Source organism: Streptomyces monticola, assembly GCF_042665355.1.
GTDB classification, from domain to species: domain Bacteria; phylum Actinomycetota; class Actinomycetes; order Streptomycetales; family Streptomycetaceae; genus Streptomyces; species Streptomyces monticola.
On sequence record NZ_JBHTCF010000034.1, the window covers coordinates 1 to 57,671 of the forward strand.

A 57,671-nucleotide genomic window follows, 5' to 3' on the forward strand; every position below is an offset into this window, starting at 1 on the left:
TGGCGAGCGCCTGCCGGATCACCCGCATCTGCGAGGGCCCGTTCGGCGCGGTCAGGCCGTTGCTCGCACCGTCCTGGTTCACCGCCATGCCCCGCACCACGGCCAGCACGGGGTGACCGTTGGCGCGGGCATCGCTGAGCCGCTCCACGAGCAGCATGCCCACACCCTCACCCCACGCCGTACCGTCCGTGGAGTTCGCGAAGGACTTGCAGCGGCCGTCAGGAGCCAGTCCGCGCTGGCGGCTGAACTCGATGAACGCCTCGGGGCTCGCCATCACGGCGACGCCGCCGGCGAGCGCGAGGGAGCACTCGCCCGAGCGCAGCGCCTGGATCGCCCAGTGCAGGGCGACCAGGGACGACGAGCAGGCCGTGTCCACGGTGACCGAGGGGCCTTCGAGCCCGAAGGTGTAGGAGACGCGGCCGGAGGCGACGGCTCCGGTGTTCGTGTTGTCCTGGTAGTCGTGGTACATCATCCCGGCGAAGACCCCGGTGTCCGAGCCCTTCAGGGTGGCCGGGTCGATACCGGCCCGCTCGATCGCCTCCCACGAGGTCTCCAGGAGCAGCCGCTGCTGCGGGTCGATGGCCAGGGACTCGTTGGGTGAGATGCCGAAGAAGTCGGGGTCGAAGTCGCCGGCGTCGTGCAGGAAGCCGCCGTGTTTGACGTAACTGGTGCCGGGGCGCTCCGAGTTGGGGTCGTAGAGCTCATCGAGGCGCCAGCCGCGGTTGACCGGGAACTCGGACACCGCGTCCACGCCGTCCGCGACGAGCCGCCACAGGTCTTCCGGCGTCTCGACGCCGCCCGGGTAGCGGCAGCTCATGCCGACGATCACGATCGGGTCGTCGTCGGGGGCGACGGCGGCCGCCCTGACGACGGCGGTGCCGGCGCCGGTGCCGCTGCCTGCCACCTCGTCGGCGAGGTGACGGGCGAGGGCGGCGGGCGACGGGTAGTCGAAGACCAGCGTGGCGGGCAGTCGCCTGCCCACTGTCTCGCTGAGGCCGTTGCGGAACTCGACGGCGCTGAGCGAGTCGAAGCCCAGCTCGCTGAAGGCCTGTTCGGGGTCGATGGCCTGCGGTCCCGCGTGGCCGAGTGTCGCGGCGGCCTGCGTACGCACGAGGTCGAGGAGCGCGGCCTCCTGCTCGGCCGGTGCCAGACCGGCGAGCCGCTGGGCGAGGGAGGACGCCGCGGCCGTGGCGGCCGTCGAGTTCACGGCCCGGCGCGCGGGGCGCCTGACCAGACCACGGAACAGCTCCGGCACCTCGCCGCCCGTGCCGCCGAGTGCCTTGAGGTCGAGCTTGATCGGGACCAGGGCCGGCGCGGGCACTGTGCTCGCGGTGTCGAACAGGGCCAGGCCCTGTGCGACGGTGATCGCGTGTACGCCGGTGCGGTTCATCCGCTCGATGTCCGCCTCGCTCAACTCCCCCGCCATACCCGCCGCTTCGTCCGCCCACAGACCCCAGGCCAGGGACTGTGCGGGCAGACCGTTGGCGCGGCGGTGGGTGGCGAGGGCGTCGAGGAAGGTGTTGGCAGCGGCGTAGTTGCCCTGACCGGGCGCGCCGAGTGTGCCGGCGGCCGAGGAGAACACGACGAATGCGCTCAGGTCACGATCGGCGGTCAGGTCGTGCAGATTCAGGGCCGCGTCGACCTTGGGTCGCAGCACGGAGTCGATGCGCTCCGGCGTGAGGGACGCGATCACACCGTCGTCCAGGACGCCCGCGATGTGCACGATGCCGGCCAGGTTCTCGATCGGCGCGAGGAGGACGGCAAGCGCCTCACGGTCGGCCGCGTCGCAGGCCGCCCACGACACCTCCGCGCCGAGCGCCGTCAGCTCCTCGGCAAGCTCGGCCGCGCCCGGAGCATCAGCACCCCTGCGACTGGTCAACAGCAGCCTGCGTACACCCAGTTCGGACACCAGATGCCGGGCGAACAAACCGCCCAACGTCCCGCTCGCGCCCGTGAGCAGCACCACGCCGTCGTCGCCGCCGAAGCGCGAAGCCGCCTCGGCCCCTTCCTCGGCCACCGCGACGCGGGCGAGCCGCGCGCCGTACACCGTTCCGCCCCGCACGGCGAGCTGCGACTCCCCCGACGCGAGCGCCAGAGCCACCGCATCCGCGTCGTCCTGGTCGTCTGCGTCGTCTGCGTCGTCTGCGTCGTCTGCGTCGTCAGTGCCGATGTCGACCAGGACGATCCGCCCCGGGTCCTCGGACTCCGCCGACCGCGCGAGCCCCCACACCGCCGCACCCGCCAGATCGGTGACGTCCTCGCCCTCCAGGGCCGCCACGGCCCCACGGGTGACGATCACCAACCGTCCTTCCACTGACTGGAGTTGCTCCAGAGCGCCATGCACGGCGGTACGCACCGAGACCGCGTCCGAGCCCTCCTGGCTCCGCCACACCACCGTGTCCGCGGGCGCGCCCGGGTTCGACGACGCCTGCACAGGCACCGCCACGGGCGTCCAGTCCAGGCGGAACAGCGCGTCGTGGAACGCCGTCCTGGCCGCCGCCAACTGCTCGGTGGACACGGCCCGCAGGACGAGCCCGCCGATCTCGGCGACGGGGCGGCCCTCACCGTCGGCGACGGCGATGGCGACACCGTCCGCACCCGAGGGGGTGAGCCGCACCCGTACCCGGGAGGCGCCGGTGGCGTACAGCGCGACATCCGTCCAGGCGAACGGCAGCCGCGCCGACTCGGCGCCCCCGTCGAGCAGGCCGGTGGCGTGCAGGCAGGCGTCGAGGAGCGCCGGGTGGACGCCGTAGCCGTCGACGTCGGTGTCATCGGGCAGCGTCACCTCGGCGTACACCTCGTCGCCCGCGCCCGACTTCCAGGCCGCCGTAAGGCCCTGGAACACCGGGCCGTACTCGAGACCGGCCTCGGCGAGGGTGTCGTACAGGCCGTTCAGGTCGACGGGTTCGGCGCCGGCGGGCGGCCACTGCGCGAGGTCGACGGAGGACGCGGGCGCACCGGCGGTGAGCGTGCCGGTGGCGTGCCGGGTCCAGGTCTGCTCGGCGCCCGGATCGCCGTCGTCGGCACGCGCGTACATGGTCACCGTGCGGGCACCGCCGTCGTCAGCCGCGCCCACGACCACCTGCACGGCGACGCCGCCGCGCTCGGGCAGCACCAGGGGTGCTTCGAGGGTGAGTTCTTCGAGTACGTCGCAGCCGACCCGGTCACCGGCCGCTACGGCCAGCTCGACGAGTCCCGTGCCCGGGAAGAGGACGGTGCCGCCCACCGCGTGGTCCGCGAGCCAGGGCTGCGCGGCGACGGAGAGACGGCCGGTGAACACCGCACCGTCCGAGTCCGGTGAAGCCACCACGGCACCGAGCAGGGGGTGTTCGGCCCGGTCGAGCCCGGCGGACGCGACCCCGCCGGTGTCTGCTCCGGCCCAGGCGTCGGCCCAGTACTCCAGGGCGTCGAGCCAGTAGTGCTGACGTTGGAAGGCGTATGTGGGCAGGTCGACGTGGCGTGCACCGCTGCCGTCGTAGTACGCCGCCCAGTCGACGCCCACACCCCGTACGGCTGCCCGCGCGAGTGCGGTGACGGTCTCGGGGACCTCGTCGCGCCCGCGACGGAGCAGCGGTACGAACACGGCGTCCTCGGCGGTCTGCTGACCCATGGCGGTCAGGACGGCGTCCGGTCCGAGTTCCAGGTAGGTGGTGACGCCTTCGGCCGCCAAGTGCCTGATGTCGTCGGCGAAGCGGACGGCGTCGCGGACGTGGCGTACCCAGTACTCGGGGTCGGTGATGTCCTTGAGGACCGGGATCGACGGCTCGTGGTAGGTGAGCGATGCGGCCACGGTCCGGAACTCGTCGAGCATCGGCTCCATGAGCGGCGAGTGGAAGGCGTGCGAGACCTTCAGACGGGTCGCCTTACGTCCCTCTGACTCGAAGTGCGCCTTGATGGCCAATGCCTGGGTCTCGTCACCGGAGATGACCACGGCGGTGGGTCCGTTGATCGCGCCGATGGTGACGGTGTCGGTGTCGGTGAGGTGCGGGGTGACCTCGGCCTCGGTGGCCTGCAGCGCCACCATCGCCCCGCCCTCGGGCAGCGCCTGCATCAACTTCCCGCGCGCGGCCACCAGTTGGGCCGCATCCGGCAGAGACAGCACCCCGGCCACGTGCGCGGCGGCGATCTCCCCGATCGAATGCCCGGCCAGGAAGTCCGGCCGCACACCCCACGACTCGACGAGGCGGAACAGCGCGACCTCGATCGCGAACAGGGCGGGCTGCGTGAACTCCGTACGGTTCAGCTTCTCCGCGTCCTCGCCCCAGATCACCTCCCGCAGCTCACCGCCGAACTCGTCAAGGGCGGCCAGTACGGCATCGAAGGCCTCGGCGAACACCGGGAACGTCTCGTACAACTCACGGCCCATACCAAGGCGTTGGGCACCCTGACCCGTGAACAGGAACGCCGTACGCCCCCTGTCCCGTGAGGTTCCGTGAACGGCTCCCGTGCCGCTTGCCGTCCCGCCCTCGGCGTACGCGGCGAGGGTGTCCAGGAGCGTCGTGCGGTCGGCGCATACGACGGCGGAGCGGTGCTCCATCAGGGAGCGGCGGGTGGCGAGGGTGTGGGCGACGTCGAGGGGCCGCAGCGTGGGGTCGTTCTGCAGGTGGGCGTGCAGTCGGGCGGCCTGGCCGCGCAGGGCCTCCTCCGTCTTCGCGGAGAACACGACGGGAACGGGGATCGATTCAGGGCTGCCCGAGCTGTCCGTACCCTGCTCGGGCCGCTCGGGCCGCTCGGCCTGCTCAAGGGCCGTCTCGGACTGCTCGGGGGCTTGCTCGATGATGACGTGGGCGTTGGTGCCGCTGATCCCGAACGAAGAGATGCCCGCCCGGCGCGGACGGCCCGTCTCCGGCCAGGGCCGCGACTCCGTCAGCAGCTCGATATGACCGTCCGTCCAGTCCACCTGGCGCGTCGGCTCATCCACATGCAGCGTCTTGGGCAGCACCCCGTGACGGATCGCCTCGACCATCTTGATGATCCCGGAGACTCCCGCCGCGGCCTGCGTGTGCCCCATGTTCGACTTGATCGAGCCCAGCCACAGCGGCTGATCCTCCGACCGTTCACGGCCGTACGTCGCAAGCAGCGCCTGCGCCTCGATCGGGTCACCGAGAGTCGTACCCGTGCCGTGCGCCTCGACCGCGTCGACTTCCGCTGCCGTGAGTCCCGCCGAGGCGAGGGCCTGGCGGATGACCCGGCGCTGGGAGGGGCCGTTGGGGGCGGTGAGGCCGTTGCTCGCGCCGTCCTGGTTGAGAGCGGTGCCACGGACGACGGCCAGCACGGGGTGACCGTTGGCGCGGGCATCGCTGAGCCGCTCCACGAGCAGCATGCCGACGCCCTCGCCCCACGCCGTACCGTCCGTGGAGTTCGCGAAGGACTTGGCGCGGCCGTCGGGAGCCAGTCCGCGCTGGCGGCTGAACTCGACGAAGGCTTCGGGTGTGGCCATCACGGCGACGCCGCCGGCGAGCGCGAGGGAGCACTCGCCCGAGCGCAGCGCCTGTACCGCCCAGTGCAGGGCGACCAGGGACGACGAGCAGGCCGTGTCGATGGTGACGGCGGGGCCTTCCAGGCCGAAGACGTAAGAGATACGGCCGGAGGCGATGGCGCCCGTGCCGCTGTTGGCGGCGTAGTCGTGGTACATCATCCCGGCGAAGACACCGGTGGCCGAGCCCTTCAGGGTGGCCGGGTCGATACCGGCCCGCTCGATCGCCTCCCACGACGTCTCCAGGAGCAGCCGCTGCTGCGGGTCCATGCCGAGTGCTTCGTTGGGTGAGATACCGAAGAAGGCCGGGTCGAAGTCGCCGGCGTCGTGCAGGAAGCCGCCGTGTTTGACGTAACTGGTGTTGGGGCGTTCCGAGTTGGGGTCGTAGAGCTCGTCGACGTTCCAGCCGCGGTTCGCGGGGAATTCCGATACGGCGTCCACGCCGTCCGCGACGAGCCGCCACAGGTCTTCCGGCGTCTCGACGCCGCCCGGGTAGCGGCAGCTCATGCCGACGATCACGATCGGGTCGTCGTCGGGGGCGACGGCGGCGGGTGCGGCGGCGGTACCGCCCTCGCCTGGGGTGCCCGGTATGTCCGAGGCCTCCGAGACCTCTTCCAGGAGGTAGCGGGCGAGGTCGACGGGGCTCGGGTAGTCGAAGATGAGGGTGGCGGGCAGCCGCAGGCCGGTGTCGTCGTTGAGGCCGTTGCGGAGTTCGACCGCGGCGAGGGAGTCGAAGCCGAGGTCGCGGAAGGCGCGTTCGGGCTCGATGGCCTGGGCGCCGCCGAAGCCGAGTACCAGCGCGGCCCGGTTGAGCACCAGGTCGAGCAGGGTCGCTTCCCACTCCTCGCGGGGCAGTGCGGCCAGTTGGCGTTGCAGGGTGCCCGCTTCGGGCTTGGCCGCGTCGGTGGCACTGCGGCGGCGCGCGGCCCGTGGGACCAGTGCGCGGAACAGCGCGGGCATGCCGTCGCCCTGGGCGCGTATCGCGGCCAGGTCGAACTTGGCGGGTACGAGCAGGGGGTCGCCGGACGCGAGCGCCGCGTCGAAGAGGGCGAGTCCTTCCTCGGGGGCGAGCGCGTACACCCCGCCCTGGGATATCCGGGTGCGGTCCGACTCGTCGAGGGCGCCGGCCATGCCTCCGGCCCACAGGCCCCAGGCGAGTGACTGTGCGGGCAGGCCGTGGGCGCGGCGGTGCGCGGCGAGGGCGTCGAGGAAGGTGTTGGCGGCGGCGTAGTTGCCCTGCCCCGGTGCGCCGAGCGTGCCGGAGCCGGAGGAGAACAGGACGAAGGCGTCCAGGTCACGGTCGGCGGTCAGTTCATGGAGGTTGAGCGCGGCGTCTGCCTTGGGGCGCAGGACCGTGTCGATGCGCTCCGGGGTGAGGGAGGCGATCACACCGTCGTCCAGGACGCCCGCCACGTGCACCACGCCGGTCAGGTCGTCGACGTCCGCGAGGAGCGCCGCGAGCGCCTGGCGGTCGGCCGCGTCGCACGCCGCCCAGGTCACGTCGGCACCGAGCGCGGTCAGCTCATCGGCGAGATCGGCCGCGCCCGGAGCATCAGCACCCCTGCGACTGGTCAACAGCAGCTTGCTTACGCCCAGTTGGGACACGAGGTGGCGGGCGAAGAGGCCGCCGAGGGTGCCGCTGGCCCCCGTCATCAGGACCGTGCCGTCACCGCTGAAGCCCGCCGCCGCCCCGGTTCCTTCCTCGGCCACCGGGACGCGGGCGAAGCGGGCGCCGTACGCCGTTCCGCCCCGCACCACGACTTGTGGCTCCCCCGACGCGAGCGCCAGGGCCACCGCGTCCGCAGGGCCATCGGTGCCCGTGTCGGTGTCGGAGTCGGAGTCGGAGTCGACGAGCACGAACCTGCCGGGATCCTCCGACTGCGCCGAGCGCACCAGGCCCCACACCGCGGCGCCCGCCAGGTCGGTGACGTCCTCACCTTCCCCGGCCGCCACGGCACCCCGGGTGACGACCACCAACTGGCCGCGCGTGCCCTGCAGTTGGGCGAGGGCCGTGTTCAGCGCGGCCCGCGCGGCGTCCGCGTCCGTACCCGGCTCGCTGCGCAGCACCACCGTCCCGTCCGGCACGGCGGGCAGGTCCGCGGGCACCGGCACCGGTGTCCACTCCAGGCGGAACAGCGCGTCGTGGAACGCCGCGCGTGCGGCCGCCAGCTGGTCGTCGGTGATGGGCCGCAGGACCAGTGACTCGACGGTGGCGACGGGGTTGCCGCTGCCGTCGGCCAGGGCCAGGGCGATCCCCGATCCGGTCGGGGTGAGCCGGGCCCGTACGGCGGCGGCCCCGGCGGCGTGCAGGGTGACGCGGGACCAGGCGAAGGGCAGGGCGGCCTGGTCGCCGGTGACTCCGGTGAAGCTCACGGCGTGCAGGGCGGCGTCCAGGAGGGCGGGGTGCAGGCCGAGTTGCCCGGCGTCCCGGTGGCCCTGCTCGGGCAGCGCGACCTCGGCGTATACGTCGTCGCCCGACTTCCAGGCGGCCTTGAGCCCCTGGAACACGGGGCCGTACTGCAGGCCGATCCCGGCGAGTCCGGGGTAGAGGTCCGCCACGTCGAGGGGTTCGGCTCCGGCCGGCGGCCACTGGGCGAGGTCGAAGGCGGCGGGCGCCGCGCCGGTGGTGAGGGCGCCGGTGGCGTGCCGGGTCCAGGGCTCGTCGGGGCCGGGGCGCGAGTGCACGGTCAGGGACCGCACTCCGGAGGCCTCGGCGGCGCCCACGGCCACCTGCACCTGGACGCCGCCGCGCTCGGGCAGCACCAGGGGTGCTTCGAGGGTGAGTTCTTCGAGTACGTCGCAGCCGACCTGGTCGCCCGCGCGTACCGCCAGTTCGACGAAGCCGGTGCCGGGGAACAGGATCGTGCCGCCGACCACGTGCTCGGCGAGCCAGGGGTGGGTGGTGGCGGAGAGCCGTCCGGTGAGGACCGCGCCCTCGGAGTCGGCGAGCATGACGGCGGCGCCGAGGAGGGGGTGGTCGGCGGCGTCGAGACCGGCGGAGGCGACATCGCCGGTGCCGTTCTCCGGCGCCATCCAGTAGTGCTCGCGCTGGAAGGCGTACGTCGGCAGCTCGACGCGCTGCGCGCCGTGGCCGGTGAACACGGACTCCCAGTCGACGGCGCCGCCGCGCACGTACAGCTGGCCGAGCGCCCTGAACAGGGCGGGTGTCTCGGGGCGGTTGCGGCGCAGGGCCGGGGCCAGGACGGCCGTACCGGACTCGACGGACTGCCGGGCCATGGCGGTCAGGACGGCGTCGGGGCCGAGTTCGAGGAAGCGGGTGACGCCTTCGGCCTCCAGGGCGCGGATACCGTCGGCGAACCGGACGGCATCGCGGACGTGGCGTACCCAGTACTCGGGGTCGGTGAGCTGCGTCGCCAGTGCGCCGGTGACGTTGGAGACGACCGGGACGGTGGGCTCGTGGTACGTGAGGGAGCGGGCCACGGAACGGAAGTCCGCGAGCATCGGCTCCATGAGCGGCGAGTGGAAGGCGTGCGAGACCTTCAGGCGGCTGGATTTGCGGCCCTCGGTTTCGAAGTGCGCCTTGATGGCGAGTACTTGGGACTCGTCACCGGAGACGACCACGGCCTTCGGCCCGTTGACGGCGGCGATGGCGACCTGGTCGGTGAGGTGCGGCAGGACTTCGTCCTCGGTGGCCTGCAGCGCCACCATCGCGCCGCCCTCGGGCAGGGCCTGCATCAACTTGCCGCGTGCGGCCACGAGTTGGGCGGCGTCGGACAGCGAAAGGACCCCGGCCGCATGCGCCGCGGCGATCTCCCCGATCGAGTGCCCGGCCAGATAGTCGGGCCGTACACCCCACGACTCGACGAGCCGGTACAGCGCGACCTCGATCGCGAACAGGGCGGGCTGCGTGAACTCCGTACGGTTCAGCTTCTCGGCGTCCTCGCCCCAGATCACGTCCCGCAGCTCGCCGCCGAACTCGTCAAGGGCGGCCAGTACGGCGTCGAAGGCCTCGGCGAACACCGGGAACGCGTCGTACAACTCACGGCCCATACCAAGGCGTTGGGCACCCTGACCCGTGAACAGGAACGCCGTCTGGCCGCCAGAGACGACGCCCTGCACGATGTCGGGGCGGGATTCGCCCGCAGCGAGGGCGGTGAGGGCCTCGACGGCGGCGTCCCGGCCGGGCGCGAGGATCACCGCGCGGTGTTCCAGGGCGGCGCGGGTGGTGGCGAGGGAGTAGCCGAGGTCGAGGGCGGACAGCTCCTCGTGGGCTGCGGCATATCCGCCGATGCGGGCGGCCTGGCCGCTCAGGGCCTCCGCGCTGCGGGCCGAGACCAGCCAGGGCAGGGGCAGTTCGGCGACGGGACGCGGCGCGGCAGTGGCAGCGGCGACGGTCTTCCGCTCCGCACCCGAGCCCGCAGCCGACTCCGGCCCCGAATCAGGCTCCGACCCCGACTCCGGCTCCGGCTCCGGTGCCTCTTCCAGGATCATGTGCGCGTTGGTGCCGCTGACGCCGAACGCGGACACGGCGGCGCGGCGCGGGTGGTCGGCCTCCGGCCAGGGCCTGGCCTCGGTGAGGAGTTCGACATGTCCCGCGGTCCAGTCGACATGGCTGCTCGGCCGGTCGACGTGCAGGGTGCGCGGCATCGTCGCGTGCCGCATCGCCATGACCATCTTGATGATGCCGCCGACTCCGGCGGCGGCCTGGGCGTGGCCGATGTTGGACTTGAGGGAGCCGAGCCACAGCGGCCGCTCGTCGGAGTGCGCCTGCCCGTAGGTGGCGAGCAGGGCCTGGGCCTCGATCGGGTCGCCAAGGGTCGTGCCGGTGCCGTGGCCCTCGACGACGTCGACCTGGGCGGCGCTGATGCGTGCGCTGCTGAGCGCTTCGCGGATGACGCGCTGCTGGGAGGGGCCGTTGGGCGCGGTGAGGCCGTTGCTGGCGCCGTCCTGGTTGACGGCGGAGCCCTTGATGACGGCGAGGACCGGGTGGCCCTTGGCGCGGGCGTCGGAGAGGCGCTCCAGGACGAGCATGCCGGCGCCCTCGGCCCAGCCGGTGCCGTCGGCGGCGTCCGCGAAGGCCTTGATACGGCCGTTGCGGGCGAGTCCGCCCTGACGGCTCATGCCGAGGAAGGGCCCGGGTGTCGACATCACCATGACGCCGCCGGCCAGGGCGAGGGAGCACTCGCGTTCCCGTAGCGCCTGGGCGGCCAGGTGGACGGCGACGAGCGAGGACGAGCAGGCCGTGTCGACGGTGACGGCGGGGCCTTCGAGGCCGAGGGTGTAGGAGACCCGGCCCGCGATCACGGCGGCGACGGCGGCCGTGCCCATGTAGGGTCCGGCGGCTTCGGGGGCGGCGTTGAGGAGGTCGCCGTAGTCCTGGAAGCCGGATCCGGCGAAGACGGCGACCTGCTGGCCGCGCACCTTCTCGGCGGGGATACCGGCCCGCTCCAGGGCCTCCCAGGACACTTCGAGCATCAGGCGCTGCTGGGGGTCCATGGCGAGGGCCTCGCGCGGCGAGATACCGAAGAAGGCGGGGTCGAACTCGGCCGCGCCGCTGAGGAATCCGCCGACCCGCGCGAAGTCGGGACTCTCGTCGGCGGGGTCCACGTTCCAGCCGCGGTCGGCGGGGAACGGGGCGACCGCGTCGGTCTCCTCCTCGACGAGGCGCCACAGGTCCTCGGGCGATTCGACGCCTCCGGGGTAGCGGCAGCTCATGGCCACGACGGCGATCGGGTCCTGGTCCTTGGCCTCGTACTCCTGAAGCCGCTGCCGGGTCTTCGCCAGATCGGCGGTGACCCGCTTCAGGTAGTCCAGGAGCTTCTGATCGTCAGCCATTCCCCGCCTCGCAGCATCCTCTGGATCTTGTGGTTGTTCCGGTGGTGTGCCGGGCCCGTGCCCGTGCGGCCTCTCCGGCCGGGCCCGTGCCCGTGTCGTCCCCTGTCGCCCTGGTCCCTCAGGCCAGGCCGAGTTCGCGGTCGATGAAGTCGAAGACGTCGTCGGCCGTGGCGTCGGCGGTGAGCTGTTCTCCCTGGGGCACGCCCGCGACCCTGGCCGCGAGCGTCTGCAGCCGTTCGGGAATCCGGTGGCGTTCGAGCTCCTCCGTCGGCAGTGCGGCCATGGTCTCCTCAAGCCGGTCGAGTTCCGCCAGTACGGCCATGGACCCGTCGCCGCCGTCCGGGCAGAGCTCACCGCGCAGATACTCGGCGAGCGCCGTCGGTGTCGCATGGTCGAAGATCATCGTGCTGGGCAGCTTCCGCCCGGTGGCCGCGGACAGGCGGGCCCGCAGATCGGTCGCGGCCACCGAGTCGAACCCGAGGTCCGTGAAGGTGCGGGCCGCGTCGAGGGTGCCCGGGTCGTCGTAGCCGAGGAGGGCCGCGACGTGGGTGCGGATCAGGTCGAGGAGAGCGCGGCCACGCTGTGCCGCCGGCATCTCCTTGAGGCGCTCGGTGAACTCCGCGCCGCCGCTTGCCTCTTGGGCGTCGTCGGCGGAGCCGTCGAGTGCCGCCCGCGCCTCGGGCAGGGCGTCGAGCAGCGGCCGCGGGCGGGCCAGGGTGTAGACGGGCGCGAACCGGGCCCAGTCGATATCGGCGACGACGAGGCCGTTCTCGTCGTGGTCGAGGATCTGGCCGAGTGCGTCGAGGGCGCGGCGCGGTGCCATGGGCGGTGCTCCGATGCGGCGGAGTGCGGCGCCGAGTTCGGCGTCGACCATGCCGCTGTCCCAGGAGCCCCAGGCGATGGAGGTGGCCGCGGCGCCCCTGGCCCTGCGCTGCGCGGCGAGGGCGTCGAGGCAGGCGTTGGCGCTGCCGTAGGCGGCCTGGCCCGCGCTGCCCCAGACCGCGGAGCCGGAGGAGAACAGGACGAACGCGTCCAGGTCACGGTCGGCGAGGAGCGCGTCGAGGTTACGGGCGCCGCCGACCTTGGCGTCGGCGACGGCGGCGAACTCGTCCAGGGTGAGTTCGGACAGCGGGGCGATGCGCTGCATGACGCCCGCCGCGTGCACCACGGCGGTGAGCGGCTGCCCGGCGGGCAGCGAGTCGAGCAGGGCGCGCAGCGCGTCTCGGTCGGCGACGTCGCAGGCCTCGACGCTCACGCGGGTGCCGCGCCCGGCGAGTTCGGCGACGAGTTCGGCGACCCCTTCGGCTGCGCTGCCCCGGCGGCTGGTCAGGACGAGGTGTTCGGCACCGCGGTCGGCGAGTGCCCGTGCCACATGGGCGCCGAGGCCGCCGGTGCCTCCGGTGATCAGGACAGTGCCGCGCGGGGTCCACTCGCGCTGCGGCGGCTGTCCGCCGAGCGGGGCGTGCACCATGCGGCGGCCGAGTACACGGTCGCCGCGCAGGGCCACCTGGTCGTCGCCGCCGGGCGCGGCGAGCACCTGGCAGAGCAGCCGGGTGGCCGTGTCGTCCACGGTGTGCGGCAGGTCCACCAGGCCGCCCCAGCTGTCCGGCTGGTCGAGGGCGAGTCCGGCGCCCATGCCCCAGACGGCGGCCTGCAGGGACTCGGTGATCTCGTCGCCGGGCGCTGCGGCCACGGCTTGCGCGGTCACGCACCACAGGGGCGCGGTGATTCCGGCGTCGCCGAGTGCCTGGACGAGGGTGACGGTGGCGGCGGCGCCACGGGAGAGCGCGGGGTGGCCGGGGTGCGCCTGGTCGTCGAGGGCGAGCAGGGAGAGGACTCCGGCCAGTTCGGAGTGGGCCCGCAGCTCTTCACTCAGCTTCGCGCGGTCCTGGTCGCCCACGTCGAGTCGTACGGTCCAAAGGCCTTGCTCGGCGAGGCCGTTGGTGATCTGCCGGATGCGCGGGTCGTCGGCGCGGCCCGCGGGCACGGCGAGCAGCCAGGTGCCCTCGGGCACCCGCTGCTCGGGGGCGTCGACCGGCTGCCATGCGATGCGGTAGCGCCAGGAGTCCGTCACGGCCTGCTCGCGCTGCCGCTGCCGCCAGGCCGTCAGGCCGGGCAGCACCTTGCCGAGCGCGTCGGCGGGTACGCCGATCCGCGTGGCGAGTTCATCGGCGTCGGCGCCTTCGACGGTGTCCCAGAAGGCGGCCCCTGCGGGGTCGGTACCGGCGCCCGCGACGGCCGTGGGCTCGGGGTCGCGCCAGAACCAGCGCCGCTGGAAGGCGTATGTCGGCAGCTCCACGCGCCGCGCGCCGCGCCCGGCGTAGAACGCCTGCCAGTCCACGGGCACGCCGTGGCAGTGCGCCGCGGCGATCCCGGCGACGAGTTCGCGCCGCTCGTCACGGCCGCGCCGGAGGAGCGGCACGAACGCGGCGTCCTCGGCGCTCTCCTTGCCCATCGCGGTCAGGACGGCGTCCGGGCCGATCTCGACGAAGGCGGTGACGCCCTCGTCCGCCAGCTGCCGGACGGCGTCGGCGAAGCGGACGGCGTCGCGGACGTGGCGGACCCAGTACTCGGGGTCGGTGGCGTCGGCGAGGAGCGGGACGGCGGGCGCGTGGTAGGTGAGGGAGGCGGCCACGGTCCGGAACTCGTCGAGCATCGGTTCCATGAGCGGCGAGTGGAAGGCGTGCGAGACCTTCAGGCGGGTGGTCTTGCGGCCCTCGGCGGAGAAGTGGGCCTTCACCGCGAGGGCTTGGGTCTCGTCGCCGGATACGACCAGCGAGTCCGGGCCGTTGACGGCGGCGATGGTGACGGTGTCGGTGAGGTGCGGGGTGACCTCGTCCTCGGTGGCCTGCAGGGCCACCATCGCGCCGCCCTCGGGCAGGGCCTGCATCAACTTCCCGCGTGCCGAGACCAGTTGGGCCGCATCGGCCAGGGACAGCACCCCCGCCACATGCGCGGCGGCGATCTCCCCGATCGAATGCCCGGCCAGATAGTCGGGCCGTATGCCCCACGACTCCACCAGGCGGTACAGGGCGACCTCTATCGCGAACAGCGCGGGCTGCGTGAACTCCGTACGGTTCAGCTTGCCCTCGTCCTCGCCCCAGATCACGTCCCGCAGCCCGCCGCCGAACTCGTCGAGGGCGGCCAGTACGGCGTCGAAGGCCTCGGCGAACACGGGGAACGCCCCGAACAACTCCCGGCCCATACCGAGCCGTTGAGCACCCTGACCTGTGAAAAGGAACGCCGTCGCGCCCGCGGTGCGCGGTGCCGTGCCCTGGACGACCGTGGGGTGCGGGGCGCCCTCGGCCAGGGCGGTGAGGCCACGGACGAGTTCGGCGCGCTCCTCGGCGACGATCGCGGCACGGTTCTGGAAGGCGGTGCGGGAGGTGGCCAGGGAGTAGCCGAGGTCGAGTACGGGGGGTGCGTCACCGTTGCCGTCACCGTTGTCGTCGGCGGTGACGCGGGCGAGCAGCCGTTCGGCCTGGGCGCGCAGGGCGTCGGGGCCCTGACCGGAGAGGGTGACCGGGACGGGGACGGGTGCCGAGGCGCCCTCCGGGGCGTCGGCGGCCGCCGTGGCGTCTCCGGTTACGGGCGGAGCCTCCTCGGGTACCGGCGGAGCCTCTTCGAGGATCACGTGACCGTTCGTCCCGCTGAAGCCGAAAGAGGAGACCGCGGCGCGGCGTGGGCGGCCGTCGGTGGCGGGCCAGGGGCGGGCCTCGGTGAGGAGCCGGATATCGCCCTCGGTCCAGTCGACCTTGGTGCTCGGCTCATCGACGTGGAGGGTCCTGGGCAGCACGCCGTGGCGCATGGCCTCGATCATTTTGATGATGCCGGACACTCCGGCGGCGGCCTGGGCGTGGCCGATGTTGGACTTGATGGAGCCGAGCCACAGCGGCCGCCCGTCGGGGCGGTTCTTGCCGTAGGTGGCGAGCAGGGCCTGCGCCTCGATGGGGTCACCGAGGACGGTGCCGGTGCCGTGCGCCTCCACGGCGTCGACCTGGGCGGGCGTCAACTGGGCGCTGGCGAGGGCCTGTTGGATGACCCGTATCTGCGAGGGCCCGTTGGGTGCGGAGATGCCGTTGCTGGCGCCGTCCTGGTTGACGGCGGAGCCGCGGACGACGGCGAGCACGGGGTGGCCGTTGGCGCGGGCGTCACTGAGGCGTTCGACGAGGAGCAGGCCGACGCCCTCGCCCCAGCCGGTGCCGTCGGCGGCGTCGGCGAAGGACTTGCAGCGGCCGTCGGGGGACAGGCCGCGGTCCTGGCTGAAGCCGACGAAGGAGTGCGGGTGCGCCATGACGGTGGCGCCGCCGGCGAGAGCGAGCGTGCACTCGCCGGAGCGCAGCGCCTGGATGGCCAGGTGCAGGGCGACGAGCGACGACGAGCAGGCGGTGTCGACGGTGACGGCGGGGCCTTCGAGACCGAGGGTGTAGGAGATCCGGCCCGAGGCGACGCTGGCGAGGCTGCCGGTGCCGCCGCCCACGAGGTAGTCGTGGTAGACGACGCCGGTGAAGACGCCGGTGCGGGTCTCCTTGAGCGAGGCCGGGTCGATGCCGCCGCGCTCGAAGGCCTCCCAGGCGGTTTCGAGAAGGAGGCGCTGCTGCGGGTCGGTCTCCTTGGCCTCCTTCGGGCTGATCTTGAAGAAGTCGGCGTCGAACTCCCCGGCGTCGTGCAGGAATCCGCCTTCACGTGCGTAGCTCTTGCCGGGGGTCGCGGGCTCGGGGTCGTAGAGGTTCTCGTTGTCCCAGTCGCGGTTGTCGGGGAAGTACGAGATGGCGTCGCCGCCGGAGTCGACCAGGCGCCACAGGTCTTCGGGGGTGCTGACGCCGCCGGGGAAGCGGCAGGCCATGGCCACGACGGCGATCGGCTCGTGGTCCTTGGCCTCGGCCTCGCGCAGCCGGCGTTTGGTCTGCTGCAGTTCGGCCGTGGCGCGCTTGAGGTAGTCGCGAAGCTTGTCGTCGTTCCCCACGTTCCCCATCGCTCATGAACCAATCTCGAGGTTGTCCAGGGCCTGGAAGAGCTCGTCGTCGGATGCGGTCTCGAAGTCGGCGTCCGGTGCCGTCTGTGTCTCCTCGCCGTTGGCGTCGCGCCAGCCGCGCAGAACGGCCTCCAGGCGTGCGGTGACCCTGGCGGTGTCACCGTTGAGGTCGGACGCGGCCGTCAACGCGGCTTCCAGGCGGTCGAGTTCGGCGAGGATCGTCCGGGCCGGGTCGGTGGCCGCGGGGTCGGCCGACGGGTCGGCGGCCGCGAGGAGATAAGCGGTCACGGCCTGGGCGTTGGGGTGGTCGAAGGCGAGTGTCGCGGGCAGTCCCGCGCCGGTGACGGCGGTGAGGCGCTTGCGGAGTTCACCGGCGGCGACCGAGTCGAAGCCGAGTTCGGTGAAGGCCCGGTCGGCCTCCACCTCGTCGAGGCTGTCGTGGCCGAGGGTGTCCGCGATCTGGCGGCGGACGAACTTCAGGGCGGCGCGGTCGCGTTCGGCGCCGGGCAGGGCGAGGATCTCGCGCCAGCGTCCGGTGCCGGGCGCGGTGTCCTCGCCGTCGCTTCCGTCGCTTCCGTCGCTTCCGCCGCTCCGGCCGAGGGCGACGATCTCACCGCCGTGGACTTCGGCCAGCCAGTAGGGGCGGCGCTGGAACGCGTAGGTGGGCAGATCGACGGCCTTGGCTCCGCTGCCGTCGTAGTACGCCGCCCAGTCGACGGCGACACCACGGCAGTGCGCGGCGGCCAGTGCGGTGGCGAGTTCACGCGGCTCGTCCCGGTCGCGGCGCATGAGCGGCACGAAGGCGGCGCCGCCGTCCTCGGCCACGTTGGCGTCGCCCATCGGGGTCAGCACGGCGTCGGGGCCGATTTCGAGGTACGTGCCGACGTTCAGGCCGTCCAGGTGGGCGATGGCGTCGGCGAAGCGGACCGCGTCGCGCACATGGCGTACCCAGTAGTCGGGGTCGGTGAGTTCGGTGGCGGGCTGCCCGGTGACGTTGGAGATCACCGGGATCGCGGGCTCGTGGTACGTCAGGGACCGGGCGACGGCACGGAACTCGTCGAGCATCGGGTCCATCAGCGGTGAGTGGAAGGCGTGCGAGACCTTCAGACGGGTCGTCTTACGGCCTTCGGCCTCGAAGTGCGCCTTGATGGCGAGTACGTGGGTCTCGTCCCCGGACACCACGACGGACGCGGGGCCGTTCACGGCGGCGACCGTGACACCGGCGGTGAGATGCGGGGCGACCTCGGTCTCGGTGGCCTGCAGGGCCACCATCGCGCCGCCCTCGGGCAGGGCCTGCATCAGCTTGCCGCGCGCGGTGACGAGTTTCACCGCGTCGGCGAGGGAGAGGACACCGGCCACCCGGGCGGCGGCGAGTTCGCCGATGGAGTGCCCGGCGAGGTAGTCGGGGGTGACGCCCCACGATTCGACGAGGCGGTACAGGGCGACCTCGACGGCGAACAGGGCGGGTTGTGCGTACTCGGTGCGGTTGAGCAGCGCCGCGTCGTCGCCCCACACCACGTCCCGCAGCGGCCGGTCCAGGTGGGGGTCGATGGCTTCGGCCGCGGCGTCGAAGGCACGGGCGAAGACGGGCTGCGTCTCGTACAACTGCCGTCCCATGCCCAGGCGTTGGGCGCCCTGGCCGGAGAAGAGGAACGCCGTCTTGGCGCCGGTGGCGCGGGCGGTGCCCTGCACGACGCCGGCGGGCTGTTCACCGTCGGCGAGTGCCGTCAGGGCCGCGACGGCCTGGTCCTGGTCGGTGACGACGAGGGCGGCCCGGTGCTCGTGCGCGGTGCGGCGCGTGGCCAGCGTATGGCCGATGTCGAGTGCGGTGGCTCCGGGGCCGCTCTCCAGATAGGCGGCGAGTTTCGCGGCCTGGGCGCGCAGGGCCTTCGCGGAGCGGGCGGAGAGCAGCCAGGGCGTGGCGGCCGTGTCCCCGGTCGCCGGCGCGGGCGCTTCGGCGGTCCCGGCATCGGTTGCCGGTGCGGGCGCTGCGGCGGTCCCGGCATCGGTTGCCGGTGCGGGCGCTGCGGCGGTCCCGGCATCGGCGGTCGGTGCCTGTTCCACGATGACGTGGGCGTTGGTGCCGCTGATACCGAAGGAGGACACGGCGGCGCGGCGCGGACGCCCCGTGGTGGGCCAGTCGCGGGCCTCGGTGAGCAGTTCGAGGCGGCCCGCGTCCCAGTCGACCTGGGGTGAGGACTCCTCGGCGTGCAGGGTCCTGGGCAGCACGCCCGCGCGGATCGCCTCGATCATCTTGATGAGCCCGGCGACTCCGGCGGCGGCCTGGGTGTGGCCGATGTTGGACTTGATGGAGCCGAGCCACACGGGCCGGTCGTCGGGCCGGTCCTGGCCGTAGGTGGCGAGCAGCGCCTGGGCCTCGATGGGGTCGCCGAGTACGGTGCCGGTGCCGTGGGCTTCGACGGCGTCGACGTCGGCGGGGGTCAGCCGGGCGTTGGCGAGCGCCTGCCGTATGACGCGCTGCTGCGAGGGCCCGTTGGGTGCGGAGAAGCCGTTGCTGGCACCGTCCTGGTTGACGGCGGAGCCGCGGACGACCGCGAGGACGGGGTGGCCGTTGGCCTGGGCGTCGGAGAGCCGCTCGACGAGGAGCAGGCCGACGCCTTCGGAGAATCCGGTGCCGTCGGCGCCGGCCGCGAAGGAGCGGCAGCGGCCGTCGGGTGACAGGCCCTGCTGCAGCCCGAACTCGACGAGCACCTCGGGCGTGGCCATGACGGTGACGCCGCCGGCGAGGGCGAGGGTGCACTCGCCGGAGCGCAGCGCCTGGATGGCCAGGTGCAGGGCGACGAGCGACGACGAGCAGGCGGTGTCGACGGTGACGGCGGGGCCTTCGAGTCCGTACGTGTAGGAGAGCCGTCCGGAGGCGATGGATCCGGTCGCGCTGGAGCGGGCGTAGTCGTGGTACATGGCGCCGGTGAACACGCCGGTGGGGCTGCCCTTGAGGGTGGCGGGGTCGAGTCCCGCGCGTTCCAGGAGCTCCCACGAGGTCTCCAGGAGGAGGCGCTGCTGGGGGTCCATGGTGAGGGCGTCGTTGGGGCTTATCCCGAAGAAGGAGGCGTCGAACTCGCCCGCGTCGTAGAGGAATCCGCCGGAGCGCGTATAGGTCTTGCCGGGGGTGCCGGGCTCGGGGTCGTAGACGCCTTCGATGTCCCAGCCGCGGTCGGTGGGGAACGGCGACACGGCCTCGGTGCCGTCGGCGACCAGGCGCCACAGGTCTTCGGGGGTCTCGACGCCGCCGGGGAAGCGACAGGCCATCGCGACGACGGCGATCGGCTCGTCGGGTGCGGCGGCGGTCACTGCGGTGGCGGCCGTGGTGCCCGCGGCGCCGAGTGCGGCTTCCTTGATGTGCTGGGCGGCGGCGCGGGCCGTGGGGTGGTCGAAGACGAGGGTGGCGGGCAGGCGCAGACCGGTGTCGCCGGCGAGCCGGTTGCGCAGTTCGACGGCGGTGAGCGAGTCGAAGCCGAGCTCCTTGAACGCGCGGTCCGGTGCCACGGATTCGGCGGAGTCATGACCGAGTACGTCGGCGACATGGCTGCGGACCAGGTCGAGGAGCAGGCTGTCGCGCTCGGCCTCGGGCAGGCGGGCGAGCCGGTCGGCGAGGGAGGCGCCGCCCGCGGAGCCGCCGGTGCGGGCCGTCGTGCGGACCGGGACGCGCACCAGGTCGCGCAGCATGTTCTGGGTCTGTCCTGCCGCCGCCTGGGTGCGCAGCGCCCCGAGGTCGAGGCGGAGGAGCAGCAGGAGCGGCTCGTCGGCGGTGACGGCGTGGTCGAACAGGGCGAGGCCCTCGTCGGTCGCCATGGCGGGGAAGCCCTGGCGGCGCAGCCGGTCGATGTCGGTCTCGTCCAGCTGCCCGGTCATGCCGGTGCCTTCGGCCCACAGTCCCCAGGCCATGGAGGTGGCGGGCAGCCCCGCGGCCCTGCGGTGGGCGGCGAGTGCGTCGAGGAAGACGTTGGCGGTGGCGTAGTTGGCCTGTCCGGCCGCGCCGAGGGTGCCGGCGGCGGAGGAGAACACCGCGAACAGCGCGAGGTCGTGGCTTTGGGTGAGTTCGTGCAGATGCCAGGCGGCGTCGGCCTTGGGGCGCAGGACGGTGTCCAGACGCTCGGGGGTGAGGGCGTCGACGACGCCGTCGTCCAGGACGCCCGCGGAGTGCACCACGCCGGTGAGCGGGTGCGCGGCGGGGATGGCGTCGAGCACGGCGGCGAGGGCGTCGCGGTCGGCGACGTCACAGGCGGTGAGGGTGACGTCGGCGCCCGACTCGGCTAGGTCGGCGCGCAGTTCGGCGGCCCCTGGGGTGTCGGGTCCGCGGCGGCCGAGCAGCACCAGGTGGCGGATGCCGTGGGCGGCGACCAGGTGCCGGGCGACGAGGGCGCCGAGTCCGCTGGTGCCTCCGGTGACGAGGACGGTGCCCTCGGGGTCGAGGGTGCGCGCGGGCGGCGTCTCGGGCTCTTCGGCGCGGGCCAGGCGCGGCAGCAGCATCTCGCCTGCGCGCAGGGCGAGTTCGCTTTCGCCGGTGGCGAGGGCCGTGGGCAGTGCGGCCGTGGACGCCTCGGTGCCGTCGAGGTCGATCAGGGTGAACAGACCGGGGTTCTCGGCCGCCGCGGCCCGCACCAGGCCCCATACCGGAGCCAGGGCCAGGTCGGGTGCCGGGTCGTCGTCGGTGGCGGCGACGGCGTTGTGGGTGACCAGGCCGAGGCGCCCTTGGGCGAGGCGTTCGTCGGCGAGCCACTCCTGCACCAGGTGCAGGGCGCGGTGGGCGGTGTGGCGGACGGCGTCGGGCAGTTCGCCGGGCTCGGGCGCCCGCGTGACCTCGATGAGGGTGACGTCGGGCAGGGCGTCGGCGGCGCGTGCCGCGTCCACGTCGGCGAACCAGTCGTACGAGGGCGCTTCCTGCCCGGCCTGTCCGGCCTGTGCGGTCTGTCCGGTCTGTTGCGGCTTGGCGGTGTTCCAGCGCAGCCGGTAGGGCAGCTCGCGGTGGCCGCCCGCGGCCTGCAGCTGTTCGGTGGAGACGGCCCTGGCGACGAGGGAGCCGACGCTGAGGACGGGCTGCCCGCTCGCGTCGGCTGCTTCGATCACGGTGTTGCCGTCGCCCTCGGCGCTGAGCCGCACGCGCAGCGCGGTGGCGCCGACGGCGTGCAGGCGTACGTCGGTCCAGGCGAAGGGCAGCACGGTGGCGCCGGATTCGGCTCCCTGCTCGCCTTCGGTGGCGACGAGTTCGGCGTGCAGGGCGGCGTCGAGGAGCGCGGGGTGCAGCCCGCAGCGCTGGGCGTCGGCGTGTGCCTGTTCGGGCAGGGACACCTCGGCGAAGATCTCGCTGCCGCGCCGCCAGGCCGCGGTGAGGCCCTGGAAGACGGGCCCGTAGGCGTAGCCGCGGCCGAAGAGCCGCTCGTAGGCGCCTTCCAGGGAGAGGGGTTCGGCGCCCTGCGGCGGCCACTGGGTGAGGTCGAAGCCCGCGTCGGCGGCGCTGTCGGTGAGGACGCCGGTGGCGTGCCGTATCCAGGGGGTGTTCTCGCCGTCGGCGCGGGAGTGGATGGTGACGGTGCGGGAGCCGGAGGTGTCGGCGGCGCCGAGCAGGACCTGCAGGGCGACGCCGCCGCGCTCGGGCAGCACCAGCGGCGCCTGCAGGGTGAGTTCTTCGAGCGTGGAGCAGCCGGCCTGGTCGCCGGCGCGGATGGCGAGGTCGACGAAGGCGGTACCGGGCAGCAGGACGCTGCCGAGCGCCTCGTGGTCGGCGAGCCAGGGGTGGGTCTGCAGGGAGAGGCGGCTGGTGAACAAGTGGCCGCCGGACTCGGCGGGTTCGAGGGCCGCGCCGAGCAGGGGATGGTCAAGGGCGGTCTGGCCGACACCGGCGACCTCGCCGCCGGGGGTGGGGACGTTCAGCCAGTAGCGGCGCCGCTGGAAGGCGTAGGTGGGCAGGTCGACGGTCTCGGCGCCGGGGAAGAAGCCCCGCCAGTCGACGGGCACGCCGCGCACGTATGTCTCGGCGAGCGAGGCGGTGAACCGGAGCAGGCCGCCCTCTTTGCGGCGCAGCGAGCCGACGGTGGCCGCGGTGGCTCCGGCGGCGTCGATGGTCTCCTGGATGCCGACGCGGAGGATCTGGTGCGGGCTCGACTCGACGAACAGGGTGAAGCCGTCGGCGAGCAGCGCTTCGAGGGCTTCCTCGAAGCGCACGGTCTGGCGCAGGTTGGTGTACCAGTACTCGGCGTCCAGGGCGGCGGTGTCGAGGGGCGCGCCGGTGACCGTGGAGTAGAAGGCGGTCGTCGAGGTGCGGGGGCGCACGGGTGCGAGGGCGTCGAGGAGCTGGTCGCGGATGGACTCGACGTAGTGGGAGTGCGAGGCGTAGTCGACGGGGATCTTGCGGACGCGGACGCCGTCGGCGGTGAGCAGCTCGAAGACTTCTTCGAGGGCGGCGGTCTCGCCGCAGACCACGGCGGTGCCGGGGCCGTTGACCGCGGCGAGCTGGATGCGGCCCTCCCAGGGAAGCAGCCGTTCGCGCAGGGGTGCGGCGGCGAGGGACACGGAGATCATGCCGCCCTTGCCGGCGAGTTCCTCGCGGATGATGCGGCTGCGCAGGGCGACGACGCGGGCGCCGTCCTCGAGGCTGAGGGCCCCGGCGACGCTGGCGGCGGCGATCTCGCCCTGGGAGTGGCCGATGACGGCGGCGGGCTGGACGCCGTAGGAGCGCCAGAGTTCGGCGAGGGAGACCATGACGGCCCACAGCACCGGCTGTACGACGTCGACGGGGTCGAGGGTGGGCTGGCCCTCGTGTTCGCGCAGGACGCCTTCGAGGTCCCAGTCGACGAACGGGGCGAGTGCCTGGGAGCACTGCCGCATGCGGGCGGCGAACACCGGTGAGGTGTCGAGGAGTTCGACGCCCATGCGGGCCCACTGCGAGCCCTGGCCGGGGAAGACGAACGCCACGCGCGGCTCGGGGCCCGCCTCGCCGGCGATGAACACGCCGGTGGCGCGGTTCTCGGTGAACGCGTCGAGCCCCGCGAGCAGGGCGTCCTGGCCGGCGCCGAGCACCACCGCGCGGTGCGGCAGCGCGGCCCTGGTGGTGGCCAGGGACAGGCCCACGTCGGCGGGGCGCTCGGCATTGTCCGCCAGGTGTGTGCGCAGCCGGGCGGCCTGGGCCCGCAGTGCCTGCGCGCTCTTTCCCGAAATCAGCCACGGCACCACCGGTGGCATTTCCACATCGCTCACCCAGGACACCCCTTGAATTGGTAAAGAATCACGCGCCAGGAACCACGCGCGTCGAACAGATGCTTTCGGACATAAATCCTTGAGCCGGACGGTGGGCCCGCCAACCCCTTAATTGGTCCGGCACCCCTACAACGCGGCCCGGTTTTCTGCCTGTTGTCGTCCTGCGGGCCGGTCAGGCGGCTTGTGCCGTGTTGTCGCCGGTGTCGTCGCCGCTGGATCGCGGATTGAGCAGATCTCCGAATTCCGGATACTGCGCGATGGCTTCCTGCCGGCTCAGGGGGCGTGCTCGGGGCCCGCGGAATACGGTGATCAGGGCGGGCAGCGTCATCATGCTGCTCGGCGGTGCCTCCAGGGCGGCCGTCTTGAACGACGCGTCGGACAGGGCGGCGTTCTCGGTGGTCATCCGGGCGAAGCGGGCGGTGAAGCGGCGCAGCAGGTCCGGGGCGCGCTTCACGGTGGACTTGACGTCCGGGAACCACTGGTCGGTGCCGGTCGCCATCTGCCAGGCGCCGAGCGAGGCCTTGGCGATGCCGGCCTGGGCCTTCTGGGCGAGCCCCGGGACGAGGCCGGTGCGGGCGAGTTCGTCGCGCAGGGCTATGGCGCCGAGTGCGGCGAGCGACATGCCGGTGGCGTAGTTGGGGTTGAGGGTGGTGGCGGCGTCGCCGATCACCACGAAGCCCTCGGGCAGCGGCAGCTTCTCGTAGTGGCGGCGCCAGTTGGGCAGTCCGCGGTAGGCCTGGATACGGCCCGCGGGGGTGGCGGCGGCCATCAGGTCGGCCACGGCGGGGTCGCGCAGGGAGCGGGCGAACTCGGTGAACCCGGCCTCGTCGGTGGGCGGCTGGCCGCCGCGGGTGCCGATCAGGGCGACGATCCAGCGGTTGCCCTCGTTGGGCAGGAGCGCCGCCCCGCGGCCCGGCTTGCCGGTGCCGTTCTGTGCCTGGATGAGGACGCCGGGGAAGGACTCTGGGGTGCCGGGGGGTGCCTCGTACAGCCTGCTGGCGTAGGCGAAACCGGCGTCGACGAGTTCTTCCTCGACGTCGGGGAGGCCGAACTCGGCGAGCCAGGCGGGGGCCTTGGAGCGGCGCCCGGTGGCGTCGACCACGAAGTCGGCGTCCAGGGTCTGCGGCTCGGATCCGGCGCTTTCGACACGGACGCCGGTGACCCGGGCCGCGGTCCCGGCGAGCCCGGTCACCTTGGCCGCCTCGATCACGTTGATCTTCGGGTTGGCGAGGACCCTCTCGCGCAGGGTGTGGTCGAGCAGGGCGCGGCTGCACAGGAGCACATGTGAGCGGCCGTCGCGGTGGCGCCGGTACCAGCCTTCGGCGGAGAGCGTGAGCAGGTCGGCGGGCATGCCGCGGCGCTTGGCGCCGGCGGCGTACAGCGCGTCCGACGTGCCGGGCAGCAGGCTGTCGACGGCGCTGACGCCGCCGCTCATGAACATGTGGTTGTGGTAGCCCTGCGGCAGCCCCTTGCGCAGTTCGGGCGCGGCGGGGAACAGATCGCTCTCGATGATGGTCACGTTGTCCGCGTGGTCGGCTAGCACCGCGGCGGAGAGCATCCCCGCCATACCGCCGCCGAGCACCACTGCACTGGTCATGGCCTGTTGCCTTCCTGGTCTGCGCTGCTCACTGCGGTATGCCGGAGACGGTCAGGTAGCTGGTGATGCGCCGTTCGGCGAGTTCGGGGTCCGGGAAGAGTCCGAGCCGGTCCGCGAGCCGGTAGGCGGTGGCGAGGTGCGGCACGGAGCGTGCGCCCTGCTCGGCCCACACCATGCGGAAGTGGTCGGTGTGCCCGGCCAGCCAGGCGAGGAACACCAGGCCGCTCTTGAAGAAGAGGGTGCTGCGCCCGGGCCCCTGGAAGAGGTGCTGGGACAGCTCGCGGCTCTGTTCGAGGCGCTTGCGGAAGGCCTCGGTGTCCCCGGCGTCCAGGCTCCGCAGGGCCTGTGCGGCGAGCGGCGCGATGGGGGTGAACACCGGTGACAGGGCGTCGCTGTGGCCCTGTGCGTCGCCGGCGATGAGATCGGTGTACGTGTCGTAGTCGCCGGTGTAGAACCGCACTCCGGCGGGCAGCCGGCGGCGCAGTTCGGTCTCGGCGGCGGGGCTGAGCGGGGCGACCTTGACGCCGTCGATCTTCTCGGCGTGCTCGGCGATCAGCTCCAGGAACGCGTCGGTGGCGGCGTTCTGGTCCTGGTGGCCCCAGTAGCCGGCGTGCCCGGGCATCCACTCGGGCAGCAGCCAGTGCAGGATGACGGGCTGCGCCGAGCGGCCGATGAGTTCGGCGTAGATCTCGGCGTACTCCTGCGGGCTCTGCACGGCGGCGGCGAGTGCGGCGCTGGCCTGGATGATGGGCCGGCCGCCGGCCTCGCCGACGACGTCCAGCTGCTCCTGGTAGGCGGCGACGACTTCCTTGGCGGTGTGCGGCGCGAACGGGTCGAGCTGGTCGGTCCACACTCCGGCGGCGAACTGCCCGCCCGTCTCCGCCGCGGCCGCGCCGGTGCGGCGGATCAGCTCCGCGGTGGTGGGCCAGTCGAGGCCGGCGCCGCGGTGTGCGGTGTCGAGTCCCTCGGCGACGGTGAAGCCGTGGGCCCACAGGTGGCGCCGCACGGCGAGGGTGGCGTCCCAGTCGAGTGCCTGCGGCGGGGGCGGTCCGAGCGGCGGGCCGAAGGGCTCGTTGGCGGCGAAGCGGTCACCGACGACGGGAGCGGCGGCCAGGACGGAGCGGCTGCGGAACGGAGTGCTGTCGGAAGTGAACCCGTACGGCTCTCGGTTCGGCATATAGGGCGTCAACGCGCCGTTTTCCTCGGGGAGTTCAATCACGGCGTCAGCTCCGGGGATAGGTCGAATTCCCTGGAAATGCTAGCCAGCGCGGTGTCACCGAAGACCCCCTAGCTACCCCCTAACCGGCCAATTCCAGCACGACAATTCGGCCCCCGTCCGGGTCGCGGACGGGGGCCGAATCAGGAATTTCTCAGCGGGTCGTCGTGCGGGCTCCGGGCGCGCCCGGCCACGGCGAGGCCGCGGCCGAGCGCCCAGATCCCGGCACAGTCGAACCGGAATTCCCGCGGAGCGCTAAGCGGCAAGGACGGCAGCCTCCAGCGGGCTGTTCTTGAGCGCCCGCCAGGTCGGCAGCAGCGTCGCCCCCATTGTGAGCACGAGGGCGAACGCCACCATGCCCACATAGAGCCACGGCGAGCCCGCCGGAATCAGATCGCCGGCCCGCGCCTTGCTGAAGGTGACGAACGTGGCGGGTGCCACCAGGGAGCCGAGCGCGATACCGATGACCGCGGTGATACCGCCTTCGATCGCCATCATGCGCATGATCTGCGCCTTGGTCGCTCCGGTCAGACGCTGCAGGCCGAACTCACGGCTGCGCCGGCTGACCGCCAGCCAGAGGCTGTTGAGCACCGAGATGGTGATGTAGCCGAAGAGGGTGCCGATCATCATGTAGCTGACCATCGCCTGGGCGCCCAGGTGGTGGTTGAACGCCTTGGTCATCTCCTTGCGGTCGACGATCTCGGCGCCCGGCAGACCCGCGGTGAGCTTGCCGAGTGCGGCGGTCGCGGCCGCCTCGCTGACGCCCTTCTTGGGGACGGTCACGATATGGGTCGGCAGGGCCTTGGTGGTGTGCTTGGCCAGGAGGTCGGCCGGCACGATCAGCGACTCGAAGCTCTCCTTGGCCTTGACCACCGCGACGATCTTCAGGGTCTCCTTGGCGCCGTCGCCCATCCGCACGGTCATGGTGTCGCCGACGGTGCCCTTGAACTCCTTGGCGAAGGTGTCCGCGATGGCGATGCTCTTGCCGGTGAGGTCGGACAGGTTGCCCTTGACGGCGGTGGCGCCGCCGACCGCGGCCGCGCTCTCGCCGTTGAAGCCGAGCAGCTGCCAGCCGGCGAGGTCCTTGTTCTTCCAGGGGTCCTCGGGCTTCTCGATGAATCCGGAGCTGGCCACGAACTCGGAGGCGGCACCGACCTCGTCGAGCGCCCGCACCTTGTCGACGGTGCCCGGCGCGAAGCCGTCCTGGCCCGCTTTGAGAACCACGTCGCTCTTGAGGTTCTCGGTGTAGACGCTGCTGACGCTGGACTCGGTGGCGATCAGATACAGGTTGGCCGTGGCGATACCGGTCAGCAGCATCACCGGGGTGATGACGGCCGCCATCCGTACCGCGCGGGCCCGGGCGTTGAGGCTGGCCAGCTGGCCGGGAACACCCGAACCGGCCCGGACGAACGGCCCGATGAGCCGGGTCATGCCCTTGGTGATGGACGGGCCGAGCAGCGCGAGGCCGACGGCGAACAGGATCGACGCCCAGGTCGCGGGGGTCGCGATAAACGGTCCGGTGACGAAGTTGAACGCCGAGTAGACACAGGAGGCGGCGAGCACGAAGCACAGGATCGCGAAGGTCAGCCGCACCTTGCCGAGCTTGAACTGCTGCCCCTCGTCGTCGCCGAGGGCTTCCACGGCCCGGGTCTTGACGACCCGTCGGCTGGCGATGACCGCCGCTCCCACGGAGGTCAGGACGGCCACGATGCCGGCGATGATGACGGGCGTCCAACCCCGGTAGTAGGTGACGCCCTCGGGTGCGATCCCGATCGTCACCAGCCGGTCGAAGATGAACTCACCGGCGTCACGGCCGGGCACCATGGCGATCGCGGTGGCGATGACCGCCACCACCAGGGTCTCCCCCACGATCATGCGGCGCAGCTGTGCCGGGGTGCCGCCGATCGCCCGCAGCAGGGCCACCTCGCGGTGCCGCTGCTGGAAGGAGAGCGACAGGGTGGAGGCGACGCCGAGCAGACCTGCCATGATCGCGAGTCCGCCGAGCAGGCCCGGCACCAGGACCAGGTCGGTCATGTCGATGTCGGAGCGCTCGGCGGCGCCCCGGTCGTCGCCGGTGAGCACGGAGATGCCCTCGCCCGTCTGGGCGGCGATCTTCTTCTTGGTCGCGGCGACATCGGCGCCGGGCTCCAGGAAGACTCCGATGGCCTCGACCTTGCCGGGCTCGGGGATCAACTGCTGTGTGTCGGCGGGCGAGAAGAAGATCGCCTGCCGGTCGAGCTTGCGGGACGGGTCGGCGATACCGCTGACCTTGTACGTCTTGGTGGCGCCCGCGGCGGCGATCTCGATGCTGTCGCCTGCCTTGACGCCGGCCTCGCGGGCCACGTCCGGGTCGACGACGACCTCGCCCGCGGCCTTCGGGGCGGTGCCGGAACTCAGCTTGTACGGCATGAGCTGGGCGGAGGCCCAGCCGTGGCCGAAGGACTCGTCGTCCTTGCCGGTGACGGGCTTGCCGTCACGCAGCGCGACGGCGGGGAACCAGGTGTCCGCCACCGCCTTGGCGACGCCGGGTACGTTCTGCACCTCGTCCACCAGGCTCTCCTCGACCGGGACTTGCTCGGCCAGGGACGCGACGGGGTTGTTGTGCTCCTTGTAGGCGTTGTCTCCGGTCACCACGATGGGTGCCGCGGCGAGCCGCTCGGCCGGCATGACGGCCCGTACGCCGGTCTCCATCATGCTGCCCGCGGCGGTCATGATGGCGCCGCAGACGAGCAGTGCGATGAAGGTGGCGACGAAGCCCCGCCAGCGGAAGCGGAGGGTGCGCAGGGACAGCAGGAACATCACACGCTCCCCGTCATGGCGACCGGCGGCGCGGCGGCCACGGCGTCGCTCAGGTGGGTCAGCTGCTCGGCCACGGCGGCGGCGGTGGGCTGCTGCATCTCGGTGGCGATCCGGCCGTCGGCGAGGAAGACCACGCGGTCGGCGTACGAGGCGGCCACCGGGTCGTGCGTGACCATCACGATGGTCTGCCCGGACAGGTGCACCGACTCCTGCAGCAGCAGGAGCACTTCGCGCGCCGTCTTGGTGTCGAGCGCCCCGGTCGGCTCGTCGGCGAAGACCACCGAGGGCCGGGTGGCGAGGGCGCGGGCGATGGCCACGCGCTGCTGCTGGCCGCCGGAGAGTTCGCTGGGCCGGTGGTGGCTGCGCTCGGCGAGCCCGACGCGCTGGATGACCTCCTGGACGTAGTTCTTCTTCGGCTTGCGGCCCGCGAGCTGCAGCGGCAGGACCACGTTCTGCTGCACGGTCAGGGCCGGCATCAGGTTGAACGCCTGGAAGATGAACCCGATCCGGTCACGGCGCAGCAGGGTCAGCTGCTTCTCGTTGAGGCCGCCGAGGTCCGTGCCCTCGAGGAACACCGAACCGGAGGTCGGTGCGTCGAGGCCGGCGGCGCAGTGCAGCAGTGTGCTCTTGCCGGAACCGGACGGGCCCATAACGGCGGTAAACGTTCCCTTGCGAAATCCGAGCGTGACTCCGGCCAGCGCGGCAACGCTGTTGTCACCTCGGGTGTAGATCTTCTGAACCGCCTTGAGCTGTACGGTCTCTGCCGCTCCGTTGCCGTGTACATCCACGGATTCCACCTCTATTCGTTAGTGCTGGGTGTGGGGTGCTGCGCGCTCACTCCGCCGTGCGGAGTCTGGCGACCGGTTCGGGGGTGTTCACCGCCTTCTCCGGTGCCTCGACCGCGCCCGGCTCGGTTTCGGCCAGGCCGGGATCTTCGGTCTTCTCCTGTGACGTGGGGATGTGCCGCAGCCGCAGCGCGGCGAGCAGGGCGGCGCCCAGGGCGACTGCGATGCCGAGGGCGGCCGTGGAGTGCATGGCTTCGACGAACGCGCCGTGGGCTGCGCCCAGGACGCTGTCGGCCTGTTCGGGCGTGAGGTTCCTGGCGACCGCGGTGGCGCTGCCGAGGGTCTCCCGGGCCGGTTCGAGTGCCTGGCCGGGGACGCCGTGGCCGACACGGTCGTCGAAGGCGCCGCGGTACACGGCGGCGCCGACGGTGCCGAGGACGGCGATTCCGAGTGCGCCGCCCAGCTCCTGGTGGGTCTGGGTGAGCGCGGAGACCGAGCCGGCCTTCTCCGGCGGTGCGGAGGCGACGACCAGGTCGGTGACCATGGTGAGCACGATGGCCGCGCCGACGCCGATGCCGACGACGCCGTAGACGAGGAGCGCCATATTGCGGTCGGTGCTGATCTGCGTCATGGCGGCGAAGCCGGTGGCGCAGAAGACGAAGGCGATCGCGATGATGTACGCGGGCCTGACCTTGCGGGCGAAGACCACCGCGAACGGGACGAGCAGGAAGGTCAGGGCCGGCGATGCCATGGTCCACAGGGCGGCCTCGAGTGGCTTCATGCCCAGGACGTCCATCAGGTACTGGGTGGTGAAGATGCCGTAGCCGATGAGGCAGAAGAACGCGATGAGGCTGAGGCAGATCGCCGGTGCGAAGCCGCGGTTGCGGTACAGCTTCAGGTCGATCATGGGCTGGCTCAACTGCTTCTGCCTGCGCAGGAACACGGCGGTCAGGGCGGCGCCCGCGGCCAGGGCGGCCAGCGGCAGTCCGGCGAAGCCGTGGACGGCGCCTTCCTTGAGGCCCCAGATCAGCGACAGGACGGCGCCGAGGGAGTACAGCGAGCTGAGGACGTCGAACTTGGAACCGGTCCCGCCGCGGAACTCCGGCACCAGGAACGGCGCCGCGACGAGCAGCAGCACCAGGACCGGGACGTTGATCATGAAGATCGAGCCCCACCAGAAGTTGTTGAGGAGGCTGCCGCCGACGACCGGTCCGATGGCGGCGCCCGCCGACAGGCCGATCGACCAGACGGCGATCGCTGTGCTGCGCTGCTTGGGGTTGCGGAACATGTTGGTGACCAGGGCGAGCGTGGACGGCATCAGCGTCGCGCCGCCGAGTCCCTGCAGGGCCCGCGCCGTGATGAGCATCTCCGCGCTGTCGGCGAGACCCGCGGCGACCGAGGCGGCACCGAAGACGGTGGCCCCGATCAGCAGCAGCCGGCGGCGGCCGACCAGGTCACCGATGTTGCCCATCGTGATGAGCATCCCGGCGAGCACGAAGGTGTAGATGTCGATCATCCACAGCTGCTGCGTACTCGATGGGCCCAGATCCGCCGCGATGGACGGAACTCCGAAGTAGAGCACCGTGATGTCCATCGAGACCAGGAGCAGCGGCAGGGTGAGAACTGCGAGCGCTATCCACTCCTTACGCCCCGCCCTGACGTCGGTGAGGGTCATAACAAGCTTCCTTTGTCGCGGGAATTACGGTCGGACACGGTGCGCCGCTCAGGAATCGCGGTGCCGGGGCCCACGGTCGGGAACTTCCCGATACGTAGCGTCGTTGGTCTGATTGGCCGCAGTCGTTGAATTACGGAGCTGCGCCGGCATCTCGGATGTCGACCAGTCCCCCATTGAAGCGGCCGCATCCCGCGGAACGCCATCCGATGGACCCCCTAAACCCACCCCAACCACCCCTACTCTCAAGCGAGTTCCTAAGGGTTCTGTAGCAAGCACCCCTCAAAGGCCCTGTTTCACGATGGCGCCGCCGTCGACCTTCAGATGGAGCCCGGTGACATAGCGGGACTCGTCGGAGGCGAGATAGACGACGGCGTGGGACACGTCGGCGGGGTTCACGAAGGGGATCGGCATCGACTGGATCCCGGTGAAAATCGGGTCGACGTCCTCGCGCGCGGGCTCCTCCAGGTCGGGCCTGAAGGTCTTGTAGACCGCGTCGTTGAGCAGCATGTGGGTGTCGACGTTCGTCGGGTGGACGGCGTTGACGCGCTGTCCCGCGCCCGCCACCAGCTGGGAGAGCGTGTTGACGTACTCGACGAGGGTGTGTTTGGCGAACCGGTAGCCGGCGAAGCCGGGGCCCGCGGGGGAGACATCGCCGTGGCCGGGCTGCAGCGCGGTCATCGAGCCGATGACGATGATCGAGGCGCCTTCGCCGAGATGCGGGAGCGCAGCGTGCACGGTGTTGATGACGCCGCCCAGGTTGATGTCGACGGTGTCGGTGAAGGCGCCGATGGGCCGGGTCGGGCCGATCGGCAGGATCCCGGCGTTGGGGATCACCACGTCGAGACGGCCCAGTTCGGCGACGCCCTCGTCGATGGCGGCTTTGACGGCGTCCCGGTCGCGGACGTCGGCCTGCCGGGTGACGATCCTGCGGCCGGTCTTCTCGACCAGACGCGCGGTCTCGGCCAGGTCGTCGGCGCCGGCCATGGGGTACTCGACGACGGGAATGTCCTCGCACAGATCGATGGCGATGATGTCGGCGCCCTCTTCGGCCAGGCGCACGGCGTGACTTCGGCCCTGTCCGCGTCCTGCGCCGGTAATCACCGCGACTTTTCCTGCTACCCGGCCCATTCGGTCCTCCTTGAATATCTGCGGAGATTCCTTGCGGAGTGCACGGGGCACAATGCTCCGCATTATGGAAGCGATCGTGCGCCGGGCCTGCGGGACACATAACCCCTAACCCGGCAGGCCTTCTTAGGGGTGTTCCTGCTACTGCGCGCTGACCACCATTTATGGCAGGCCCACAACTCATCCGGTCAGCGAAGGGAGTTCGGTCATGGATTCCGAACCGGCAGCGAACACCGAAGAGACGCCAGCGGACGTGGCCGGCCCGGCGGCCGTGGAGCCCGCCGAGGAACTGCTTGTCGAAGAGGTCTCGATCGACGGCATGTGCGGCGTCTACTAGACGAAGGGCCCCGACGTGTTCAACCCAGCCCGCCCGTACCGGTGTTCACCCAGTGTCGCGCTGCGCCCCGAGCCCTTCGGTGCGCTCGCCTACCACTTCGGCACGCGCCGTCTGAGCTTCCTGAAGACGCACATGATGGTGCGGGTGGTCCGTACGCTCGCCGACCACCCGGATGTGCACGCCGCCCTCGACGCCGCGCAGGTGCGTGCCGAGCAGCGCCCGGCGTATCTGCGGGCCCTGAAGGGCCTGGCCGACGGCGACATGATCCAGCCGCGGACCCGGTCCGGCACGTCGCTGCCCCGGTCCGGTACGCCTGAGCCCGAATCCGGTACGCCTGAGCCCGAATCCGGCACGGAGCAGACGCCTCCGGGAGGCATCGCCGCATGAAGCTCGTCGACCACTTCGAAAGCGGCCTCGACGCCCCCATCTGCCTGACCTGGGAGCTGACGTACGCCTGCAATCTCTCCTGCGTGCACTGCCTTTCGTCGTCCGGGCGGCGCGATCCGCGCGAGCTGTCGACCGCCGAATGCAAGGCGGTCATCGACGAGTTGCAGCGTATGCAGGTGTTCTACGTCAACATCGGCGGCGGCGAGCCCACGGTGCGGCCCGACTTCTGGGAGCTCGTGGAGTACGCGACGGCGCACCAGGTCGGGGTGAAGTTCTCCACGAACGGCGTACGCCTCACGCCCGAGCGGGCGAAGTGGCTGGCCGCCAGCGACTACGTCGACGTACAGATCTCCCTGGACGGTGCGACCGCCGAGGTCAACGACGCGGTGCGCGGGGCGGGTTCGTACGACACGGCGGTCACCGCGATGCGCAATCTCGCGGACGCAGGTTTCCGGGACTTCAAGATCAGTGTGGTGGTGACCCGGCAGAACGCGGGTCAGCTCGACGCGTTCAAGGAACTCGCCGACGCCCACGGCGCGCAGCTGCGCATCACGCGCCTGCGCCCCGCGGGCCGCGGCGCCGACGTGTGGGACGAGCTGCACCCCACCCAGGAGCAGCAGCGCGAGCTGTACGAGTGGCTGCTCGCGCACGGCGAACGGGTCCTGACCGGCGACTCGTTCTTCCATCTCAACGCCCTGGGCCCCGGTCTCCTGCCGGGCCTGAACCTGTGCGGGGCGGGCCGTGTGGTGTGTCTGATCGACCCGGTGGGCGATGTGTACGCCTGCCCGTTCGCGATCCATGACTCCTTCCTCGCGGGCAATGTGCGCTCTCCCGGCGGCTTCACGCAGGTGTGGCGCGGCTCGGAGCTGTTCGCCGAGCTGCGCGCCCCGCAGACGGGCGGCGCCTGCACCCGGTGCTCGGCGTACGACGTGTGCCGGGGCGGCTGCATGGCGGCGAAGTTCTTCACGGGCCTGCCCCTGGACGGTCCGGACCCGGAGTGCGTCAAGGGAAACGCGGAGTTCGCGCTCGCCGAGGTCGACACGGGCGCCGTGCCCCGGCCCACCGGCGACCACTCGCACCGCCCTGGCCGTGCGGGCCGCCGGGGCGGCCCAGGGCCGGTCCCGGTGACCATCGGCCGCCGTCCGCCGCGCGAGGTGACCGTGCCGGACACGGCCTGCGACACCAGCCCGCTGGCCGGGTTCAGGCCGCAGGCCCACGGGCAACCGCACCAGAAGGCGGCCCGATAGCCATGCTCCTCACCGAGCCCGTGACGCTCGGCCCGCGCACCGCGCCCAGCCGGGTGATGTTCGGGCCGCACGAGACCAACCTGGCCCGGCACAGGGCCTTTTCGGCCCGGCACACGGCGTACTACGAGCGCCGCGCGGCCGGCGGCGCGGGCGTGATCGTCACCGAGACGGCGAGCGTGCACCCCTCGGACTGGCCCTACGAGCGGGCCCCGCTGGCGGCCGACTGCGGACCCGGATGGGCCTCGGTCGTCCGGGCCTGCCGGCCGCACGGCACCCTCGTCATCGCCTCCCTCGGGCACGCGGGCTCGCAGGGCTCGTCGGCGTACCACCAGCGGGCCCTGTGGGCGCCTTCGCGGGTCGCGGACGTGGCGAGCCGTGAGCTGCCCATGGAGATGGAGCAGCCCGAACTCGCGGCCCTTGTGGCCGGGTTCGGGGCGGCGGCCGAGGTCGCGGCGGGCTCGGGGCTCGACGGCGTGGAGGTCGACGCGGGGCAGTACAGCCTGCTGCGGCAGTTCCTGTCGGGCCTGACCAACCAGCGGCCCGACGACTACGGCACGGACCGGGTCCGCCTCCTTCGTGAAGTCCTCGACACGGTACGGGAGTCCATCGGCGCCGACCGGGTCCTCGGTCTGCGTCTGTCCTGCGACGAGCTGGCCCCCTGGGCGGGGATCACCCCCGAGCAGGCCACCGACATCGTGGCCGGCCTGACCGGCCGTATCGACTATCTGGTGGTGGTGCGCGGCTCGGCCATGGGCACCGCCGCGACCCGCCCCGACTTCCATACGCCGCCCGGCTTCAACACCGAGCTGTGCGCGACGGTACGCGCCTCGGCCGCCGGTGCCGTGCCGGTGGTCCTGCAGGGCTCGGTGGTCGAACCGGACGCGGCCCAGGGAGCGTTGGACGCGGGCGTGTGCGATCTGGTGGAGATGACGCGCGCCCAGATCGCCGAGCCCCGTCTGGTGGCCCTGGTGCGCGCCGGGCGGCCGGAGCGGATCAGGCCGTGTGTGCTGTGCAACCAGAAGTGCCGGGTGCGGGACAGCCGCAATCCGGTGGTGTCGTGCGCGGTGGAGCCGGGCGCGGGGCACGAGAGCGTGGAGCCGGGTGCGAGTCACGCGAAGGGGGAAGCCGCGCACGTCGCGTCGCCACCCCTTGACGTCCTGGTCGTCGGCGGCGGCCCCGCGGGCCTTGAGGCGGCCCGGGTGCTCGCCTTGCGCGGTCACCGTGTCGGGCTCGCCGAGCGCGCGCCCCGGCTCGGCGGCACGCTGCACCGCGCCGGTGAGCGGTGGGCGCGGCTCGCCGACTGGCTGGCGGCCGAGGTGCTGCGGCTCGGAGTGACGGTCCGTACCGGCGTCGAGGTCACCCGGGACGATCTGGCCGGGCGCCGGGTGCTCCTGGCCACCGGCTCCGTGCCGGGCCCGCGTGCGTACGCGGTCGAAGAGGGAGTACAAGTCGTCGAGGCCGCCGAGGTGTTGGGGGGCACGGCCGAGCTGCCCGAGGGCCTGGTCCTGGTGTACGACCCGGTCGGGGACGCCACGGGGACGGCGGTCGCCGAGCGGCTCGCCGCGTCGGGCCGTACGACGGCGATCCTCACCCAGGACCAGGTGATCGGCACGCAGCTGGCCCTCACCGGCGACCTCGCCGACGCCAACACGCGGCTGCAGCAGGCGGGAGTGCGGCTGCTCAAGCGGTCGGCGCTGCGGTCCGTGGGGCGCGCCGGTGCGGTCGTGGAGGACGTACTGACCGGCGAACGGCACACGGTGGACTGCGCGGCCGTCGTGCACTGCGGTCACCGCCTGCCCGACACCGCCCTGGCGAGCGAGTCGCCCGGTACGCCGCGCGCCGGTGACTGTGTGGCGCCGCGCACCGTGCACGAGGCGATCTTGGAGGGCCGCCGCGCGGCCCTGGCACTTGAGCGCACCGCAGAAGCGCATCCGGCGGCCGGTGTCCCCGTGGCCGCCCCGACGGCCGGAGTCCTCGTGAACTCCCCAGGAGGTGGAGCGAGTTGACCGCCTACCGCCATCTGTTCTCGCCGCTGCGCCTCGGCCCTCTCACCGTCGCCAACCGGATCGTGTTCTCGGCGCATCTCACCAACTACGCCGAGGACGGTCTGCCGAGCGAGCAGCACGCCGCGTACTACGCGGCGCGGGCCGCGGGCGGGGCCGGGCTCATCATCACCGAGGAGCACTCGACGCATGCCACGGACTGGCCGTACGAGAAGCTGATCCACGGCTTCCGCAAGGAGGCGGTTCCCGGCTACCGGCGGATCACCGAGGCCGTGCACGCACACGGCACACCGATACTCGCGCAGCTCAACCACAACGGCGGCCAGGCCTCGTCGATGTACTCGCGCCTTCCGGTGTGGGCGCCGTCGCCGGTGCCCGACCCGCTGTTCCGCGAGGTGCCCAAGGCGGTCACCGAGCGCGAGATAGCCGAGATCGTCGCGGGGTACGCGGAGGTCGCCGCGCACTGCGCGCAGGGCGGCTTCGACGGTGTCGAGCTGCAGTGCTCGCACTCCTCGATCGTGCGCGGCTTCCTCTCCCCCGCCACCAATCTGCGCACCGACCGCTACGGCGGCTCCCTCGGGAACCGTATGCGGCTCCTCCTGGAGATAGTCGCCGCGGTCCGCGAGGCGCTCGGGCCCTCGCTCGCCCTGGGGGTACGGCTGTGCGGCGACGAGCTGATCGAGGGCGGCACCACCATCGACGAGGCGGTGGAGGTGGCCCGCCGGGTGGAGGCCACAGGGCAGGTCGACTACATCAACACCTCGATCGGCGTGGCCACTTCGACGCTCTACATGATCGAGGCGTCCATGGCCGTGCCGCCCGGGTACGCCCTGTTCATCTCCAACGCGATCCGCCGCGCGGTGCGGCTGCCGGTCATCGGTGTGGGCCGGATCAAGGACCCGGTGCAGGCCGAGCGCGCCCTCGCCGAGGGCCACTGCGACCTGGTCGGGGTGGTGCGCGGCCAGATCGCCGACCCGGACTTCGCCGCGAAGGCCCGCGCCGGGCGGACCCCGGCGATCCGGACCTGTCTGTCCTGCAACCAGGAGTGCGTGGGCCGGATGGGCCTCAACCGCTGGCTGGGCTGCATCGAGAATCCGCGCGCGGGGCGTGAGGCCGTGCCGCTGCCGACGCCGGGCCCGCGCCCGCGCCGTGTCGTGGTGGTCGGCGGCGGTCCCGCGGGGCTCCAGGCCGCGGCGACGGCGGCCCGGCGCGGGCACCAAGTGACGCTTTACGAACGGGAGGCGGCCACCGGCGGGCAGGTCACCACGGCCGCGTCGGCCCCGAGCCGCGCCGAGTTCCTGGACGTCGTACGCAATCTCCTCGCCGAGTGCGTACGCCACGGCGTGGACATCCGCACCGGCACCGAATCGACCGCCGACTCGCTGCGCGCCGAGGCGCCCGACGCGGTGGTCCTCGCCACCGGAGCGCGGCCGCAACGGCCGTACTGGGCAGGCGAATTGGAGCGGGTCGTGGATGTGCGCGACGTCCTGGAGGGCCGCTCGGGACCGCCCGAAGGCGCCCGGGTCCTTGTCGTCGACGAACTCGGCTTCCACCAGGCCACCTCGGTCGCGGAGTTCCTCGCCGACCGGGGCTGCGCGGTGACGCTCAGCACGCCCGGCATGGTCGTGGGGCAGGACCTCGGCATCACCCTCGACCTGGAGACATACTCCGTACGCGCCCACACCAAGGGCATCACCCACGCCACCGACCAAGTGGTCCTCGGCGCGTCCGCGGCCGATGACGGCACCGGCGGCGGTGTGGTGGTGCAGATCCTCACCCACACCACGGGCGCCATGGCCGACGAGCGCTACGACTGGGTGGTGTGCGCGGCCCAGCAGTCCCCGGCCGACGAGCTGTGGCACGCCCTCAAGGACGCGCCGTTCCCGGTGCACCGAGCGGGCGACTGCCTGACACCACGCCGTGCGCACGCGGCGGTCGTCGAGGGACACCGGGCGGGGGCGGCCCTGTGAACATTCCCGCGCCGCTTCCCGCTCGTATCGCCGTCGTCGTCGTACGCGAAGGCCGGCTGCCGGTGGGCGCCGGCGAGGCCACCGCCGAGGCCGGGGGTGCGGCGCTGCTCGTCGGCTCCGGCACCAAGGAGGCCTGCGGGGCGCTGAGTTCGGCCCTGCGGGTGTGCACGGCCGAGACCGGCAGCGCGCCCGGGGCCCTGGCCGCCGTCCTCGCGCCGCTGCTCGCCCCCGTGCACACCGTGATCCTGCCCGCGTCGCCCGACGGCCGCGATCTGGCACCCAGGCTCGCCGACACCCTGCGCCGCCCGCTGCTCGCGGGCGCCCTGGAGATCTTCACGCACGGCGCCGACGTACTGCGGCAGGACGGCGGGGTGCTGGTGGAGCTGACCGTGGACGGGCCGTTCGTGGCGACCCTGGAGCCGGGCCTGCGCGGCGTCGAACCCGTCCCGGGCGAACCGGAGTTGACGGAGCTTGAGGTTCTTGAAGCGGCACCCGTGGCGGACGCGCGGCGGCTCGCGGTCCTGGACGGGGCGGCGGGCGGTGACCTGTCGTCCGCCCGCCGCATCCTGGCCGCCGGCGGCGGGCTCGGCGGGCCGGACGCGGTACGGCAGCTGGCCGAGGTGTGCACCGCGCTCGACGCGGACCTCGGCGCGACACGCGTCGTCACGGACGCGGGCTGGCTCGGCTACGAGCGGCAGATCGGCACCACCGGCGTCGAGGTCGACCCGGACCTGTATGTGGCGTTCGGCATCTCCGGCGCCCCGCACCACACCGGCGGCCTCGGCTCGCCGCGCCGCGTGGTCAGCGTCAACACGGACCCGTACTGCCCGATGACCGCCATGGCGGATCTGGGCATCGTGGCCGACGCCCGCGAGGTACTGAGCGAACTGGCCGTACTGACACAGCACTTGACGATGCAGGACGCGGAGGGTGGTGACGGTCATGCCACCGTCGACGACGCCTGAGCAGCCGCCCGCCGCCGACCCGGACTTCGACGTCGTGGTCGTGGGCGCCGGCCCCGCCGGCTCCGCCGCCGCCCTGGAGGCGGCCCGCGCCGGGCGGTCCGTGGCGCTCCTGGAGCGCGGCCCCTACCCGGGCGCGAAGAACGTGTACGGCGGCGTCGTGTACGGCCGCATCCTGGACGAGCTGATCCCCGGCTGGCAGGAGCAGCTGCCCGTGCAGCGCTGGGTGACCCGGCGCTCCACGATGCTGCTCACCGACACCCAGGCCCTGACCGTCGACTTCCGCACCGAGGACTGGGGCCGGCCGCCCTACAACGGCGCCACCGCCCACCGTTCCGAGCTTGACGGCTGGCTGGCCAGCCGCGCTGTCGAGGCCGGGGCGGTGCTCGTGCCGGCCACCACCGCGACGGGCCTGCTGCGGGACGGCGCCGGGCGTATCACCGGAGTGCGCACCGACCGGCCCGACGGCGATCTCACGGCCCGCGTCGTGATCGCCTGCGACGGCGTCAACTCCTTCCTCGCCAAGGAGGCCGGGCTCTTCGACGGCGTACCGGGAAAGCAGTCCGAGCACACGTCGCTCGGCGTCAAGGAGACCCTGGCCCTGCCGCGCGAGGTCATCGAGGAGCGGTTCGGGCTCAGCGGCAGGCACGGCCAGGACATCGAGATCCTCGGCGGCACCCGGGGCATCGCGGGCGGCGGCTTCCTCTACACCAATCTGGACTCGCTCAGCATCGGAGTGGTCCTGTCCCTGCCGTCGCTCGCCGCGAGCGGCACCCGCCCCGAGGAGGTGCTCGCCTCCCTCAAGGCGCACCCGGCCATCTCCCCTCTCGTCCAGGGGGCCGAACTCAAGGAGTACTCGGCCCACTTGATCCCCGAGGGCGGCTACCGCACGATGCCCGAACTGTCCGCCGACGGTCTGCTCGTCGCCGGGGACGCGGCCGCGATGTGCCTGGCCGCCGGGGTGTGGCTTGAGGGTGTCAACTACGCGCTCGGCGCGGGCATGTACGCGGGCCGGGCGGCGGCGGCCGCGATCGCCGCCGGTGACACGTCCCGCTCGGGCCTCGCCGGATACCGCCGGGCCCTGGAGGACTCCTTCGTCCTCGCCGACCACCGCCGCCTGCGCCGCGTGCCGGGCCTGGTCTTCTCCGAGCGGATGCAGAACGCCTACCCGGGCCTGGTCTGCGATGTCGCGCAGGGCTTCTTCACGGTCGACAACCCGCGCCCCAAGCCCGGCCTGCGCCGGCTGTTCCTGACGGCGGCCCGCGAGCGCGGCGTCAAGCTGCGCCATCTGCTCTCCGACGCACTCACCGGATCGAGGTCTTTCCTGTGACCGCCACCCCTTCCTGGCCCGCGGCGCCCGCCACGCCCGCCACGCCCGCAACCCCCTCCGTCCCGGCTTTCGAGGACCGGATGGCCACGGTCGACTTCCGGGTCTCGGAGCGCGCCCACATCACGGTGAACTCCGAGATCTGCCAGGGCTGTTCGGCCCGTACGTGCGTCCATGCCTGCCCGGCCGACCTGTTCGTGCCGACGGGCGACGGCGGCATCCTGTTCAACTACGAGCAGTGCTTCGAGTGCGGCACCTGCTACCAGGTGTGCGACGCGGACGGCGCGATCACCTGGACGTACCCGGACGGCGGCCACGGTGTCGCCTTCCGGCAGGGGTGAGCGCCGTGCTGGTGGCGGTGGCCCTGCGCTGCGTGGACCCGCGGGCGGCGGTGCACCCGCTGACCGGTGAGGTACGGGCCGAGGCCTACGCCGCCGGGGCGGGCCCCGCCGATCTGTGCGCCCTGGAGCACGCGCTGCGGATCGCCGAGGCGTTCGGCGGGCGCTGCCTCGCGGTCACGGTCGGGTCCGTCGATGCCGAAGGGGTGCTGCGGGACGCGCTCGCGGCGGGCGCGCACGAGGCGCTGCGCGTCGAGGGCCCCGACGAGGACTCCGCGGCCACCGCCCGCACCCTGCACACGGCTCTCGCCGAACGCGGCCCGCTCCCCGATGTGGTGGTGTGCGGCGACCGCTCGGCGGACCGCGGCACGGGCGCGACACCCGCGCACCTGGCCGGCCTGCTGGGCGCGTCACAGGCCCTGGGCCTGGTGGAACTCACCCCGGTCGACGGCCATTTGAAGGCGCTGCGCCGCCTCGACGGGGGCCGCCGCGAGGTGCTCTCCGTACCGCTGCCGGCGGTGTGCTCGGTGGAACGGGACACGACCACTGTCCGCCGGGCGCCCCTTCCGGCGGTCCTGTCATCCCGTACGGCGCACATCGATCTGGCGACGGTCGCGGCCAGGGGCCGGGAAGGGACCCCTGTGCGGACGGGCCGCCCCCGCCCCTACCGCCCCCGTGCCCGGGTACTCACGCCCCCCGAGGGCGACACACCCCGCGCTCGCCTCCTCACCCTGACCGGCGCCCACACCACGCCCCGTACGCCCCCGCGACTGCTCACCCCGGACACGGCGGCTCAGGCGGCGGAGGCGCTCCTTGCCTTCGTACGGGCGGAGAAGTCCGGGGACGAGGGGTGAGCGGCGGGAGCGGTGAGCGCTTCGCGGTCGTCACGGGCGCGGCGCGCGGCATCGGCGCGGCCGTGGTGGACCTGCTGGCGGGGGACGGCTGGCGAGTGGTCGCCGTGGATGTCTGCGCGGACATCGAGGGCGCGGCGTACCGCCTCGGCACCAAGGAGGAGCTGCACGAACTGGCCGAACGCTGGCCGCGCAACACCGTGCTCCCAGTCGTGGCCGACGTACGCGACCGGGATGCCCTCGAGGACGCGGTGGAGCTGGCCAGGCGGGAGTTCGGCGGTCTGCACGCGGCGGTCGCGGCGGCGGCGGTGATGGCGGGCGGCAGGCCGCTGTGGGAGACGTCGGACACGGAGTGGGACGCGCTGTTCGAGGTCGGGGTACGAGGTGTGGCGAACCTGGCGCGGGCCTCGGTCCCCCTCCTCCTGGACCAACCGGAGCCGCGCACGGGCCGATTCGTGGCCCTGGCCTCGGCGGCCGCGCACCGTGGCCTGTGGCATCTGGCCGGTTACAGCGCGGCCAAGCACGCCGTGGTGGGCCTGGTACGCGGCCTCGCGGCGGATCTGCGCGGCACGGGCGTCACCGCGACGGCGGTCTCACCCGGCTCGACGGCCACCGCGATGCTGTCGGCCAGCGCGGACCTCTACGACCTGGCGGACCCGGCGGAGTTCGCCCGCCACCAACTGGTGGACCGCCTCCTCGACCCCCAGGAGGTGGCAGCGGCAGTGCACTGGCTCTGCGGCCCGACCTCATCGGCGATCACCGGCACGGTCGTCCACGCGGACGGCGGCTTCACGGCCTGAGCCGGCGGCGGGAAGCTCGGGGTACGGCTCGGCCCGTCACTGAGCACCGCTCAGTAGGGCACCGTGTCGCACCAGGTCTCCGCCCACGCGGAAGCCCCGTACTTGTTGGCCGCGCGTACCGTCACGCAGATCTCGTCACCGGAGTACGGGCCCTTGATGGTGTAGGTGGTGCCCCCGGTCGAATACGTGGTGTTGACGTTCTTCTCGGTGAAGTTGCTGCCCTTGTTGGTGTAGTGGATGTCGTAGCGGGTCGCTCGGGAGACCGCCGGCCAGCTCACCTTGACCGGCATGTCGCACGCGCCGACGCAGGAGTTGGTGTACTCGAGCTTGTAGGCCTTCATGTCGGGCGGCGGGGAGCCGGTGGACGAGCCGCCCGAGCCGGATCCGCCGTCGGAGCCCGATCCGCCGTCGGAGCCGGTGTCGCCGCCGTCGGAGCCGCTGTCGGAGCCGCTGTCGGAGCCGCTGTCGGAGCCGCTGTCGCCTGCGGTCGAGCTGCTGCCGCCGTCACTGTCCGGCGGACTCGAACTGCCCTCGCGCTCCGGGTCGTTTGGCTCGTCCGGGCCACCCCTGCCGTCGCTGTCCTGCTCCTTCCCACCGTCCTTGTCGTCTTTCTCGCCCTTGCCCTTTCCTCCCTTGGAGGGTGAACCGGTGGGGGTGTCCGGTGAGTTGCTGCCGCCGGGTGTGGCGCTCGCGGTGCTGCCCGGCAGCCGGGCGTGCGTTCCGTCCCCGCCGCCGAAGGGCTGGAGCAGGGCGACCGTGCCGCCTCCGACGGTGATGACGGCGACGACGGGCAGCGCGATGAGCGTGCGGCGCCGGCGGGGCCGCCGTTCGCGTCGGTCCCGCGTCGTGGCGGCGCCGCCCGCCGGGGCGGCTTCGTCGGTGCCGTCCTTCGGCCGCAGACCGACGGTCGCCCGGTCCACGGGTTCCTCCCGCAGCGGCGCCGCCTCCGCGTCAAGGAGCTGTGCCGACTGCTGTGCGAGGTGCGCGACCACGTCGGCGGGCAGCCAGGAGCCGGGCGCGGCGCGGGGGCGCGTCCGCCCGGGGTCCTCCAACAGCTCGTCGACATCCGGCCGTCGGCCGGGGTCCTTCTCCAGGCAGCGGCTGATGAGCGCCCGCAGTGAGGCGTCCTCGACACCCGTCAGACCGGGCTCGCCCTCCACGATCTGGAACATCACGGCGTGCTGATTGCTCGCCCCCTGTCCGAACGGCAGCTGCCCGGTCGCCGCATACGTCAGCACGCACCCGAGGGTGAACACATCGCTCTTGACGCCCGCGCGCTGCCCGAGTACCTGCTCCGGCGACATGAACCCGGGAGAGCCCACGGCCATGCCCGTACTGGTCAACAAGGACTCGACGGAGGTCTCGAGGGCGCGCGCGATCCCGAAGTCGATGACTTTCGTGCCGTCCACGGTGAGCATCACGTTGGACGGCTTCAGGTCGCGGTGCACGATCCCGGCACCGTGAATGTCCTTGAGCGCCTTCAGGAGCTGGTCGACGAGGGCGTGCAGAGAAGCGGCCGGCAACGGCCCGTGCCGCCGCACGACTTGTTCGAGTGAGAGCCCGGGGACGTATCCGGTGGCGACCCACGGCGGTTCGTCGTCCGGGCCCGCGTCGAGCACCGGCGCCGTGTACTGCTTCCCGACTCTCCGTGCCGCCTCGATCTCCCGCCGGAACCGCGCCCTGAACTGCTCGTCGGACACGTGCTCTTCGTGCACGACCTTCACGGCGACGGTCCGGCCGCCGTCCGACCGGGCGAGGAACACTCTCCCCATGCCACCGGCCCCGAGCCGCCCGAGCAGAAGGTACGGCCCGATGCGCGCGGGATCGCTCACCGCGAGCGGCTTGATGCCCCCGTTGACATAGCCGTCCCGCTCGTCCCCGTCAGTACTGCTCATGATGTGGTGAATCCCCCGACTCTGTCCGCCTGGTCAGCGGCGTAACGCCGTCGACAATAGAGGTTGTTGATGTAGCAGGTGAAGGTGAGGCGCGCCGCAGTTCGGGGAATGGGCGGCGGGCCCCGTTCCAAGCAGAGTCGGCCGGGACGCGAGTACGGACCGCCACCCTGGGCAGACCACCTGCCGCGCCCGGAGGCCTGCCCCCATGCCCCTGCACCTCACCCCCGACCCCGCCCTGCGCCGTCTCGCCGAGGGGCGCACGCTGCTCGGTGGCTCTCCGTACCGGGTGCTGCGGCTGACCGAGACGGGCGCGCGGCTCGTGGACGGCTGGCTGGCCGGCGGCCCCGTGCGGGACGTGCCGGGGCACCGGCGGCTCGCGGGGCAGCTGGTGCGCTGCGGGATGGCGCATCCCGCCCGCACCGGGACGCGGCTCACGGCGGCCGATGTCACGGCGGTCGTCCCGGTGCGGGATGAGGCCGGGGCAGCCGAACTGCCGCCTGAACTGGAGCAGTTGGCGGGGTGCGTGGTCGTCGATGACGGCTCCGCGCGGCCGCTGCCCGGCGCCACCGTCCGGCACGACACGTCCCGCGGGCCCGCCGCCGCCCGCAACACGGGGTGGCGGCTCGCCCGTACCGATCTGGTGGTCTTCCTCGACGCCGACGTCACACCCGAGCCCGGCTGGCTCGCGCCGCTGCTCGCGCACTTCGACGACCCGGATGTCGCCGCGGTCGCACCGCGCGTGCGCAGCCGTCCGGGTCCCTCGGCCCTGGAGCGGTACGAAATGCACCGGTCGCCCCTGGACCTGGGCCCGCTGCCCGCCCCGGTCCGGCCCGGCAGCCGGGTCTCCTACGTCCCCACGGCGGCCCTGGTGGTACGTGTCTCCGCCCTGCACCGCCTGGGCGGCTTCGACGAGGCCCTGCGGTACGGCGAGGACGTCGACTTCGTGTGGCGGCTCGCCGCGTCCGGGGCCCAAGTCCGCTACGAGCCCGCCTCGGTGGTCCGGCACACACCGCGCCGCGACTGGACCGCCTGGGCCCGTCAGCGGTTCGGCTACGGCACATCGGCCGCGCCCCTCGCCCTGCGGCACGGCACCGCCGTCGCACCGGTCAAGGCCTCGCCGTGGACCCTGGCCTGCTGGGCGGCGCTCGCGGCGGGACGGCCGAAGACCGCCGCCGCCACCGCCCTGGCCACGGCGGCCCTGCTGCCCCGCAAGCTGCGGCCCGTCGGCGTACCCGCGGGCGAGTCCCTGTCCCTCGCGCTGCGCGGGCACTGGGGCGCGGGGCGGCTGCTCGCGGATGCCGTCACCCGCTCCTGGTGGCCCGCGGCCGTACCCGCGCTCGCGGCCTCGCCGCGCGGCCGGCTGCTGCTCACCGCGGCCTTCGCCCGGCACGCCGTCGACTGGCGCAAGGAACGGCCCCCACTGGGCCTCTCCCCGTGGCTCGCGGCCCGTATCGCCGACGACCTGGCCTACGGCGCCGGCGTGTGGTGGGGAGCGCTACGGCACCGCACGACGGCACCGCTGCGTCCGGACGCGAGCCCTTGGCCGGGACGTGACGGAGTGCGCCGCACATGACGCTCCGCTCTCACGGCCCGGCCCCCGCCGCTCGGGCAGGACGGCCTGGCGTTCACATGCCCTCAGAACGCCGGGAGTTGGCGTCCGTGCGCGTCACGCCCGGCCGCCGACCCCGTACCGGCCCTCGCAGCCCGCAAGGCCCCCGTCGTCCCGGCCCTCGCAGCGGGCACCCCGCGCCATGACCCCGCCACCCCGCCGCCTCGCCGACCTCCCCTGGCCGCAGCTCGCCGAGTCCGCCGCGCGCAGTGTGCTCGTCGTGCCGCTCGGGGCGACCGAACAGCACGGCCCGCACCTGCCGTTCACCGTGGACACCGATATCGCGGGCGCCCTCGCGGAGCGGCTCGCGCGGGCGCGGGAGTGGGTGGTGCTCGCGCCACCGGTGGCGTACGGGTCGAGCGGGGAGCACTCCGGGTTTCCCGGGACCCTGTCCATCGGGCGGGAGGCGACCGAGCTGCTGCTCACCGAACTCGTCCGGTCCGCCGACGCGTTCGCCGCCGTCGGTCTCGTCTCCGCGCACGGCGGCAATGCCGTCCCCGTGCGCCGGGCCGTGGCCCGGCTGCGGCGCGAGGGGCGCACCGTGCACTTCTGGGAACCCTCCGGTGACCCCGCCGACAGCCACGCGGGGCGCGCCGAGACCTCCGCGATGCTGGCGCTGCGCCCCGGTGCCGTACGCGAAGACCTTGCCGTGACCGGCGAACTGCGGCCGCTGTCCCAGGTCATGGGTGCCCTGCGGGCGGGCGGGGTGCGGGCCGTGGCGCCGTCCGGGGTGCTCGGCGATCCGACGGCGGCCGACGCCGACGAGGGGCGGCGGCTGCTCGACGCCTGGGCTGCCGAGCTGATCCGTATCAGCGGGAACTGGCGCCCGTGAAGCGCGACTTCGGCCCCAAGGCCCAGGCGTGATCCCCGGATCAAGGCCGAAGGGCACCCAGCACCACCGCCCCGGTGGAGCTGTGCCCACTGACCCCTCATCCGGAATGGGACACAATCTGCGTGTGCTGTTCACGATCCTGGGTCCGATGGAAGTGCGGAACGCGGCCGGCGAGACGCTGGACCTCGGCGGTCCGCGGCTGCGTTCGCTGCTCGCGCTGCTCCTTGCGCAGCCGGGCCGGATGGTCACCACCGACCGGCTCATCGACGAGGTGTACGGCGAGGATCCACCCGTCGGCGCCGCCAACGCCCTGCAGTCGCAGATCTCGCGCCTGCGCCGCCGGCTCGGCGTGCAGATCGAGTCGCTGCCGGCCGGCTACCGGCTCGACGTGGACCCGGACACCATCGACGCGCACCGCTTCGAGCAGCTCGCGCTGCAGGGCCGTGAGGCCCTCGCGGCGCAGGACCACCGGCGGGCCGCGGCGCTGCTGCGCGAGGCGCTCGGCCTGTGGCGCGGCCCGGCCGAGACCGCGCAGGCGGTGCGCCTGGAGGAGTTGCGCCTGAGCGCGGCCGAGGACCGGTTCGAGGCCGAGCTCGCCCTGGGCGAAGCGGCGCCGCTCGTACCGGAGTTGCAGCAGCTCGTGGCGGCGCATCCGCTGCGCGAGCGGCTGTGCGGGCAGTTGATGCGGGCCCTGCACGGCAGCGGTCGGCAGGCCGAGGCCCTGACCGTGTACGAGCGGGCACGGACCACCCTCGCCGAGGAGCTGGGCGCCGACCCTTCGGCCGAACTGGCCGCCGTGCACCTGGCGTTGCTGCAGACGCAAGCACCGGCCGCGGAGCTGGTGCCGCGCGGGGTGCCCGCCCAGTTCACCAGTTTCGTGGGCCGGGACACCGAGCTGCGCCGGATCGGCGAGCTGATCTCGTCCTCGCGTCTGGTCACGCTCGTCGGGCCCGGCGGTGTCGGCAAGACCCGGCTCGCCGTGGAGGCCGCGGGGCGCGAGCGGACCGATGTGTGCTTCGTGGAGCTGGCGCCCGTCGACGACGGTACGCAGATCCCGGCGGCGGTCCTGGGCGCGCTCGGTCTGCGGCCCTCGGCGGGCGGCGGCCCCGGCCCCGAGGACCGCCTGGTGAAGGCGCTCGCCTCGCGGCGGCTGCTGCTCGTCCTGGACAACTGCGAGCACCTGGTGGAGCCGACGGCGCGCCTGGTGCGGCGGCTGCTCGGCGAGTGCCCCGAGGTGCGGGTGCTCGCGACGGGCCGTGAGCCGCTCGGGCTCACCGGTGAGGCGCTGTGCCCGCTGTCACCCCTGGAACGCCCCTCTGCGGTACGCCTGTTCACGGACCGGGCGGCCGCCGTGTCGCCGCACTTCACGGCCGACGGCGAGCAGGCGGCCGTGGTGGAGTGGATCTGTGCCGCTCTCGACGGGCTGCCGCTCGCCCTCGAACTCGCCGCGGCACGGCTGCGGACGCTGTCGGTGGAGGACATCGCCGCCCGGCTCGACGACCGGTTCCGGCTGCTCTCGCGCGGCGACCGTACGGCGGCGCCCCGGCATCGCACGCTGCGCGCGGTCGTGGAGTGGAGCTGGGAGCTGCTCGACGACGACGAACGCGCCCTGGCCCGACGGCTCACCGTCTTCGCGGGCGGTGCCACGCTGCCGGCGGCCGAGGCGGTGTGCGGTCTCGCGGACACCGAGGACCTCGTCGACTCGCTGGTCGGCAAGTCGCTCCTGGAGGCGCGCGACGGCCGCCTGACGATGTTCGAGACGGTGCGCGCCTTCTGTGCCGAGCAGCTCGCCGAGTCCGGGGAGCAGGAGCGGCTGCGCCGTGTGCACGCCGGGTACTTCCTGCGGCTCGCCCAGGAAGCGGAGCCGTATCTGCGCCGCACGGAGCAGGTGGAGTGGCTGGCCGTACTCGCGGCCGAGCAGGGCAACTTCCAGTCGGCGCTGCGCTGGTCGGTGGCCGCGGACCCCACGCTCGCGCTCCGGCTCACGGCCGAACTGACCTGGTACTGGTGGCTGCGCGGCCTGCACGGCGAGACAGGGCCGCTGGCGGCGGCGCTGCTCGCGAAGCTGGGCGACGGGCCGCCCACAGCACTTGGCGACGGGCCCCCCGCGGCACTCGGTGAACTCGACGAGGAGTACGCCCTCTGCGTACTCAACACCCATATGGAGCGCGGTAGTTCGGCAGCCGACGAGTCCCATCTCGACCGTGCCGGTGACGTGCTGCTCGGCATCGACCGGCCGCTGCGGCGGCCGATCCTGACGGTGCTGTGGGCCCTGGTCGGCGGTCCCGGGCGGGCCGGCAGTGAGACGACGCGGCGCAAACAGACCGGTACGGACGCCTGGTCACGGTCGGTGAGCCTGATGGGCAGCGGGTTCCATCCCTGGTTCGAGGGGCGGCCCGACGAGGCCGAGGAGCTGTTCGCGACGGCCCTCGCCGGGTTCCGGGAGGCCGGGGACCGCTGGGGGATGGCGAACTGTCTCGACCCCCTCGCGATGTTCGCGAACTGGCGTGGCGAGCGGGAGCGCGCCCTCGCGCATCTGGACGAGGCGCTGACGCTCGTGGGTCAGCTGGACGCGCCGGAGGAGACGGCGGACCTGCTGCGCCGCCGCGCGGACCTGCTGCTGCACGGCGGTGATCTGGAGGCGGCCAGGGCGCACTATGAGCGCGCCGCGGAGCTGGCCAGGCGTCTGGGCATCCCGGACAAGCTGGCGGCGGCGCAGCGCGGTCTCGGCGATCTGGCGCGGCTCTCCGGGCGACAGGACGACGCCCGTGACTGGTACGAGCGGGCCCTCGCGTCGTGCGCGGACAACTGGTCGAGCGTCGCGGAGATACAGCTCGTGTTCACCGGTCTCGGCCGCACCGCGGAGGCGGAAGGCCTGCTTGAGGAGGCACGGTCGTGGCACGAGCAGGCCGTGGGGCTCGCCCTTGAGGGGCGCACCCCGGCCGCGCTCGCGGACGCGGCGGAGGGCCTGGCGGGCCTGGCCGTCCTGGAGGGCGCGGGTGAGCGGGCCGCACTGCTCCTGGGTGTGGGCGCGACACTGCGGGGCGTGGTGGTGCCGCAGGGCCCGGACACGGCGCGGATCGCCGCGGGCGCCCGCGAGCTGACCGGCCCCGACGCCTTCCGTAAGGCCTTTGACCAGGGGCTTTCCCTGAGTCATGAGGAGGCGCTGACCGCGCTCGGCGAGCCGCTCACCGGCAGCGGTCAGGCGCGGTCAGCGGACGGTGCCTGAGCGGTCAGGGGTCTTGGCGAAGCTCTTTCCAGACGCAGAAAGCGCCTGAGACGCGGATCCGCCGAGCGGGTCCTCCGACTGGAAGAGAGACCGCCATGAACGCCACGAGCCACTCCCACTCCTCCGCCGCCGCTCCCCGCTCCGTTCTGATCTCCGGCGCGAGCGTCGCGGGCCCGGCCCTCGCCCTCTGCCTCGCCCGCTACGGCTGGTCGGTGACCGTGGTCGAGAAGGCGCCGCGGCTGCGGGCGGGCGGCTTCGCGGTGGACTTCAGGGGCGATGCGCACCGCACGGTGCTGCAGCGCATGGGCATCTGGGACGAGATCCACCAGAACCAGACCCACATGGGCGGCCAGAGCTTCGTGGACGCCGACGGGGTCGAGCAGGTGCGGCTGCCCTCCGAGGTGATGAGCGGCGAGGTGGAGATCTTCCGCGGCGATCTGTCCCGGATCCTGTACGAGCGGACCAGGGACGACGTGGAGTATCTCTTCGGTGACTCGATCACGGCCCTGGACGAGCGCGCCGACGATGTCCTTGTCACCTTCGAGCGGTCGGCGCCGCGGAGCTTCGACCTGGTGGTGGGCGCCGACGGGCTGCACTCGAACGTACGCCGTCTGGTGTTCGGCGACGAGGCGCAGTTCCTGCGCTTCCACGGTCACTACGTCGCCGTCTTCGAGGCCCCCAACCACCTCGGTCTCGACCGCTCCGCCCGCTGGTACAACGCGCCGGGCCGGGCCGTGAGCTTTGCGCACTACGGCGGCGACCCGTCGTGGTCGCAGGTCACGATGGTGTTCACCGAGCCGGAGGAGCTGAGTTACGACCGCTACGACACCGCGGAGCACAAGCGGCTGCTCGCCGAGCGGTACGCGGGTCTCGGCTGGGAGGTGCCGAAGGCCCTGGAGGCCCTGGAGGACGCCGGCGAGGTGTACTTCGACGCGCTCGCGCAGATCCAGATGGAGCGGTTCTCCAAGGGCCGTGTGGTGCTGCTCGGCGACGCCGGGTACGGCGCCACGATGGGCGGCATGGGCACCGGGCTCGCCCTGGTGTGCGCGTACGTCCTGGCGGGTGAGCTGGCGACGCAGAGCGATCACCGGGCCGCTTTCGCCGGGTACGAGGCGGAGATCCGGGCGTTCGCGAAGGGCTGCCAGAAGACCGCGGCGGGTGCGGGGCCGATGCTGGCGCCGCCCACCGAGAAGAAGATCCGCGGCCGGAATCGCACCTACCGGATGCTCAACTCCCGCTTTCTGTCCTCGATCTTCGAGCGGCTTACGCTCAAGGCGGCGAACAACATCAAGCTCAAGGACTACGGGATTTCCACGGAAGGTGCCGTGCACAACGCGTTTTCCGGTGCCACTCAAGGCTGATTCAAGGGTGGTCTGCCGCCCCCGTGATGAATACCGGAGACCGCCGCAGAAATACCGGCCAGGCCTTACCCCGCGCGGGGTGGCCTGGCCGATTTCATAGGGGGAGATAGGGGTGTGACCGCCGCCGCGCCGCCCATACCGTGGTCGCCAAGGTTTTCGATCCGGCATTTCGACGAACCGGGCCACAACTCGAGGCAGGAGTGCGGCGTTGGTCAGCCACTCGATTTCGACACGCGAAGAAACTGGAATCAATAGCGGCCGGTCCGCCGGGGGAGAACTCGTCCACCGTCTGCTCGACGACGCAGTCGCCGAGGTGCCGGACGCTCCCGCGGTCCGTGACGGGACCGGCGTGTGGACCTACCGGCAACTGGCCGCGTACAGCGAGGCGTTCGCGCTCTGGCTGCGCGGCCGCGGCGTCGGGCGTGGCGACCGTGTGCTGCTCCAGCTGCCGACCGACCGCACCCTGGCCGCCCTGTTCTACGGCGCGGCCCGCTGCGGTGCGGTGTTCGTGCCGCTCAACCCGGCGATGAAGGCGTACCACCTGCGTCAGATCGTCGCCAACTCCGAGCCGGCGCTGGTGATCGGCGACTGGGCGAGCGCCGGGCGGCTCGGTGAGGTCGCGGGCCCGGTGCATCTGCTCGACGGCCTGTGGGCCGAGGTCGAGGAGCTGTACGCCCAGGGCGCCCGGTTCGAGCCGGAGCCGGTGCGCGCCGACGATGTGGCGACGCTGATCTACACCTCGGGGTCGACGGCCGCGCCCAAGGCGGTGATCTGCCCGCACGCCCAAGTGACCTTCGCTTCACGGGCGTTGACGCAGGCGCTCGGCTACCGGGCGGACGACGTGGTGTTCTGCCGGTTCCCGATGTCCTGGGACTACGGCCTCTACAAGGTCCTGATGACCTGTATCGCCCGCTGCGAGATCGTGCTCGCCGACGGCGAGGCCGATCTGGTGCTGCTGCGCCGGATGCGGGAGACCGGGGCGACCGTGGTGCCGATCGTGCCCTCGCTCGCCTCGATGATCGTCAGTCTGTCCCGGCGTGAGAAGGACGCTCCGCCGCCGGTGCGGATGTTCACCAACACCGGTGCGGCGCTGCCGCAGTCCGTGATCGACGCGCTGCGCGAGCACTTTCCCGGGGTACGGGTGGTGCGCCAGTACGGGCAGACCGAGGCCAAGCGCATCACGGTCATGCCGCCGCAGGAGGACCAGGAGCGGCCCGGCGCGGTCGGCCTGCCGCTGCCCGGCACGCGCGTACTGATCCTGGACCCGGACGGAAACCCGGTGCCCGCCGGTGAGGTCGGCGAGATCGTGGCCGCGGGCCCCCATGTGATGCCCGGCTACTGGAACAGTCCCGAGGTCACCGCGAAGACCTTCAGGCCCGACCCGGACACCGGTGAGCCGCGGCTGCACACCGGTGACTACGGCAGCCTCGACGCGGACGGCTATCTCTACTTCGAGGGCCGCAGGGACGACATGTTCAAACGCAAGGGCTTCCGGATGAGCACCCTGGAGATCGAGGCCGCCGCGATGGACATCCCCGGGGTGCGGGCCGCCGCGGCGCTGCCGCCGGGCGAGCGGCACGACCTGGCGGTCTTCGTGGAGAGCGAGCTCGCGCCTGCCGCGGTCCTCAAGGAACTCAAGGAGCGTCTGGAGCCCGCGAAGGTGCCGGCGATCTGCCGGGTGCTCGCGGAGTTCCCGCTCACCCAGCACGGCAAGAACGCCCGCAAAGAACTGGCGCTGCTGCTCGACGGGGGTGCGAAGTGACCGTGACCACCAGTGAGGTGACCACCAGTGAGGTGACCGCTCCCGCCGAGGGCACGGCCACCGCGCCCGCGGAGCTCGCCCGGCGCTACGGCACGCCTTTGTACGTCTACGACCTGGACCGGGTACGGGCCGCGCGGCAAGATCTGTTCGGCTGGCTGCCCGCGGGCTTCGAGGTGTTCTACGCCTTCAAGGCCAACCCGCACGTCGATCTCGTACGGGCGCTGCGTGACGGCGAAGGCCCCGGCTGCAAGGCCGAGATCAGCTCCACGGGTGAACTCGCGGCCGCGCTCGAAGCGGGCTATCCGGGCTCGGACATCCTCTACACCGGCCCCGGCAAGACCTACGGTGAGCTGCGCGAAGCCATCGCCTGCGGGGTGCGGACCTTCTCGGCGGAGTCCCTGTCGGATCTGACGCACATCGGTGAAGTGGCCCTGGAGCACGGGGTGGTCGCGGACTGTCTGCTGCGTATCAACAGCGCCACGGCCAGCGCCACCACCAGCATCCGGATGACGGGCACCCCCACCCAGTTCGGCATCGACAGCGAGACCGTCCCCGAGATCGCGGAGCGGCTGTGCTCGGTGCCGGGCACCTCCGTCGCGGGGCTGCATCTGTTCTCGCAGTCCAACGCCCGTGACGAGGCGGCCCTGATCGGGGAGCTCACCCACACCATCGAGGTGGCCGCGCAGATCGAGCGGGACCTCGGGGTGGAGCTGCGGCTGCTCGACATCGGCGGCGGCTTCTCCGTGCCGTATGCCCAACTGGGCGAGCGGGCCCGCTATCCCGGTCTGCGCGCCGCCCTCGAGTCGTCCCTCGACGAGCACTTCCCGCGCTGGCGTACGGGCGGGGTGCGGCTCGCGGTGGAGTCCGGGCGGTATCTGTCCGGCGACAGCGGCACCCTGGTGGCCGGGGTCACCAATGTGAAGGTCAGCCGGGGCAAGAAGTTCGTCATCGTCGACGCCGGTATCAACACCTTCGGCGGCATGTCGGGACTCGGCCGGCTGCTTCCGGTGTCGGTCCAGGTGGAGGCGGACACCGAGACGGAGAAGGCCAGCCTGGTCGGCCCGCTGTGCACCCCGGGCGACATGCTGGGCCGCGGCATCGAGGTACCGGCCGGGCTCGCCCCCGGCGATGTCGTCACGATCCCCAACACCGGTGCGTACGGGCCCACTTCGAGCCTGCTGATGTTCCTGGGCCGTCCTTCGCCCACCGAGGCCGCCGTCAGCGGCGGTGAGCTGGTGTCGCTGACCCGGATCGAGCGGACGCGCACCCCCGTACCGCAGGAGCGTGCCGGTGAGTGAGTGCGAACTGCCCGAGGTGACGGGGCACAAAGGGCTCGAAGGGACCAGGGGGACGGTGGTGGTCACCTCGCTCGCCTCCGACTCGCACACCTGGAACCTGGTCTTCCTGCAGCTGCTCATCGAGGAGTGCGGATACGAGGTGATCAACCTCGGCCCGTGTGTGCCCGACGAGATCCTGGTCTCCGCGTGCCGGGACCTGAACCCGCAGATGGTGGTCGTCAGCAGCGTCAACGGCCATGGCTACCAGGACGGCATGCGGGTCATCGGGCAGCTGCGCGACTGCCCGCCGCTGGCCGCCACACCCATCGTGATCGGCGGGAAGCTGGGCACGGACGGCGGTGAGGGCGTCAGCCGCACCGGTGAGCTGATGGCGGCGGGCTTCGACGCCGTCTTCGAGGACGGCCGGGACCCGGTGGCCGCGTTCCACGCGTTCCTGGCCGCGCTCCCCGAGGCCCCCGCGCTCGACCGAGACCGGCTCGCGGCATGACCCGGCCCGTACTGCCCCGCGACCGGGCACTGAGAAGCCAGCAGCCGGTGGACTTCGGCGAGTTCGTGCGCACCAACGGTGGCGGCGGGCGGCTCGTCGTACAGCCGCGGATGGGTTTCGGCGACCCGGCGAAGATGCGTGAAGGGCTGCTCGCCACCAAGGCCGCCGACGCCACCACCGTGGGCACCCTCACCCTCGACAGCTACACCAGGGTCGGCGATCTCGACGCCGTGGAGGCCGCCCTGCGCGACGGCACCGACCTGAACGGCTACCCGGTCGTCAGCCATCCCCCGCACACCACGGCCGCCGTACTCGACGGGGTGCGCGACGCGGGATTCCCGGTGCAGGTGCGGCACGGCTCGGCCACTCCGATCGATATCTTCTGGGCGCTGATGCGGCTGCGCCTGAACGCCACCGAGGGCGGGCCCGTCTCGTACTGCCTGCCCTACGGGCGCACCCCGCTCGCCGACGGCATCCGTAACTGGGAGCACTGCTGCGAGCTGTATGTGCGGATGCGGGACGTGGGTGTCGAGCCGCACCTGGAGACGTTCGGCGGCTGCATGATGGGCCAGCTGTGCCCGCCGAGCCAGCTGGTGGCGATCAGTTTCCTGGAAGCCCTGTTCTTCGCCGAGCACGGCATCCGCTCCCTGTCCCTGAGCTATGCGCAGCAGACGGACATGGGCCAGGACCAGGAGGCGGTACGGGCGCTGCGCAGGCTCTGCACGGAGCTGCTGCCCACCCGTAACTGGCACATCGTCATCTACGCCTACATGGGCGTGTATCCGGAGACGTCACGGGGCGCCTACCGGCTGCTCGGCAAGGCCGCCGAGCTGGCCGTGAGCACCGGGGCGCAGCGGCTCATCGTGAAGACGGCCGCCGAGGCCCGCCGGATCCCCACGGTCTTCGAGAACACCCTGGCCCTTGAGCACGCGGCCAGGGCGGCGGCGGACGCGGACACCGGCGACGACTCCTGTGTGGAGCGGGACTCGCAGACCTACGTCGAGGCCCGCGCCCTGGTGGAGGCCGTGCTCAATCTCCATGAGGACATCGGGCAGGCGCTGCTGCTCGCGTTCCGCCGCGGATATCTCGATGTTCCCTATTGCGTGCACCCGGACAACGCCGGCCGGGCGCGCAGCCATATCGATTCCGCGGGCAGACTCCGCTGGGCCGATCTCGGCGCTCTTCCGCTGTCCGGTATCGCGGAGCTCGGGCCTTCGCGGAAGGTCGGTTCCGCCGACTTGCTGAGCGATCTCCACCATGTGCGGCGGTCGTTCGACGAACCGAATCAGGAAATCGATGTGAACTCCGGTGCGGAACTGGTCCACGGTCGGCGTGCGTAGGGGGCCGCTAGGGGTGTGGCCGTACTTCGCGCCGGTCTTAGAGTCACAACTCCGGGTGTATCTCGGTGCATTCACGAATTCTGCCTTTGTCGAGAGTAATTAGGTGTGGGGTGTGCAGATGAGCGGGTCCGGAAGCTTCGTTTCTGACACCGAGCACGGGCCGACCGAACCTGGGCCGACCGAGCACGGGCCGGCCGACGGGCCGAAGGAAGCGGCGGCCGTCCGGTCCGCCCTGGTGCACCGTCTGGAGCCGCTGCCCGCCGCCGAGCAGCTGCGGGTGCTGCTCGACCTGGTGCGCGCGGAGACCCTCGCGGTGCTGCGCAGCATCCGTCCGGAGCCGCCCGCTTCGGTGCACCCCGAGAAGCCGTTCAAGGAGCAGGCCCTTGACTCCCTCGGCCTGGTCGCCCTGCATCTGCGGGTGAACGAGTCGACCGGTCTCGCCCTGCCGCCCACGGTGGCCTTCGACCACCCCACGCCGTCCGCGCTCGCCGCGTTCCTGCGCGGTGAACTCCTCGGTGTCGAGGGCGAGTTCGTGGCGCCCGCGGCCACGGTCGCCCGGGTCGACGACAGCGATCCGATCGTGGTGGTCGGTATCGGCTGCCGCTACCCGGGCGGGGTCGAGAGCGCCGACGACCTGTGGGAGCTGGTCTCCGAGGGCCGGGATGTCCTCTCCGGCTTCCCCACGGACCGCGACTGGGACCTCGACAACCTCTACGACCCGGACCCGTCGGCGCCCCGCAAGAGCTATGTGAACAAGGGCGGCTTCCTGGAGACGGCCACCCAGTTCGACGCGGACTTCTTCGGGATCAGCCCGCGCGAGGCCCTCGCCATGGACCCGCAGCAGCGGCTGATGCTGGAGACGGCGTGGGAGGCCCTGGAGAACACCGGGATCAACCCCAACTCCCTGCGCGGCAGCCGCACCGGCGTGTTCATCGGCGCCGAGGTGCACGAGTACGGCGTCAAGGCGCACGAGGCGC

At 72.5% G+C, this 57,671-nt stretch carries 28 protein-coding genes and 1 pseudogene (1 of these 29 running past the window's edge); 19 read left to right on the forward strand and 10 right to left on the reverse strand.

Annotated elements, in window-relative coordinates; all coding sequences use genetic code 11:
• The 9 genes and pseudogenes from ACFQVC_RS40320 to ACFQVC_RS40360 form a co-directional block, all read right to left on the reverse strand.
• Positions 1 to 11,272, reverse strand: an 11,272-nt coding sequence (locus ACFQVC_RS40320) for an SDR family NAD(P)-dependent oxidoreductase (RefSeq protein WP_381840986.1), incomplete at its 3' end; no start/stop codon positions are given.
• A gap of 118 nt (positions 11,273 to 11,390) precedes the next feature.
• Positions 11,391 to 16,238, reverse strand: a complete 4,848-nt coding sequence (locus tag ACFQVC_RS40325; protein WP_381840989.1) for a type I polyketide synthase — start codon at positions 16,236 to 16,238, stop codon at positions 11,391 to 11,393.
• Positions 16,239 to 16,415: 177 nt separating this feature from the next.
• Positions 16,416 to 23,435: pseudogene (locus ACFQVC_RS40330) on the reverse strand (SDR family NAD(P)-dependent oxidoreductase); the annotation flags it as partial.
• 199 nt (positions 23,436 to 23,634) lie between these two features.
• Positions 23,635 to 25,059 carry an FAD-dependent oxidoreductase gene (locus ACFQVC_RS40335; protein ID WP_381840995.1) on the reverse strand — a complete coding sequence of 475 codons (1,425 nt, stop codon included), beginning with the start codon at positions 25,057 to 25,059 and terminating at the stop codon, positions 23,635 to 23,637.
• A 28-nt stretch (positions 25,060 to 25,087) separates the two neighbouring features.
• The gene (locus ACFQVC_RS40340; protein WP_381840998.1) at positions 25,088 to 26,278 is read right to left on the reverse strand and encodes a DUF993 family protein; all 1,191 of its coding nucleotides are present in this window, start codon (positions 26,276 to 26,278) and stop codon (positions 25,088 to 25,090) included.
• Between the two features lie 252 nt (positions 26,279 to 26,530).
• Positions 26,531 to 29,074, reverse strand: coding sequence for an FtsX-like permease family protein (locus ACFQVC_RS40345; protein ID WP_381841001.1), 2,544 nt, complete (start codon positions 29,072 to 29,074; stop codon positions 26,531 to 26,533).
• Positions 29,074 to 29,862: an ABC transporter ATP-binding protein gene (locus ACFQVC_RS40350; RefSeq protein ID WP_381841004.1), complete on the reverse strand. Its 789-nt coding sequence runs from the start codon at positions 29,860 to 29,862 to the stop codon at positions 29,074 to 29,076. Before ACFQVC_RS40350 ends, ACFQVC_RS40345 begins: the two co-directional genes overlap by 1 nt.
• A 46-nt stretch (positions 29,863 to 29,908) precedes the next feature.
• A complete protein-coding gene (locus ACFQVC_RS40355; protein WP_381841007.1) occupies positions 29,909 to 31,534 on the reverse strand; it encodes an MFS transporter in 1,626 nt (541 codons plus the stop codon).
• A 279-nt stretch (positions 31,535 to 31,813) separates the two neighbouring features.
• On the reverse strand, positions 31,814 to 32,662 hold the full coding sequence (locus tag ACFQVC_RS40360; RefSeq protein ID WP_381841010.1) for a mycofactocin-coupled SDR family oxidoreductase: 849 nt from the start codon (positions 32,660 to 32,662) through the stop codon (positions 31,814 to 31,816).
• Between the two features lie 205 nt (positions 32,663 to 32,867).
• On the opposite strand from ACFQVC_RS40360, the gene mftA reads away from it, so the two are divergent.
• The 10 genes from mftA to ACFQVC_RS40410 are packed head-to-tail and all read left to right on the forward strand — an operon-like array spanning position 32,868 to position 42,881.
• A complete protein-coding gene (gene mftA, locus ACFQVC_RS40365; protein WP_381841013.1) occupies positions 32,868 to 32,996 on the forward strand; it encodes a mycofactocin precursor MftA in 129 nt (42 codons plus the stop codon).
• Positions 32,997 to 33,011: 15 nt separating this feature from the next.
• Positions 33,012 to 33,383: a mycofactocin biosynthesis chaperone MftB gene (gene mftB, locus ACFQVC_RS40370; protein WP_381841016.1), complete on the forward strand. Its 372-nt coding sequence runs from the start codon at positions 33,012 to 33,014 to the stop codon at positions 33,381 to 33,383.
• A complete protein-coding gene (gene mftC, locus ACFQVC_RS40375) occupies positions 33,380 to 34,630 on the forward strand; it encodes a mycofactocin radical SAM maturase (RefSeq protein ID WP_381841020.1) in 1,251 nt (416 codons plus the stop codon). Before mftB ends, mftC begins: the two co-directional genes overlap by 4 nt.
• Before the next feature lie 2 nt (positions 34,631 to 34,632).
• Entirely contained in the window at positions 34,633 to 36,636 is a 2,004-nt protein-coding gene (locus ACFQVC_RS40380) for a mycofactocin system FadH/OYE family oxidoreductase 1 (protein WP_381841023.1), read from the forward strand.
• Entirely contained in the window at positions 36,633 to 38,603 is a 1,971-nt protein-coding gene (locus tag ACFQVC_RS40385; RefSeq protein ID WP_381841026.1) for a mycofactocin system FadH/OYE family oxidoreductase 2, read from the forward strand. The genes ACFQVC_RS40380 and ACFQVC_RS40385 overlap by 4 nt, the downstream gene beginning before the upstream one ends.
• The gene (locus ACFQVC_RS40390) at positions 38,600 to 39,568 is read left to right on the forward strand and encodes a mycofactocin-associated electron transfer flavoprotein alpha subunit (protein ID WP_381841029.1); all 969 of its coding nucleotides are present in this window, start codon (positions 38,600 to 38,602) and stop codon (positions 39,566 to 39,568) included. Before ACFQVC_RS40385 ends, ACFQVC_RS40390 begins: the two co-directional genes overlap by 4 nt.
• Positions 39,546 to 40,895 carry an FAD-dependent oxidoreductase gene (locus ACFQVC_RS40395; RefSeq protein WP_381841032.1) on the forward strand — a complete coding sequence of 450 codons (1,350 nt, stop codon included), beginning with the start codon at positions 39,546 to 39,548 and terminating at the stop codon, positions 40,893 to 40,895. The genes ACFQVC_RS40390 and ACFQVC_RS40395 overlap by 23 nt, the downstream gene beginning before the upstream one ends.
• Positions 40,892 to 41,233, forward strand: coding sequence for a ferredoxin family protein (locus tag ACFQVC_RS40400; RefSeq protein ID WP_381841035.1), 342 nt, complete (start codon positions 40,892 to 40,894; stop codon positions 41,231 to 41,233). The genes ACFQVC_RS40395 and ACFQVC_RS40400 overlap by 4 nt, the downstream gene beginning before the upstream one ends.
• Entirely contained in the window at positions 41,230 to 42,084 is an 855-nt protein-coding gene (locus tag ACFQVC_RS40405; protein WP_381841038.1) for a mycofactocin-associated electron transfer flavoprotein beta subunit, read from the forward strand. Before ACFQVC_RS40400 ends, ACFQVC_RS40405 begins: the two co-directional genes overlap by 4 nt.
• Complete coding sequence (locus tag ACFQVC_RS40410; RefSeq protein WP_381841041.1) at positions 42,081 to 42,881, forward strand: mycofactocin-coupled SDR family oxidoreductase; 801 nt, start codon at positions 42,081 to 42,083, stop codon at positions 42,879 to 42,881. The genes ACFQVC_RS40405 and ACFQVC_RS40410 overlap by 4 nt, the downstream gene beginning before the upstream one ends.
• Positions 42,882 to 42,931: 50 nt before the next feature.
• Here the strand turns inward: ACFQVC_RS40410 and ACFQVC_RS40415 are convergent, their stop codons facing one another.
• The gene (locus tag ACFQVC_RS40415) at positions 42,932 to 44,776 is read right to left on the reverse strand and encodes a serine/threonine-protein kinase (protein ID WP_381841043.1); all 1,845 of its coding nucleotides are present in this window, start codon (positions 44,774 to 44,776) and stop codon (positions 42,932 to 42,934) included.
• A 205-nt stretch (positions 44,777 to 44,981) separates the two neighbouring features.
• On the opposite strand from ACFQVC_RS40415, the gene mftF reads away from it, so the two are divergent.
• The 9 genes from mftF to ACFQVC_RS40460 all read left to right on the forward strand — a co-directional run.
• Positions 44,982 to 46,349, forward strand: a complete 1,368-nt coding sequence (mftF, locus tag ACFQVC_RS40420; RefSeq protein ID WP_381841046.1) for a mycofactocin biosynthesis glycosyltransferase MftF — start codon at positions 44,982 to 44,984, stop codon at positions 46,347 to 46,349.
• 178 nt (positions 46,350 to 46,527) lie between these two features.
• Positions 46,528 to 47,217 carry a mycofactocin biosynthesis peptidyl-dipeptidase MftE gene (gene mftE, locus ACFQVC_RS40425; protein WP_381841049.1) on the forward strand — a complete coding sequence of 230 codons (690 nt, stop codon included), beginning with the start codon at positions 46,528 to 46,530 and terminating at the stop codon, positions 47,215 to 47,217.
• A gap of 124 nt (positions 47,218 to 47,341) precedes the next feature.
• On the forward strand, positions 47,342 to 50,446 hold the full coding sequence (locus tag ACFQVC_RS40430) for an AfsR/SARP family transcriptional regulator (RefSeq protein ID WP_381841052.1): 3,105 nt from the start codon (positions 47,342 to 47,344) through the stop codon (positions 50,444 to 50,446).
• 95 nt (positions 50,447 to 50,541) lie between these two features.
• Positions 50,542 to 51,807: an FAD-dependent monooxygenase gene (locus ACFQVC_RS40435; protein ID WP_381841055.1), complete on the forward strand. Its 1,266-nt coding sequence runs from the start codon at positions 50,542 to 50,544 to the stop codon at positions 51,805 to 51,807.
• 313 nt (positions 51,808 to 52,120) lie between these two features.
• On the forward strand, positions 52,121 to 53,569 hold the full coding sequence (locus ACFQVC_RS40440) for an AMP-binding protein (RefSeq protein WP_381841058.1): 1,449 nt from the start codon (positions 52,121 to 52,123) through the stop codon (positions 53,567 to 53,569).
• 32 nt (positions 53,570 to 53,601) lie between these two features.
• A complete protein-coding gene (locus ACFQVC_RS40445; protein ID WP_381841070.1) occupies positions 53,602 to 54,867 on the forward strand; it encodes a type III PLP-dependent enzyme domain-containing protein in 1,266 nt (421 codons plus the stop codon).
• Positions 54,860 to 55,354, forward strand: coding sequence for a cobalamin B12-binding domain-containing protein (locus ACFQVC_RS40450; RefSeq protein ID WP_381841061.1), 495 nt, complete (start codon positions 54,860 to 54,862; stop codon positions 55,352 to 55,354). Before ACFQVC_RS40445 ends, ACFQVC_RS40450 begins: the two co-directional genes overlap by 8 nt.
• Positions 55,351 to 56,694 (forward strand): methylaspartate mutase, encoded by a 1,344-nt coding sequence (locus ACFQVC_RS40455; protein WP_381841064.1) that lies wholly within the window; start codon positions 55,351 to 55,353, stop codon positions 56,692 to 56,694. The genes ACFQVC_RS40450 and ACFQVC_RS40455 overlap by 4 nt, the downstream gene beginning before the upstream one ends.
• Positions 56,695 to 56,812: 118 nt before the next feature.
• Positions 56,813 to 57,671, forward strand: part of the annotated coding region (locus tag ACFQVC_RS40460) for an SDR family NAD(P)-dependent oxidoreductase (RefSeq protein ID WP_381841067.1) (this coding region is incomplete at its 3' end). Its footprint extends 6,695 nt past the window's final position; 859 of its 7,554 annotated nt are in view.

Coding starts and splice junctions, on each gene's coding strand:
- ACFQVC_RS40335 (WP_381840995.1), bottom strand. CDS start 25,059: ATGACCAGTGCAGTGGTGCTCGGCGGCGGTATGGCGGGGATGCTCTCC.
- ACFQVC_RS40345 (WP_381841001.1), bottom strand. CDS start 29,074: ATGTTCCTGCTGTCCCTGCGCACCCTCCGCTTCCGCTGGCGGGGCTTC.
- ACFQVC_RS40355 (WP_381841007.1), bottom strand. CDS start 31,534: ATGACCCTCACCGACGTCAGGGCGGGGCGTAAGGAGTGGATAGCGCTC.
- ACFQVC_RS40360 (WP_381841010.1), bottom strand. CDS start 32,662: ATGGGCCGGGTAGCAGGAAAAGTCGCGGTGATTACCGGCGCAGGACGC.
- mftA (WP_381841013.1), top strand. CDS start 32,868: ATGGATTCCGAACCGGCAGCGAACACCGAAGAGACGCCAGCGGACGTG.
- mftC (WP_381841020.1), top strand. CDS start 33,380: ATGAAGCTCGTCGACCACTTCGAAAGCGGCCTCGACGCCCCCATCTGC.
- ACFQVC_RS40380 (WP_381841023.1), top strand. CDS start 34,633: ATGCTCCTCACCGAGCCCGTGACGCTCGGCCCGCGCACCGCGCCCAGC.
- ACFQVC_RS40395 (WP_381841032.1), top strand. CDS start 39,546: ATGCCACCGTCGACGACGCCTGAGCAGCCGCCCGCCGCCGACCCGGAC.
- ACFQVC_RS40415 (WP_381841043.1), bottom strand. CDS start 44,776: ATGAGCAGTACTGACGGGGACGAGCGGGACGGCTATGTCAACGGGGGC.
- mftF (WP_381841046.1), top strand. CDS start 44,982: ATGCCCCTGCACCTCACCCCCGACCCCGCCCTGCGCCGTCTCGCCGAG.
- mftE (WP_381841049.1), top strand. CDS start 46,528: ATGACCCCGCCACCCCGCCGCCTCGCCGACCTCCCCTGGCCGCAGCTC.
- ACFQVC_RS40435 (WP_381841055.1), top strand. CDS start 50,542: ATGAACGCCACGAGCCACTCCCACTCCTCCGCCGCCGCTCCCCGCTCC.
- ACFQVC_RS40455 (WP_381841064.1), top strand. CDS start 55,351: ATGACCCGGCCCGTACTGCCCCGCGACCGGGCACTGAGAAGCCAGCAG.